The 52991-nt window shown below is 68.4% G+C and carries 51 protein-coding genes, 2 tRNA genes, 2 pseudogenes and 1 riboswitch; of the genes and pseudogenes, 20 read left to right on the top strand and 35 right to left on the bottom strand.

Annotated elements, in window-relative coordinates:
- Nucleotides 1-140: 140 nt before the first annotated feature.
- Nucleotides 141-1154: an LLM class flavin-dependent oxidoreductase gene (locus AC07NG_RS16320; RefSeq protein ID WP_492855557.1), complete on the top strand. Its 1014-nt coding sequence runs from the start codon at nucleotides 141-143 to the stop codon at nucleotides 1152-1154.
- 7 nt (nucleotides 1155-1161) lie between these two features.
- Here AC07NG_RS16320 and AC07NG_RS16315 read toward each other — a convergent pair whose 3' ends face one another.
- A complete protein-coding gene (locus AC07NG_RS16315) occupies nucleotides 1162-2367 on the bottom strand; it encodes a glycosyltransferase family 4 protein (protein ID WP_494595214.1) in 1206 nt (401 codons plus the stop codon).
- Between the two features lie 203 nt (nucleotides 2368-2570).
- On the opposite strand from AC07NG_RS16315, the gene AC07NG_RS16310 reads away from it, so the two are divergent.
- Complete coding sequence (locus AC07NG_RS16310) at nucleotides 2571-3821, top strand: glycosyltransferase (RefSeq protein WP_494595137.1); 1251 nt, start codon at nucleotides 2571-2573, stop codon at nucleotides 3819-3821.
- A gap of 3 nt (nucleotides 3822-3824) precedes the next feature.
- Here AC07NG_RS16310 and AC07NG_RS16305 read toward each other — a convergent pair whose 3' ends face one another.
- The 5 genes from AC07NG_RS16305 to clpX all read right to left on the bottom strand — a co-directional run bounded on the left by AC07NG_RS16305 (nucleotide 3825) and on the right by clpX (nucleotide 9790).
- Nucleotides 3825-4193: a GFA family protein gene (locus AC07NG_RS16305; protein WP_492855560.1), complete on the bottom strand. Its 369-nt coding sequence runs from the start codon at nucleotides 4191-4193 to the stop codon at nucleotides 3825-3827.
- A gap of 74 nt (nucleotides 4194-4267) precedes the next feature.
- Nucleotides 4268-4342, bottom strand: a tRNA-Val gene (locus AC07NG_RS16300).
- Between the two features lie 111 nt (nucleotides 4343-4453).
- Nucleotides 4454-4732 (bottom strand): HU family DNA-binding protein, encoded by a 279-nt coding sequence (locus AC07NG_RS16295; protein ID WP_110117750.1) that lies wholly within the window; start codon nucleotides 4730-4732, stop codon nucleotides 4454-4456.
- A 146-nt stretch (nucleotides 4733-4878) separates the two neighbouring features.
- The gene (gene lon, locus AC07NG_RS16290; RefSeq protein WP_492855562.1) at nucleotides 4879-7278 is read right to left on the bottom strand and encodes an endopeptidase La; all 2400 of its coding nucleotides are present in this window, start codon (nucleotides 7276-7278) and stop codon (nucleotides 4879-4881) included.
- A gap of 1249 nt (nucleotides 7279-8527) precedes the next feature.
- Entirely contained in the window at nucleotides 8528-9790 is a 1263-nt protein-coding gene (gene clpX / locus AC07NG_RS16285; RefSeq protein ID WP_058350342.1) for an ATP-dependent Clp protease ATP-binding subunit ClpX, read from the bottom strand.
- Nucleotides 9791-10134: 344 nt separating this feature from the next.
- Here clpX and AC07NG_RS16280 point away from each other — a divergent pair, with 344 nt between their 5' ends.
- Nucleotides 10135-10806 carry an HAD-IB family hydrolase gene (locus AC07NG_RS16280; protein WP_492855563.1) on the top strand — a complete coding sequence of 224 codons (672 nt, stop codon included), beginning with the start codon at nucleotides 10135-10137 and terminating at the stop codon, nucleotides 10804-10806.
- Between the two features lie 196 nt (nucleotides 10807-11002).
- On the opposite strand, the gene AC07NG_RS16275 is transcribed toward AC07NG_RS16280, so the two are convergent.
- The 3 genes from AC07NG_RS16275 to AC07NG_RS16265 all read right to left on the bottom strand — a co-directional run bounded on the left by AC07NG_RS16275 (nucleotide 11003) and on the right by AC07NG_RS16265 (nucleotide 12750).
- A complete protein-coding gene (locus AC07NG_RS16275) occupies nucleotides 11003-11539 on the bottom strand; it encodes a Spy/CpxP family protein refolding chaperone (protein WP_494595136.1) in 537 nt (178 codons plus the stop codon).
- Nucleotides 11540-11677: 138 nt separating this feature from the next.
- Complete coding sequence (locus AC07NG_RS16270; RefSeq protein ID WP_494595135.1) at nucleotides 11678-12007, bottom strand: hypothetical protein; 330 nt, start codon at nucleotides 12005-12007, stop codon at nucleotides 11678-11680.
- 113 nt (nucleotides 12008-12120) lie between these two features.
- Nucleotides 12121-12750 (bottom strand): ATP-dependent Clp protease proteolytic subunit, encoded by a 630-nt coding sequence (locus tag AC07NG_RS16265; RefSeq protein ID WP_110121833.1) that lies wholly within the window; start codon nucleotides 12748-12750, stop codon nucleotides 12121-12123.
- A 215-nt stretch (nucleotides 12751-12965) separates the two neighbouring features.
- Between AC07NG_RS16265 and AC07NG_RS16260 the strand changes: the two genes are divergently transcribed.
- On the top strand, nucleotides 12966-13418 hold the full coding sequence (locus AC07NG_RS16260) for a hypothetical protein (RefSeq protein ID WP_494595133.1): 453 nt from the start codon (nucleotides 12966-12968) through the stop codon (nucleotides 13416-13418).
- A gap of 77 nt (nucleotides 13419-13495) precedes the next feature.
- Here AC07NG_RS16260 and tig read toward each other — a convergent pair whose 3' ends face one another.
- Nucleotides 13496-14854 (bottom strand): trigger factor, encoded by a 1359-nt coding sequence (gene tig / locus AC07NG_RS16255; RefSeq protein ID WP_492855622.1) that lies wholly within the window; start codon nucleotides 14852-14854, stop codon nucleotides 13496-13498.
- Between the two features lie 175 nt (nucleotides 14855-15029).
- Nucleotides 15030-15114: transfer RNA gene (locus AC07NG_RS16250), tRNA-Leu, on the bottom strand.
- Nucleotides 15115-15421: 307 nt separating this feature from the next.
- On the opposite strand from AC07NG_RS16250, the gene AC07NG_RS16245 reads away from it, so the two are divergent.
- The gene (locus AC07NG_RS16245; protein WP_487288789.1) at nucleotides 15422-15598 is read left to right on the top strand and encodes a hypothetical protein; all 177 of its coding nucleotides are present in this window, start codon (nucleotides 15422-15424) and stop codon (nucleotides 15596-15598) included.
- Between the two features lie 79 nt (nucleotides 15599-15677).
- A riboswitch (SAM-I-IV-variant riboswitch) is annotated at nucleotides 15678-15780 on the top strand.
- 47 nt (nucleotides 15781-15827) lie between these two features.
- Nucleotides 15828-16748 carry a homoserine O-succinyltransferase gene (locus AC07NG_RS16240; RefSeq protein WP_494595131.1) on the top strand — a complete coding sequence of 307 codons (921 nt, stop codon included), beginning with the start codon at nucleotides 15828-15830 and terminating at the stop codon, nucleotides 16746-16748.
- 12 nt (nucleotides 16749-16760) lie between these two features.
- On the opposite strand, the gene AC07NG_RS16235 is transcribed toward AC07NG_RS16240, so the two are convergent.
- The 3 genes from AC07NG_RS16235 to AC07NG_RS16225 are packed head-to-tail and all read right to left on the bottom strand — an operon-like array spanning nucleotide 16761 to nucleotide 20379.
- A complete protein-coding gene (locus tag AC07NG_RS16235; protein WP_494595212.1) occupies nucleotides 16761-18239 on the bottom strand; it encodes an NAD(P)H-hydrate dehydratase in 1479 nt (492 codons plus the stop codon).
- A gap of 26 nt (nucleotides 18240-18265) precedes the next feature.
- The gene (locus AC07NG_RS16230) at nucleotides 18266-18835 is read right to left on the bottom strand and encodes a histidine phosphatase family protein (protein WP_494595129.1); all 570 of its coding nucleotides are present in this window, start codon (nucleotides 18833-18835) and stop codon (nucleotides 18266-18268) included.
- Nucleotides 18835-20379 (bottom strand): acetyl-CoA acetyltransferase, encoded by a 1545-nt coding sequence (locus tag AC07NG_RS16225; RefSeq protein ID WP_494595127.1) that lies wholly within the window; start codon nucleotides 20377-20379, stop codon nucleotides 18835-18837. Before AC07NG_RS16225 ends, AC07NG_RS16230 begins: the two co-directional genes overlap by 1 nt.
- A 246-nt stretch (nucleotides 20380-20625) precedes the next feature.
- Here AC07NG_RS16225 and AC07NG_RS16220 point away from each other — a divergent pair, with 246 nt between their 5' ends.
- From AC07NG_RS16220 to AC07NG_RS16210, 3 genes are all read left to right on the top strand, one after another.
- Nucleotides 20626-20964, top strand: a complete 339-nt coding sequence (locus AC07NG_RS16220) for a P-II family nitrogen regulator (RefSeq protein ID WP_035089775.1) — start codon at nucleotides 20626-20628, stop codon at nucleotides 20962-20964.
- 39 nt (nucleotides 20965-21003) lie between these two features.
- Nucleotides 21004-22413 carry a type I glutamate--ammonia ligase gene (glnA, locus tag AC07NG_RS16215; RefSeq protein ID WP_198575022.1) on the top strand — a complete coding sequence of 470 codons (1410 nt, stop codon included), beginning with the start codon at nucleotides 21004-21006 and terminating at the stop codon, nucleotides 22411-22413.
- A gap of 72 nt (nucleotides 22414-22485) precedes the next feature.
- Nucleotides 22486-22839, top strand: a complete 354-nt coding sequence (locus tag AC07NG_RS16210) for a GFA family protein (protein WP_494595125.1) — start codon at nucleotides 22486-22488, stop codon at nucleotides 22837-22839.
- 46 nt (nucleotides 22840-22885) lie between these two features.
- Here AC07NG_RS16210 and AC07NG_RS16205 read toward each other — a convergent pair whose 3' ends face one another.
- From AC07NG_RS16205 to AC07NG_RS16190, 4 genes are all read right to left on the bottom strand, one after another.
- The gene (locus AC07NG_RS16205; RefSeq protein WP_492855573.1) at nucleotides 22886-23209 is read right to left on the bottom strand and encodes a hypothetical protein; all 324 of its coding nucleotides are present in this window, start codon (nucleotides 23207-23209) and stop codon (nucleotides 22886-22888) included.
- 114 nt (nucleotides 23210-23323) lie between these two features.
- Nucleotides 23324-24394, bottom strand: coding sequence for a ribosome small subunit-dependent GTPase A (gene rsgA, locus AC07NG_RS16200; protein WP_494595122.1), 1071 nt, complete (start codon nucleotides 24392-24394; stop codon nucleotides 23324-23326).
- A 103-nt stretch (nucleotides 24395-24497) separates the two neighbouring features.
- Entirely contained in the window at nucleotides 24498-24878 is a 381-nt protein-coding gene (locus AC07NG_RS16195; RefSeq protein WP_494595121.1) for a putative quinol monooxygenase, read from the bottom strand.
- 5 nt (nucleotides 24879-24883) lie between these two features.
- Nucleotides 24884-25255, bottom strand: coding sequence for a Kazal-type serine protease inhibitor family protein (locus AC07NG_RS16190; protein WP_494595119.1), 372 nt, complete (start codon nucleotides 25253-25255; stop codon nucleotides 24884-24886).
- A 162-nt stretch (nucleotides 25256-25417) separates the two neighbouring features.
- Between AC07NG_RS16190 and AC07NG_RS16185 the strand changes: the two genes are divergently transcribed.
- The 4 genes from AC07NG_RS16185 (at nucleotide 25418) to AC07NG_RS16170 (ending at nucleotide 29568) form a co-directional block, all read left to right on the top strand.
- Nucleotides 25418-26881, top strand: a complete 1464-nt coding sequence (locus AC07NG_RS16185; protein WP_494595117.1) for an amidohydrolase — start codon at nucleotides 25418-25420, stop codon at nucleotides 26879-26881.
- Nucleotides 26881-28236 carry an amidohydrolase family protein gene (locus AC07NG_RS16180; protein ID WP_494595116.1) on the top strand — a complete coding sequence of 452 codons (1356 nt, stop codon included), beginning with the start codon at nucleotides 26881-26883 and terminating at the stop codon, nucleotides 28234-28236. Before AC07NG_RS16185 ends, AC07NG_RS16180 begins: the two co-directional genes overlap by 1 nt.
- Before the next feature lie 139 nt (nucleotides 28237-28375).
- Nucleotides 28376-28807: a hypothetical protein gene (locus tag AC07NG_RS16175; protein WP_494595114.1), complete on the top strand. Its 432-nt coding sequence runs from the start codon at nucleotides 28376-28378 to the stop codon at nucleotides 28805-28807.
- A 200-nt stretch (nucleotides 28808-29007) separates the two neighbouring features.
- Nucleotides 29008-29568, top strand: coding sequence for a hypothetical protein (locus AC07NG_RS16170; protein ID WP_492855581.1), 561 nt, complete (start codon nucleotides 29008-29010; stop codon nucleotides 29566-29568).
- A gap of 46 nt (nucleotides 29569-29614) precedes the next feature.
- On the opposite strand, the gene AC07NG_RS16165 is transcribed toward AC07NG_RS16170, so the two are convergent.
- Together AC07NG_RS16165 and AC07NG_RS16160 are read right to left on the bottom strand one after the other, a co-directional pair.
- Nucleotides 29615-30913 (bottom strand): peptidoglycan DD-metalloendopeptidase family protein, encoded by a 1299-nt coding sequence (locus AC07NG_RS16165; RefSeq protein ID WP_494595112.1) that lies wholly within the window; start codon nucleotides 30911-30913, stop codon nucleotides 29615-29617.
- A 205-nt stretch (nucleotides 30914-31118) separates the two neighbouring features.
- On the bottom strand, nucleotides 31119-31505 hold the full coding sequence (locus tag AC07NG_RS16160) for a hypothetical protein (protein WP_110121817.1): 387 nt from the start codon (nucleotides 31503-31505) through the stop codon (nucleotides 31119-31121).
- A gap of 208 nt (nucleotides 31506-31713) precedes the next feature.
- Here AC07NG_RS16160 and parE point away from each other — a divergent pair, with 208 nt between their 5' ends.
- Nucleotides 31714-33816: a DNA topoisomerase IV subunit B gene (gene parE / locus AC07NG_RS16155; protein WP_494595111.1), complete on the top strand. Its 2103-nt coding sequence runs from the start codon at nucleotides 31714-31716 to the stop codon at nucleotides 33814-33816.
- Between the two features lie 165 nt (nucleotides 33817-33981).
- Here parE and recN read toward each other — a convergent pair whose 3' ends face one another.
- The 3 genes from recN to lpxC all read right to left on the bottom strand — a co-directional run bounded on the left by recN (nucleotide 33982) and on the right by lpxC (nucleotide 37731).
- Nucleotides 33982-35679, bottom strand: a complete 1698-nt coding sequence (gene recN, locus AC07NG_RS16150; RefSeq protein ID WP_494595110.1) for a DNA repair protein RecN — start codon at nucleotides 35677-35679, stop codon at nucleotides 33982-33984.
- Between the two features lie 123 nt (nucleotides 35680-35802).
- Nucleotides 35803-36732, bottom strand: coding sequence for an outer membrane protein assembly factor BamD (locus AC07NG_RS16145; RefSeq protein WP_110121813.1), 930 nt, complete (start codon nucleotides 36730-36732; stop codon nucleotides 35803-35805).
- Nucleotides 36733-36834: 102 nt separating this feature from the next.
- The gene (gene lpxC, locus AC07NG_RS16140) at nucleotides 36835-37731 is read right to left on the bottom strand and encodes a UDP-3-O-acyl-N-acetylglucosamine deacetylase (RefSeq protein ID WP_492855585.1); all 897 of its coding nucleotides are present in this window, start codon (nucleotides 37729-37731) and stop codon (nucleotides 36835-36837) included.
- 303 nt (nucleotides 37732-38034) lie between these two features.
- Between lpxC and AC07NG_RS16135 the strand changes: the two genes are divergently transcribed.
- Complete coding sequence (locus AC07NG_RS16135; RefSeq protein ID WP_494595109.1) at nucleotides 38035-40107, top strand: S9 family peptidase; 2073 nt, start codon at nucleotides 38035-38037, stop codon at nucleotides 40105-40107.
- Nucleotides 40108-40239: 132 nt separating this feature from the next.
- Here AC07NG_RS16135 and AC07NG_RS16130 read toward each other — a convergent pair whose 3' ends face one another.
- From AC07NG_RS16130 to yajC, 7 genes and pseudogenes are all read right to left on the bottom strand, one after another.
- A complete protein-coding gene (locus tag AC07NG_RS16130) occupies nucleotides 40240-40971 on the bottom strand; it encodes a squalene/phytoene synthase family protein (protein WP_494595107.1) in 732 nt (243 codons plus the stop codon).
- Between the two features lie 78 nt (nucleotides 40972-41049).
- Nucleotides 41050-41664 carry a urate hydroxylase PuuD gene (locus AC07NG_RS16125; protein WP_492855588.1) on the bottom strand — a complete coding sequence of 205 codons (615 nt, stop codon included), beginning with the start codon at nucleotides 41662-41664 and terminating at the stop codon, nucleotides 41050-41052.
- 90 nt (nucleotides 41665-41754) lie between these two features.
- Nucleotides 41755-41895: pseudogene (locus AC07NG_RS16120) on the bottom strand (hypothetical protein); the annotation flags it as partial.
- A 6-nt stretch (nucleotides 41896-41901) separates the two neighbouring features.
- Nucleotides 41902-42273: an Mth938-like domain-containing protein gene (locus tag AC07NG_RS16115; RefSeq protein WP_492855589.1), complete on the bottom strand. Its 372-nt coding sequence runs from the start codon at nucleotides 42271-42273 to the stop codon at nucleotides 41902-41904.
- Nucleotides 42270-43226: a protein translocase subunit SecF gene (secF, locus tag AC07NG_RS16110; RefSeq protein WP_487288818.1), complete on the bottom strand. Its 957-nt coding sequence runs from the start codon at nucleotides 43224-43226 to the stop codon at nucleotides 42270-42272. The genes AC07NG_RS16115 and secF overlap by 4 nt, the downstream gene beginning before the upstream one ends.
- 12 nt (nucleotides 43227-43238) lie before the next feature.
- A complete protein-coding gene (gene secD, locus AC07NG_RS16105) occupies nucleotides 43239-44834 on the bottom strand; it encodes a protein translocase subunit SecD (RefSeq protein ID WP_492855591.1) in 1596 nt (531 codons plus the stop codon).
- 61 nt (nucleotides 44835-44895) lie between these two features.
- On the bottom strand, nucleotides 44896-45204 hold the full coding sequence (gene yajC, locus AC07NG_RS16100) for a preprotein translocase subunit YajC (protein ID WP_487288820.1): 309 nt from the start codon (nucleotides 45202-45204) through the stop codon (nucleotides 44896-44898).
- A 173-nt stretch (nucleotides 45205-45377) separates the two neighbouring features.
- Here yajC and AC07NG_RS16095 point away from each other — a divergent pair, with 173 nt between their 5' ends.
- Together AC07NG_RS16095 and AC07NG_RS16090 are read left to right on the top strand one after the other, a co-directional pair.
- Nucleotides 45378-46217 (top strand): ATP-binding protein, encoded by an 840-nt coding sequence (locus AC07NG_RS16095; protein WP_492855592.1) that lies wholly within the window; start codon nucleotides 45378-45380, stop codon nucleotides 46215-46217.
- A gap of 25 nt (nucleotides 46218-46242) precedes the next feature.
- Nucleotides 46243-46482, top strand: coding sequence for a hypothetical protein (locus AC07NG_RS16090; protein ID WP_487288824.1), 240 nt, complete (start codon nucleotides 46243-46245; stop codon nucleotides 46480-46482).
- Nucleotides 46483-46500: 18 nt separating this feature from the next.
- Here the strand turns inward: AC07NG_RS16090 and AC07NG_RS16085 are convergent, their stop codons facing one another.
- The 3 genes from AC07NG_RS16085 to AC07NG_RS16075 form a co-directional block, all read right to left on the bottom strand.
- Complete coding sequence (locus AC07NG_RS16085; protein WP_494595103.1) at nucleotides 46501-46737, bottom strand: hypothetical protein; 237 nt, start codon at nucleotides 46735-46737, stop codon at nucleotides 46501-46503.
- Nucleotides 46738-46805: 68 nt separating this feature from the next.
- Complete coding sequence (locus tag AC07NG_RS16080; RefSeq protein WP_487288826.1) at nucleotides 46806-47702, bottom strand: DMT family transporter; 897 nt, start codon at nucleotides 47700-47702, stop codon at nucleotides 46806-46808.
- A gap of 13 nt (nucleotides 47703-47715) precedes the next feature.
- Entirely contained in the window at nucleotides 47716-49002 is a 1287-nt protein-coding gene (locus AC07NG_RS16075) for an adenosylmethionine--8-amino-7-oxononanoate transaminase (RefSeq protein WP_494595101.1), read from the bottom strand.
- Between the two features lie 89 nt (nucleotides 49003-49091).
- On the opposite strand from AC07NG_RS16075, the gene bioF reads away from it, so the two are divergent.
- From bioF to AC07NG_RS16060, 3 genes are read left to right on the top strand one after another with little or no spacing between them, the layout of a single operon-like run.
- The gene (gene bioF, locus AC07NG_RS16070) at nucleotides 49092-50246 is read left to right on the top strand and encodes an 8-amino-7-oxononanoate synthase (protein WP_494595099.1); all 1155 of its coding nucleotides are present in this window, start codon (nucleotides 49092-49094) and stop codon (nucleotides 50244-50246) included.
- Nucleotides 50243-50905 (top strand): dethiobiotin synthase, encoded by a 663-nt coding sequence (gene bioD / locus AC07NG_RS16065; protein WP_494595097.1) that lies wholly within the window; start codon nucleotides 50243-50245, stop codon nucleotides 50903-50905. The genes bioF and bioD overlap by 4 nt, the downstream gene beginning before the upstream one ends.
- Nucleotides 50906-50909: 4 nt before the next feature.
- On the top strand, nucleotides 50910-51803 hold the full coding sequence (locus AC07NG_RS16060; RefSeq protein ID WP_494595095.1) for a Gfo/Idh/MocA family protein: 894 nt from the start codon (nucleotides 50910-50912) through the stop codon (nucleotides 51801-51803).
- Nucleotides 51804-51824: 21 nt separating this feature from the next.
- On the opposite strand, the gene AC07NG_RS16055 is transcribed toward AC07NG_RS16060, so the two are convergent.
- Together AC07NG_RS16055 and AC07NG_RS16050 are read right to left on the bottom strand one after the other, a co-directional pair.
- A complete protein-coding gene (locus AC07NG_RS16055; RefSeq protein WP_494595093.1) occupies nucleotides 51825-52271 on the bottom strand; it encodes a toxin-activating lysine-acyltransferase in 447 nt (148 codons plus the stop codon).
- Nucleotides 52272-52427: 156 nt separating this feature from the next.
- Nucleotides 52428-52991, bottom strand: a pseudogene (locus AC07NG_RS16050) (hypothetical protein); the annotation flags it as partial.

Genomic DNA, 52991 nt, shown 5'->3' with positions numbered 1-52991 from the left:
ACTTTCCCCCTCCCCCATTTTTTGAACTGCCCAGACAAGCGCCTCGTGCTGCTGCTTGTACGCGCGTTCGCGACGCCGACTGCGACAAATTGTGTCCGCGGACGGTTGTTACCGAGCGGTCGCATCCCGATCTAGCGGGCATGACTCAGCCCGCCGATATCCCGCTTTCCGTCCTGGATCTGTCGCCGGTTCCTCAAGGAACATCGGTCAGTAAAGCCTTGGCCAATACTTTGGACCTTGCGCGTCATGCCGAGTCTCTGGGTTTCCACAGGTTTTGGCTGGCCGAGCACCACAACATGCCCGGTATCGCCAGCGCCGCCACAACCGTGGTGATCGGTCACGTGGCCGCCGGGACCTCGAAGATTCGAGTCGGGTCGGGCGGAATCATGCTGCCGAACCACGCGCCGCTGATGGTCGCCGAGGCTTTCGGCACGCTGGCGGCCCTGCATCCGGGCAGAATCGATCTGGGTCTGGGCCGCGCGCCGGGCACCGACCAGGCCACCATGCGGGCGCTTCGCCGCTACATGGGCGGGGTCGACCGCTTCGCCGAGGACGTCGTCGAGCTGCAGCAGTGGTTCAAGCCGGCCTCGGAAGACCAGTCGGTGCGCGCCGTGCCGGGCGAAGGACAGGACGTGCCGATGTGGCTGCTGGGCTCCAGCACCTATGGCGCGCAACTGGCCGCGGCGTTGGGCCTGCCCTACGCCTTCGCCGCCCACTTCGCGCCGGACCAGCTGATGGAGGCGATCGAGGTCTATCGCCGCGGCTTCCGGCCGTCCGAACAGCTAGACAAGCCCTACTTCATGATCTGCATCGGGGTGTGCGCGGCCGACACCGACGAGGAGGCGCGACGCCTGTTCACCTCGACCCAGCAGCAGTTCCTGGCCCTGCGCCGCGGCCGCCCCGGCCTGCTGCCGCCGCCCGTAGATGACATCACGGCCATCGCCGCGCCGCACGAACTGGCGGGCCTGGACCATACGTTCCGCTATTCGGCGATCGGCTCGCCGGAAACCGTCGCCGCCAAGGTCAAGGCGGTGATCGCGGCCACCGGCGCCGACGAGGTGATGGCCGCCTCGCAGATCTTCGACCACGCCGCGCGGCTGCGCAGCTACGAGATCCTGGCGGGTCTGCGCGGCGAACTGCGCCAGGCCGCCTGACGCTTTACTAGTGCGAAGCGGCGACTTCCGCCGCTTCGCCGACGAACGCCCGCGAGCCGGTGAGGCGTCCGTAGATTCCGGTCAGGCGCTCGAACACCGGCGTCCAGCCGTGCCGGGCCTCGGCCCGCTGGCGCGCGGCGCGCCCCAGGGCGGCGACGTCGCGGGCGAACAGCGCCTCGACCGCCTCGGCGAACACTCCGCCTTCCGAGGCGGACGCCAGCATGCCGACGGCTTCATCGACGCTTTCGGCCACGCCGCCGGCGTCGATGCCGACCACCGGCAGGCCGCAGGCCATGGCCTCCAGTACGATCAGGCCGAAGGGCTCGTTGTCGTTGGCGTGCACGAAGGCGTCGCAGCCGGCCAGGATGGCGGCCAGGGCTTCGGGATCGCGCTGATAATCCATCGAGATGACGCGGTCGCTGGGCCGCGCGCCCGCCCCGGCCCCGACCAGCAGCAGAACATAGGGCTCGCCCAGCTTCTCGACGGCGTCGACCAGCACGTCGAGCTTCTTTTCGCGCGCCGGGCGGCCGGCGAAGACGAGAATACGGTGACGGTCGGTCAGGCCAAGGCGCCGGCGCAGGGCCGCGCGATCGCCGCGCGCCGGGTGGAAGGTGTCGACGTCGACGCCCAGCGGCAGGCCGATGGCGTCTCGAACCCCCGCTTCGACGAGCCGGCCGGCGATGAAATGGCTGGGCGCCACGACCTGGTCGAACTGGCGATAGATCGCCGCCCAACGCTTCTGGACCGGCTTTTCGGCCCACTCGCCGATGTGCAGCGCCGCCAGGGCGCCAAGATCGGTGTGGCAGAATCCGACGACCGGCACGCCCATGGCGTCGCCAGCCTTCAGCGCCGCCAGACCGGGGGTGTAGGGGTCGCCAGCCTCGATGATGTCGGGCCGCTGGCGAATCAGCCGCTCCATCCAGCTGGTCTTGCCGATCGGCCAGCGGTAGCCGTCGCCGAACGGCAGAGGCGCGGCGTAGATCGACACGCGGCCGTGGCCGTCGTGGGCGTCGCGCGGCCCGGGCACGACCAGGGTGTGGCGCACGCTCGGGCGATTGGCGGCCAGCCAGGCGCGTTTGGCGTTGAGATATCGGCGCACGCCGCCGCTGCGCGGCGCGTAAAGCATTGTCGTGTCGATCAAACGGACGGGCCGACCTGAGGCGGATCGAATCTGCGGCGCGCCGGCTTCGGGGCTCGGCGGGGAAGTGGGCAGAAGATCGATCACGCCGTACCTCGCTGTTGCAGCGGGGCCGTCTTACGCGGCCGCCAAGCGATTAAGGTGCTCAGCGACGGGAGGTTCCCCCGAAGCTTGGCCGCTGTCCAGCGGCTCGCCGCGCCACCCTACGTCGTGCCCGCGCCAGGCGCAAAAACATCTGATACGAGACCGTTCGCTAGGTTGCGTAGGGGGCGAGGATCATGGCGCGGTTTCTGTTCACGACCTGGGAGGGCGGCGGCCACGTCCAGCCGCTGCTGATGGTCGCCGCCGACCTCGCCGCGCGCGGTCACGAGGTGCTGGCGATCAGCGATCCGGCCAACGCCGCCGACGCCGCGGCGCTGTCCGTGCCGTTCCGCGCCTGGACGACCGCGCCGTTCCAGACCGGCAAGTCCCGCGAGGACGACCGGCTGCGCGACTTCGAGGCCGACAACCCGATGGCGGTGATCGAGCGCCTGCTCGACCGGGTGATGACCGGCCCGGCCGCGTCTTACGCCCGCGACGTGCTGGAGGCGCTGGACGATTTCCCCGCCGACGTGGTGGTCAGCCAGGAGCTGCTGCTGGGCGCGATGGTCGCCGCCCAGGCGCGGGGAACCAAGATCGCCCTGCTGGCCGCCAATGTCTGGTCGCTGCCGAACCTGCCCGGCGCGCCGCCGTTCGGGGCCGGCATGGCGCCGGCGGCCGACGACCAGGAGCGGGCCATGCACGCGATGGTCGCCCAGATGGCGCGGGGCCTGTTCAAATCGGGCCTGCCGGCGCTGAACGCCGCCCGGGCCGAGCACGGCCTGCCTGAACTGGCCGACCTGTTCGCGCAGTACGAGGCCGCCGACGCGATCCTGCTGGCGACCAGCCCGGCCTTCGACTTCGCGCCCGATCCCCTGCCCGCTCCGTTCGCCCATGTCGGCCCCTATCTGGCCGATCCGGCCTGGGTGGAGACCATTGAGGTTCCGCAGGGCGATGCGCCGCTGGTGCTGGTGTCGTTCTCGAGCCTTTACCAGGCGCAGGAAGCGACGCTTCGCAACGTGTTGGCCGCCCTTTCCGCCCTGCCCGTCCGCGCCCTGATCACGACCGGCCCGACCTTGGATCCCGCAGAATTTGACGCACCGGCCAATGTTAAGGTGGTGCGCAGCGCCCCGCATGGCGCGCTGTTGAAGAACGCCGCCGCCTTCGTGACCCACGCCGGCCACGGCTCGACCCTGCGGCCGTTGATGGAAGGCGTGCCCCTGCTGTGCCTGCCCATGGGCCGCGACCAGAACGACAACGCGATGCGGGCGGCCCACCGGGGCGCGGCGATCACGCTGGCGCCGGACGCCTCGCCGGAGAAGATCGGCCAGGCCCTGATGCGTCTGCTGGATGAACCGACCTGGCGCGAAGCCGCCAAGGCCTTGGGCGATCAGATTGCCGCCGACGCGAGGAGCCGCAGCGCCGCTCAGGCGCTGGAGGCTTTGATCTGATGCTCACCAGTCGTCGCGGCCGTTGAGGTGGTTCACCGGCAGGGGCGACAGGTCGAAGCCTTCGAGCAGACGAGCGTTGATGGCGACGCGGGGATTGTCGTAGTCGGCCTGGCCGCTGCTGAAGTCGGGAAACTGGCTGTAGGTCCCGCAGCCACAGACGCCGCAGTGATGATGCGTGCCCATGTAGTCGCCCCACTGGTAGGTCGCGACCCGGTCGCGGGCGGTCAGCAGCCTGAAGGCGGCGAGCGGGTAGTAGGCGACCAGATTGCCGCGCTTGGAGCAGAACGAGCAGTTGCAGTCGGCGAGTTCGGTCGGCTCGGTCTCGACCTGGAACTGGACGGCGCCGCAGTGGCAGCTTCCCTTGACGGGCATGACGATCTCCCTTTTCGGCGTCGGAACGCCTGGGAGACTGCCGAAGATCGCTGACAGTTCGTGTCAGCAGTCCCTGGTGGGCGGTGAGGGGATCGAACCCCCGACCCTCTCGGTGTAAACGAGACGCTCTACCGCTGAGCTAACCGCCCGCTCGGGAATGGAGCGCGCTTCTAGCCGCCGAATGGCGGTCTGGGAAGCACGCATGAAAAAGGGCGGGACGCCGTTGGAACGCCCCGCCCCTTTGAAGACCGAAAACGGGATTAGCCGTTCAGGGTGGTCTTCAGGCCTTCACCGACCTGGAAGCGGGCGGTCTTGGAGGCCGGACGCTCGACGGTTTCACCGGTGCGCGGGTTGCGCGCGGTGCCCGCGGCGCGGGTCACGGCCTTGAAGGTGCCGAAGCCCACCAGACGCACGTCCGAGCCCGACTTCAGCGAAGCGGTGACGGTGTCGATGAAAGCTTCCAGGGCGTCCTTCGCCTGGTTCTTGTTGATGCCCGCCTTTTCGGCGATCGCCGTGACGAGTTCGGCTTTTGTGGTCATTTTTATCTCCCAGCCAATAAGCGGCGGCGCTGCAACAGCTTACGCCGCTTCGCTCGCCGGGAAGTATGCGGGGAACGCTTGCCCCGTCAAACGAAGGCGGCGCGGAAAATTCCCGCGCCGCCCCAGTTATCAACAATAAGTTACTGTTAGTGCGTGAGAACCGCGTCGTCTCCGGCTTCATCGCCCTTCGCGGGGCTCGCCAGAGGCTCCTCCGATTCGCTCCACTCGACCGGAGTCAGGGGTCCGGTGAGGGCGTGCTTGAGCACTTCGTCGACCGTCGAGACCGGAATGATCTCGAGACCGGCCTTCACCGATTGCGGCACGTCGACGAGATCCTTCTCGTTTTCCTGCGGGATCAGCACCGTCTTCACGCCCGAACGCAGGGCCGCCAGCAGCTTCTCCTTGAGACCGCCGATGGCGGTCACCCGGCCGCGCAGGGTGATCTCGCCGGTCATGGCGATGTCCTTGCGGATCGGGATGCCGGTCAGCACCGAGACCATGGCCAGGGCCATGGCGATACCGGCCGACGGACCGTCCTTGGGCGTGGCGCCGTCCGGCACGTGCACGTGGACGTCGGTCTTCTCGAAGATCGGCGGCTTGATGCCGAACGCGGTCGCCCGCGAGCGGACGTAGCTGTTGGCCGCCGAGATCGACTCCTTCATCACTTCCTTGAGGTTGCCGGTGACCGTCATGCGGCCCTTGCCCGGCATCTTCACGGCTTCGATGGTCAGGATGTCGCCGCCGAACTCCGTCCAGGCCAGACCGGTGACGATGCCGACCTGGTCGACTTCGTCGGTCTCGCCGTAGCGGTACTTCTTGACGCCGGCGTACTTGGCCAGACGCTCGTCGTCGATCGTGATCGAGGTGATCTTCTCGCGCGACAGGTCACGCACCGTCTTGCGGGCCAGGGCGCCCAGTTCCCGCTCCAGCGACCGCACGCCGGCTTCCCGGGTGTAGTAGCGGATCAGGTCGCGGATCGCCTTTTCCGGGACGATGAACTCGCTGTCCTTCAGGCCGTGATCCTTGGCCAGCTTGGGCAGGACGTGGCGCTTGGCGATCTCCAGCTTCTCATCCTCGGTGTAGCCGGGGATGCGGATGATCTCCATGCGGTCCAGCAGCGGCTGGGGCATGTTCAGGCTGTTGGCCGTGGTGACGAACATCACCTGGCTCAGGTCGTAGTCGACCTCCAAGTAGTGGTCGCCGAAGGTCGAGTTCTGCGACGGGTCCAGAACTTCCAGCAGGGCCGAGGCCGGATCGCCGCGATAGTCGCTGCCCATCTTGTCGATTTCGTCGAGCAGGACGAAGGCGTTGGTGGTCTTGGCCTTCTTCATCGACTGGACGACCTTGCCGGGCATCGAGCCGATATAGGTGCGGCGGTGACCGCGGATCTCGGCCTCGTCACGCACGCCGCCGAGGCTCATGCGCACGAATTCGCGACCCGTCGCCTTGGCGATCGACTTGCCCAGCGAGGTCTTGCCGACCCCCGGAGGACCGACGAGGCACAGGATCGGGCCCTTCAGGGAGTTGGTCCGGGCCTGCACGGCCAGGTACTCCAGGATCCGTTCCTTGACCTTGTCGAGGCCGTAGTGGTCGGCGTCGAGGATCTCCTCGCTCTCGTTGAGATCGATCTTCTTGGTCTTGGCCTTGCCCCACGGGATCGACAGCAGCCAGTCCAGGTAGTTGCGGACCACCGTGCTCTCGGCCGACATCGGGCTCATGTTGCGCAGCTTCTTCAGTTCGCCCTCGGCCTTGGCCCGGGCTTCCTTCGAAAGCTTGGTCTTCTTGATGCGCTTCTCGAGCTCGATCAGTTCGTCGCGCTGATCGTCGGGGTCGCCCAGCTCGCGCTGGATCGCCTTCATCTGCTCGTTCAGATAATACTCGCGCTGGGTCTTCTCCATCTGGCGCTTCACGCGCGAGCGGATCTTCTTCTCGACCTGCAGCACCGAGATCTCGCCTTCCATGAGGGCGAAGACCTTCTCCAGGCGCTTGGTGACGTCGAAGATTTCCAGCAGGTGCTGCTTGTCGCCGATCTTCACCGACAGGTGGGCGGCGATGCTGTCGGCCAGCTTGCCCGGCTCGGCGATCTGCGGGATCGACGCCAGGGCCTCGGGCGGCACCTTCTTGTTCAGTTTGACGTAGTTCTCGAACTGCTCGACGACGGCGCGCGACAGGGCCTCGGCCTCGGGACCGGCGCCCTGGTCTTCGCTGACTTCGCCGACCTGGGCCTCGTAATAGGCCTCCTGCTCGGTGAAGCGCACGACGGCGGCGCGGCCCTTGCCCTCGACCAGCACCTTGACGGTGCCGTCGGGCAGTTTCAGCAGTTGCAGCACGGTGGCCAGCACGCCGACTTCGTAGATGTCGGCCGGAGCCGGATCATCGTCGGCGCTGTTCTTTTGGGTGACGAGCAGGATCTGCTTGTCGCCGCGCATCACTTCCTCGAGGGCGCGGACGGATTTGTCGCGCCCAACGAACAGCGGCACCACCATGTGCGGGAACACAACGATATCCCGCAGGGGCAACACAGGAAGCGTACGGATCTCAGACATGTTTTCACTCCCGGCCGGCGCGCGAAACTCGCGCCTTGCCACGCGGACCGCCGTCACTTCAGACGATGCGCCTGAGTCGTACGGTCCGTCCGCCCGGGACTGGGCGGATGGTCGTTATTTATGTGGACCTTTTGCGACGCGGTTCAAGCGTGCTCGCCCGCCAGCGGCGACGAGTCGCGCATTGGTGGTGAGGCTGGATATTTCGGTCGCGCGGCGGGCTGAGCCATGGGGGATTTCGCCGCTTGGCCGCTGACGCAGCGGCATATCGTTTCCTCGCCGCAGTGCGAGAAAGCGTGATCCTTCTCCCCTCGCGGGAGAAGAAAGGAACCTCCCCCTGTGGGGGAGGCGATCGCGCAGCGATCGGTGGGGGGTGTTGGTGCGAAATCGGCAAGCGCTCCGAAAGCTGAAACCGTCCCCCCACCGGCCTTCGGCCGCCTCCCCCACGGGGGGAGGTTCCTTGGGATGCGGACACGGCTTCTCAGGCTCCCGCGCAGTTGCGCGTTAGGTCGGGGAGGCGCGGAGCGGCCGGGCGGAGCCCGGAGACCGTATGGTTTGTTTGCGTTTCGGCTTCGTCAGACCGCTCCGCCGCACCGTAGGCTCGAAGGACCGGGGGCGCGGGCCTCTTTCAGCCCTGGACCCGGTTGTCCCTCGGACGGGCAGGATCAATAGCCCCGCGGTGATCCGGCGGCGCCTCGGCTGATCCTGTTAGGCCGGTTTGAAACGATCCCGACCCTGTCGACCCGCTTGTCTCGTCACGGAACGGCTTGGCGGCCCAATCACGCCTTCTGAGCGATCCTGCAAACCCGCCCTTCCCATGACGCCCCAAGCGGCCCCGCTCGATGCGATCCGCAGCCGCTAACTCGGGCCGGTACCAAGAGCCCTCCCCATGGCTGGGATGGGTTGATTATGGGGCGGCTCGAGTGGGGGAGGATAAGTCGGGGTGATAAAGTTGTAGGGCGTTGAGTTGGTTGGGTTCTTTTCCGATTACGCCGTGTGAGCAGCGTGCGTAAGCCCCGATCCTTCTCCCCTTGCGGGAGAAGGTGGCGGCCGAAGGCCGTCGGATGAGGGGTCTCTCAAATGGGAGACGCTTCCGCCCGGCCTAACCGCCGCACGCGGCTTCGAGATTTGAGAGACCCCTCACCCGACCTCGCTCCGCGAGGCCACCCTCTCCCGCAAGGGGAGAGGGAAAAAGAAAACGGCGGGTCCTGGGGACCCGCCGTTCTCATCTCTCAAGCGATGCAGCCAGGCCTTAGGCCGAGGCCGCTCCGCCCTTCTTTTCGGCGTAGATCAGCAGCGGCTGGGCGCGGCCTTCGACGACCTCGGCATTGACCACCACTTCCTCGACGCCCTCGTAGTTGGGCAGTTCGAACATGGTCTCCAGCAGGATGCCTTCCATGATCGAGCGCAGGCCCCGGGCGCCGGTCTTGCGGGCGATGGCCTTCTTGGCGACGCCGTGCAGGGCGTCCTCGGTGAAGGTCAGGCCGATGTTCTCCATCTCGAACAGGCGCTGGTACTGCTTGACGAAGGCGTTCTTCGGCTCGGTCAGGATCTTCACCAGGGCGGCCTCGTCGAGGTCTTCCAGGGTGGCGATCACCGGCAGACGGCCGATGAATTCCGGGATCAGGCCGAAGCGCTGCAGGTCGTCGGGCTCGACGCCGCGCAGGATCTCGCCGGTGCGACGGTCTTCCGGATCGGCGACCTTGGCGCCGAAGCCGATCGACTTGGCCGAACCGCGGGCCGAGATGATGCGCTCGAGGCCCGCGAAGGCCCCGCCGCAGATGAACAGGATGTTCGTCGTGTCGACCTGCAGGAACTCCTGCTGCGGATGCTTGCGCCCGCCCTGCGGCGGCACGGAGGCGACGGTGCCTTCCATGATCTTCAGCAGGGCCTGCTGCACGCCTTCGCCCGACACGTCGCGGGTGATCGACGGGTTGTCGGACTTGCGGCTGATCTTGTCGATTTCGTCGATGTAGACGATGCCGCGCTGGGCGCGCTCGACATTGTAGTCGGCGGCCTGGAGCAGCTTCAGCACGATGTTCTCGACGTCTTCGCCGACGTAACCGGCTTCGGTCAGCGTCGTCGCGTCGGCCATCGTGAACGGCACGTCGATGATTCGGGCCAGGGTCTGGGCCAGCAGGGTCTTACCCGTGCCGGTCGGACCGACCAGAAGGATGTTCGACTTGGCCAGTTCGACGTCGTTGTTCTTCGAAGCGTGGTTCAGGCGCTTGTAGTGATTGTGCACCGCGACCGCGAGCACCTTCTTGGCGTGACCTTGCCCGATCACGTAGTCGTCCAGGACCTCGCAGATCTCGCGCGGCGTCGGAACGCCGTCCTTGGACTTCACGAAGGCGATCTTGTGCTCTTCACGGATGATATCCATGCAAAGCTCGACGCATTCATCGCAGATGAACACGGTGGGTCCGGCGATGAGCTTGCGCACTTCATGTTGGCTCTTTCCGCAGAAAGAACAGTACAGGGTGCTCTTGGCGTCGCCGCTGGCGGCTTTCGTCATGGTCGCTTCTCACGCTAGGGCGTTTACGGCGAAAGCCGCTACCGCCGACCCCCACGCGTATCCCGCCACCGAAGCAACAGGATACCGAACGGGAGTTGTCTAATCCTTGACATTCCCCGATCCGAACGCGCGGCACAAGCCTTGGAGCCCGTTTCCGGCGCCAAGTTCGTGGATGTTTCGCGTCTGATCATGGGATTCCATCCCTAGATGGGACGACTGTAGGCCAAAGCAAGCGCCAGACGGGGTGTGGAACATCGACGCAGGCTCTAAGCTTTTCGAACACAGCCGGAATCGTGCTGCAAGCGGCGCCGTTAAAAGGAGTTCGCCCGAGGGGCGGAGACGAAATGGCCGAGACCCAAGAAACGGCGCCGGGCGCGTCGCACGACGCTCACGCCCCGACCCACACCGAAGCCAGCCCGCCGCTGGTGGCCTTCGACTTCGACGGCACCCTGACGGTGCGCGACAGCTTCACGGCTTTCCTGAAGTGGCGGGTCAGCGGCGGCCGCTGGACGATCGGCATGATCCGCCTGGCGCCGGCCGCCCTCTCCTACCTGTTCCATCGCGACCGGGGCCGCATCAAGGCCGCGGCCATCCGCGAATTCCTCAAGGGCGTGCCGCAGGAGCGGCTGGAGGCCCAGGCCCGCAAGTTCGCCGAGGGCCATGCGCAGAGCCTGTTCCGCCCCGACGCCCTGGCGGTGTGGCGGCGCTGGCGGGCGCAGGGGGCCAGGATGGTCATCGTCACCGCCTCGCCCGACCTGGTGGTGGCCCCGTTCGCGCGCGGCATCGGCGCCGACCTGCTGATCGGCACAAGGCTGGCCTTCGACCTCAACGGCAAGGTGGTCGGCTCCCTCCTGGGACCCAACTGCCGGGGACCCGAGAAGGTGGTGCGCCTGCGCGAGACCTTCGGCGAGAACATGAAGCTGGCCGCCGCCTACGGCGACACCTCCGGCGACACCGAGATGCTGGCCATCGCCCAGGAGCGCGGCTACCGCATCTTCAAGGGCAAGCCGGTTTAGGGCCAAGACCCTAGCCCTTCATATCCCGTCATTCCCGCCCTTGTGGCGGGAACCCCTCTGTCAGCCGCAAGCGCAGATGGGGCGGATCGCTGGCGATCCGCTGGCGATTCACGTGCGAACGGAACCAGGGTTTCCCGCCACAAGGGCGGGAATGACGGGAGGTTATGGGCCAGGTTAGGTCCGGTTGCCCCTTCCGCTACTCCACGCCCGCTCCCGCCTGGGCGAAGCCCGCCGGGAGCTGGGTGGTGCTGACCGACAGGCTGCCGATCACCGAATAGGCCTGGTCGAAGACCGCGCGCTGGTTGGCGTCGAGCGACTTGTAGAGCCGCCCCATGGCCTTCACCCGCCGCTGCTCGAACGCCAGCTGCTCGCGCTGCAGGACGAGGCCGGCCTTGGCCTGGGCGAGCGGGGTCTCGTCCTCGGGCGCGACGACCGCCAAAACGAGGCCCGAGGGCTTGGCGTTCGAGGCCAGGATGAAGTCGCGCCAGCGGCCCTGCTGGGCGGGCGTCAGGGAGAGGTTCTGCCGCAGGGTCGCCAGGCCCGCCGTGACGCCGTCCTGCAGCAGGCGGTCGGAGACGATCTGCTGCACCTGCTCGGGGCTGACGGCCAGCCGCATGGTGGCGACGCCGTGCTGGGGCGTCGGATCGGAAAGACCCTGGGCGTGGGCGGCGGCGCCCGCCAAGCTCAGGAAGGCCGCGCAGGCCGAAAGCAGCGAAAGGCGGCGGAGGGTCATGGCCGGGCTCCGGGGAGAAAGGATCGTCATGCGATCCTTGTCGCCGCCCTGCCCGGCCGATCTGGGGCCTGTTTGTTTCGTCTTTCCCCGCGCCCCGGCCCAACTCGGCCATAAACGCCCCGCGTTCGACGGTGAACGCTACAGGAAGCGCTGGAGGAGATTGGCCGGCTTCAGGTTCACCTTGCCGGCCGAGGCCTTGCAGATGTAGCTGCCGCCAGGGGTCTTGCCGAACTTCTTCCAGCCGGCCCGATGATAGATGCGCTTGTTCTGGGCCCAGACGACCTCGTCGCCCTTGCACCCGGCCTGGGCGCGCTGGACGGTCGAGAACTCGGTGATCAGCGCGTCGCCGCCAGGGGCCTGCGGACACCACATCGTGCACTGCGCCGCGGCCGCCCCGGCTACGAGAACGCCGGCCAGCAGAGCCGCCGACGCCACAGCGGCCGACACAGTCCTTGCTTGATTTCGCATGGTGACCCTCCCCCTCGGGGAGATCATAGGTTGAGGCCGAAACCTACGCAACGCGCACGAAAAAGCCGCCGACCTCGCGGCCGGCGGCTTCGTCTTCAGATCGTCAGCTGGCTTTAGGCGCCGGCTTCCGAGCTTTCGCGGTTCTCGTGGATCTGGTCGATCAGGCCCCAGGCCTTGGCTTCCTCGGCGCTCATGAAGTTGTCGCGGTCCAGGTCGCGCTCGACCTCGTCATAGGTGCGGCCGCAGTGCTTGACGTAGATCTCGTTCAGGCGGCGCTTGGTCTTGGAGATGTCCTCGGCGTGACGGACGATGTCCGAGGCCTGGCCGCGGAAGCCGCCCGACGGCTGGTGCACCATGATGCGGGCGTTCGGCAGGGCGACGCGCTGGCCGGCGGCGCCGGCGCAGAGCAGCAGGCTGCCCATCGAGGCGGCCATGCCCATGCACACGGTGGTCACCGGGCTCTTGATGTATTGCATGGTGTCGTAGATCGCGAGGCCCGACGTCACCACGCCGCCCGGCGAGTTGATGTACATGGCGATTTCCTTCTTGGGGTTCTCCGACTCCAGGAAGAGCAACTGGGCGCAGATCAGCGAGGCCATGCCGTCCTCGACCGGGCCCGTGAGGAAGATGATCCGCTCCTTCAGAAGGCGCGAGAAGATGTCGAAGGCGCGTTCGCCGCGGCTGGTCTGCTCGACCACCATGGGAACCAGGTTCATCGCCGTCTCGACCGGATCGTACATCATGTGGGGTTCGCCCTTCTCAGAATGTCCTTGCGGGCGCGAATCACCGCCGCGCTCTCGCTCCTGACGCATATCGCGTGGCGCTTAACAGGTTGCAAGGCGCCGGCCCAAAGACGAGGTGTGCAACCCCGCACAGATTGCGCCTCGCGAATAACCAACCTCAAGGCGTCCGAAGAGCGCCGCCACGGGGGACGGCCGCCGGACGGGAAACCACAGACATGGAAGACACGCTGGAAGCCGTGCAGCTCTTCGAGGGTCTGGACATACTCTGCAACATCGTCCTGCCCGACGACCTCTACGCCATGGTCGACCTTGGTACAAACGGGCGACCGCTCGTCGGCCTGGCGACCGGCCCGCTGCCCGAGCCGCTCTGGAGAATCAGCCTCACCGCATGGGACGGGAAGGTGGCCAAGGCCTACATCAGCACCAGCTCAGGCAATGCGTTCTGGAACACGGGATCTGCGCAATTCGGCCCCGGCGCCATCGCCATCATGCCCGACAACCGCTCGACGATCCTTCTGACCCTGCAGCCCCAAAAACAGAACAGCTTCCTGCTGCAGGCGGCCTATCAGCCAGGCGGCAATATCGGGCCCGCGCAAGGCCCGAACTTCGCCTATCTCTCGACGGGCGCCGCCGCGCCGGTCCTGGTCACCCTGAAAAGCTCGAACTGAAGCCCTGGACGCTAACGAAAAGGGCGCGGACCTCTCGGTCCGCCCCCTTCAATTCGTCACCCGAAGGAGCGACGGCTTCAGCCGCCGTAGCCTTCCGGCAGGTCGTCTTCTTCCAGGAGCTCTTCCTTGGAGACTTCCTTTTCCTCGATCTTGGCCTTGCCGAAGATCAGGTCGACGACCTTGTCTTCGTAGATCGGGGCGCGCAGCGAGGCCTGCAGGTCGGCGCGCTGGCGGTACATGTCGAACACCTGCTGGGCCTGGGCGCCGTACTGGCGGGCTTCGCGGACGATCGCTTCGTTCAGTTCCTGGTCGGTGACGACCACGTCGTTCTTGCGGCCGATCTCGGCGAGCACCAGACCCAGGCGCACGCGGCGCTCGGCGATCTTGCGGTACTCGTCCTTCAGCTGGTCTTCGGTCTTGTCGGCGTCTTCCGGCGGCAGGCCGCCTTGCGACTTGTCGGCCTGGACCTGTTGCCAGATGCCGGCGAACTCGGCGTCGACCATGCGCGGCGGCAGCGGGAAGTCGTGCTTGGTGTCCAGCACGTCCAGCAGGGCGCGCTTCAGCTTGAAGCGGCTCGAGTTGGTGTAGCGGCCTTCCAGGTTCGACTTCAGCAGGTCCTTCAGGGCGGCCAGATCGGCCAGGCCCAGGCGCTTGGCCAGCTCGTCGTCCGGCTCGGCGTCGACCGGAGCGCGCACTTCCTTGACGGTGGTGGCGAACTCGGCGGCCTTACCGGCCAGTTCGGCGGCCTGGTAGTCTTCCGGGAAGTTGACCTTCACGGTGACGACGTCTTCCGGCTTGGCGCCGACCAGTTGCTCTTCGAAGCCCGGGATAAACTGGCCCGAACCGAGCACCAGCTCGGCGTCGTTGGCCGTGCCGCCGGCGAAGGCGACGCCGTCGATGGTGCCGACGAAGTCGATCAGCAGCTGGTCGCCGTCCTTGGCCTTCAGGCTCTTGCCCTTGCGCGGCTCGTAGGTGCGGGCCTGCTTGGCCAGCTCGGCCAGGGCCTCGTCGACTTCGGCGTCTTCGATCTTGTAGACCGGCTTGACCAGCTCGATCGAGGTCGGGTCGATCGGCTCGAATTCCGGCATGATCTCGACGGCCAGGTCGAAGGCGAGGTCTTCACCACCGGCGATGACCTTGTCCATGTCGGACGTCGGCTTCAGGTCGGGCTGGCCGGCGGGGCGCAGCTTGTTTTCGTCGAGGATCTTCTGGGTGGTCTCGTTCAGCGCCTGCTCGATGACTTCGCCCATCAGGCCCTTGCCGTACAGGCGACGGACGTGAGCGGTCGGCACCTTGCCGGGGCGGAAGCCCTTGACGTTCATCTGCGGCGCGACTTCGGCGATACGAGCCTCGAGACGCGTGGCCAGCTCACTCGCGGGCACCGTAACGCCGTAAACCCGGCTGAGGCCTTCGCCCGACTTTTCAACGATCTGCATCGACATTCTTAGCTTCTCGGCTCTGGGCGCCCGCGCCCGTCGTCCGCCCCAGGGGTCAAAAAATCATAGCCGCCCACGTCACCGGGGGCGGCGAAAGAGCGCCCTTATGTCACGACACTTCGCGTCGATCAAAGGGTATGGCGTCGCCGCGCGCAAAACGCTGCGCGCGGCGACATGGTGCGGATGAGAGGATTCGAACCTCCACGCCTCTCGGCGCTGGAACCTAAATCCAGTGCGTCTACCAGTTCCGCCACATCCGCATGGGCGCAGAGCCTTAGCCGCGACCGCGACCGATTTGAAGTGGCGCCGCAGATTTTTCGCGCCAGGGCGGAACCGGCCAGCGATCGCGTCGTTCTCATCGTGTCCCGTCGAGCGTAACGCCACGGGGCATTAACCGGCCCGGGCCTTGCCCCCCCGACTGACGCCCGGGCCGGTTTTCCCTCTCCCCCTCGATCAGATCTCGCGAATCCCTCAGCGCACGGACGTGCCGCTTGAATTTTCGTGGATTCGCACGCAACCATTCAAAACCAGCGACGGTTAACTGCGCCATGGCGTAGGAGGCAGCGTATGCGGACGATCGAGGTCACCGAGACCGAGGCCGGATGGGAGGTCACCTGCGACCGGCAGGTGCTCTATACCGACCTCGCCGAGCAGCGCTCGTTCCAGGCGGCGCTCGACTACGGCAGCCGGCTGTTCGACGAGGGCGTGCGCGCCGAGATCGTGCTGCACCGCCTGGAAGCCTGAAGCGCCCTCCCCGCCCTGTCCGACCCGCGGTCGCGACCTTGCGTCCCCTTGCGATCGGCAAACGAGGCCTTTAAAGCCGCACGTGCATCAAGAGTTGGGCTCGCCCAACGCCAACCTGCTTCCCGAGCAAGGTGGCGCCCCGTCGGGGGGATGCGGCCGCGACGGCAACGAAACGGGTGATCCCTAAAGCCGTCCCGAGTCTTGTTTTTTCGACGGACGGACGCAGCGCATGCCCATCAAGATTCCCGACAACCTGCCGGCCCGCGCTTTGCTGGAAGCCGAAGGCCTGTCGCTGATGGCCGACACGGAGGCCGCCCGCCAGGACATCCGGCCGCTGCGCATCGCCCTCCTGAACCTGATGCCCGACAAGCCGACCACCGAGCGCCACTTCGCGCGCCTGCTGGGCGCCAGCCCGCTGCAGATCGAGCTGTCGCTGATCCAGATCTCCGGCCACGCGCCCAAGACCACCTCGGCTGAGCACATGCTGGCCTTCTATCGCCCGTGGGACGAGGTGCGCGGCGAGCGCTTCGACGGCCTGATCGTCACCGGCGCGCCGGTCGAGACCCTGGCCTTCGAGGAGGTCAGCTACTGGGACGAGCTTTCCCGCATCTTCGACTGGTCGCAGACCAACGTGCATGCGGGCTTGGCCGTCTGCTGGGGCGCGCAGGCCGGCGTGCGCCATTTCCACGGCGTGCCCAAGCACGTGCTGTCGGAGAAATGCTCCGGCGTCTTCCCGCACGCCAACCTGGCGCCGGCCTCGCCCTATCTGCGTGGCCTGGCCGACGAGATCGACATCCCGGTGTCGCGCTGGACCGAGGTGCGGCCCGAGGACCTGCCGGCCGACGGCTCGCTGAAGGTGCTGCTGGAGTCCGAGGAATCGGGCCTGTGCCTGCTGGAGGACGCCCGCCGCCGCTGGCTCTACATGTTCAACCATCCGGAATACGAGACCGGCACCCTGGCGGCCGAGTATCACCGCGACAGCCTGATAGACCCGACGACGCCGCCGCCCGCCCACTACTTCCCCGCCAACGACCCGACCCGCGCCCCGCGCAACCGCTGGCGCAGCCACGCCCACCTGCTGTTCGCCAACTGGCTGAACGAGGTCTACCAGACCACGCCGTTCGAGCTGGAGACGATCGGGGCGGCGTAAGGACACCTCTCCCTATTGGAGAGGGTTTGCACGTTCGTCCCACAGCCGCTTGAGCACCGCCGACGCCAGGCCCGGCAGGTCCTCGGCGATCAGGCCCGGGCCGTGCGCCGTCGCGCATTCGGCGTGGATCCAGGCGCCGGCGCAGGCGGCGTCAAAGCTTTCCATGCCTTGGGCCGCCAGGCCGGCGATGAAGCCGGCCAGCACGTCGCCGGAGCCGGCCGTGGCCAGCCAGGGCGAACCGTTGAGGTTCACCGCCGTGCGGCCGTCGGGGGCGGCGATGACGGTGTCGGGGCCTTTCAGCAGCACGATCGCCCCGGCGCGGCGAGCGGCCTGCCGGGCCGCGGCGATGCGTTCGGGGGCGGTCTTCAGCAGGCCGGGGAACAGCCGCTCGAACTCGCCGGGATGCGGGGTCAGCACGTCGTCGCGATCGAGGCGGGCGAAAAGCTCTTCGGGCGCGTGGGCGAAGCTGGTCAGGGCGTCGGCGTCGACCACCAGGGCCGCACCGGTGCCGGCCAGGGCGGTGAGGTTGCGGGCCGTCGCCTCGCCCACCCCGGCGGCCGGGCCGATGACGGCGGCGGCGGCGTTGGCGGCGCGCTCGGCCAGATCGATGTCGGTCTCGAACGGGGCCAGCATCACCGCCTCCAGATGGGCGGCGTTGACCGCCAGGGCGCTCGGCGGCGACAGCAGGGTGACCACGCCCGCCCCGATCCGCAGGCCGGCGCGCGCTGACAGCCGCGCCGCGCCCGTGCTCCAGGCCTCGCCGCTGACCACCACCAGCCGGCCGCGCGCATGCTTGTGGGCGTCGCTCGAGGGCCAGGGGAAGCGCGCGCCCCACAGCGACGGGTCGTTCTCGAAGAGGTCGCCGGCGCCGGTGTCGGAGAGGCCGATATCGACCACCTCGACATCGCCGCAGGCCGCTCGGCCCATCCCTCCCCCGGGCGCGAGCACGTGGGCGGGCTTGCGGCGGTGGAAGGTGACGGTCAGGGCCGCCGCCAGGGCGCGGCCGGCGATCGGCCGGCCGGTGTCGCCATGGATCCCGCTGGGCGTGTCGATGGCGACGATGCGCGGCGACAGGCCCTCGGCGGCGCGGGCCAGATCGTCGGCGACGCCTTCCAGCGGCCGTGACAGGCCGGCGCCGAACAGGGCGTCGACATAGAGCTCGGCGGGGCTGAGCGCGGGGTTCAGCGGATGGACCTCGCCGCGCCAGCGCTCGGCGGCCCAGCGGCAGGACGGCGTGGCGGGCGGCGCCAGGGCCTCGACCCGCACCGGCCAGCCGCGCCGCTTCAGGTTGCGGGCGACGACATAGCCGTCTCCGCCGTTGTCGCCGGGGCCGCACCAGATCACGACGGGGCGGCGCGACCAGCGCTGGCGGATCGCCTCGGCCGCGCCCTTGCCGGCCCGTTCCATCAGGGTGGTCGCCGGCGTTCCCGCCGCCACGGCCGCCGCATCGGCCGCCTTCATTTCGGCGACGCTCATGATCGCATTTGGCATGATCTGGCGAGGCATGCAGGGCTCCATCAAAGAACGCCGGTGGAGGCTTCCCTGCCTTTCTCGACGAGCGCCAAGCCATTGTCGACGACTTCGAAGACGGTGACGCTGGTGTGGTCGGGCCGGAAGCTCATCACCGCCGCCGAACCTTCCGCCGCCGCGACGGCGGCGTTGAGGGCGACGAAGTGGCTGAAGACGGCGCATCCCTCGTATCGCGCCAGAGCCTGGGCCACCTCGCGGGTCCAGGACAGATAGTCGCGATCGCCCTCGATATCGGCCCAGTCGCCGGCGAAGGCCTGCTTCAGCCAGGCGGGGCGCGCCTCGGGCGACAGGGCCTCCGGGGTCGGAATTTCGCCGACGGCCGGCTCGATCTCGACCGAAACGCCCAGCAGTTGCGCCAAAGGCGCGGCCGTCTCGCGGCAGCGGCGCAGGGGCGAGGAGACGACACGGGTCGGGCGCTCGTCCGTCGGCAGGGCGAAGAGCGCGGCGGCGACCGCCCTCGCCTGCTCCTGGCCGGCAGCGTCCAGGCCCGGATCGTCGTCGTGGCCGCCCCAGGTCGCGGCCGGCTTGCCGTGGCGGATGACATGGACGCGGCCCATCAGGCGGCGTCCAGCGTGAAGAGGTTGCGCACACCGTCGGGATGGCGTCCGACCGTTCCGGTGCGGCCGACGCCCTCGCGGCCTTCGAGATCGGCCAGGGTCGCCGGATCGTCGGGGGTGTTGGCCACGAACCGCGCGCCGTCCGCAGTACGGCCGACGACGACGCCCATGCGCGGCCCCTGGCGGGCGTGGACGACGGTATAGGTCTCGATGCTCGCGCGCCCCTCCGGCTTCTCGACGATCGGCGGATGCGGCAGGGCGTCGATCTCTTTCTGGATCACCGCCGGATCCTCGCGCCGCCATTCGCCCTCGACCGGGCGGGTCGAATAGATCCCCACCGACTGCTTGGTCAGGAACCAGCCGTTGGCGGTCGACAGGCCGTAGGCGCCGGGCCGGGCCCGCAGCCGCCCGACCAGCCGGGCCACGGCGTGGAGGCTGTAGTTGTTCCCCGGCCCGCCGAAATAAGGCAGGCCGCCGGTGACGGTCAGGCCGCGCGGGTCGTCCAGCGCCAGGCCCAGTTCCTCGGCGGCGATCTGCACGGCCGAGGGGAAGCAGGAATAGAGGTCGATCAGGTCGAGGTCCTCGAGCCCGATCCCGGCCATCTCCAGCGCCCGCTGGCCGGTCAGGCGGATGGCCGGGCTGGAGTGGAAGTCCTGCCGCTGCAGCGGGTACCAGAGGTCGGCGGCGTCGGCGCAGCCGTGCAGGAACACCCAGCGGTCCTCCGGCACGCCCAGTTCGCGGGCCATGCCGACGCTGGCGACCAGCACGGCGGCCGACTGGTCCACCTCCATGATGGCGTTCAGGTACTTGGGGTAGGGATAGCCGACCATGCGGTTGCGCTCGGTGACCGTGACCAACTCCTCGGCGCTGCGCTCGACCGGGAACCAGGCCTCGGGATCGGCGGCGGCGACCTTGCTGAACGGCGAGAACAGCGCGCCCAGTCGCGCCTGGTGGTCGGCGAGCCTGCGCCCGTCTCGGGCCCGCAGGGCGTTTTCGAACAGCGGATAGGTGTTGACCGGATAGCCGAGGCCATGGGCGGCCTCCTGCTCGGTGACGCCGGGGCGCGGGTCGCCGATGCGGGCGGGCCTGGTTTCGATGTCGTCGGCCCAGCCGTCGAAGCCCAGGCCGCCCTTGGCCCGCTTCATCAGCGAGCCGAGGAATTCGGCCCCGGTGACGAGCCCCAGACGCGACTCGCCGCGGGCGATGCGCTCGGCCAGGATGTTGATCGCCTGCTGAGGGCTGTTGCCGCCGGTCTGCGTATAGACAGCCCAGGCCGGATCGGCGCCCAGCGCCCGGGCCAGGCTGGCCGGCGGATCCGACAGGCGGGGAAGCGGCAGCTTTGAAAGCGCGCCCGGAGCGTCGATGCTGAACGCTACGACCGCCAGAGCGTCCAAACGCGCAAGAACCGTCCCCTCGACTCCCGTGTCGGCGTCAGCGCGTTTCGCCGCAATTCTCAGCAATTCCAGTGGCGAAGGCGAATTTTCGGCCGGACCGCGAAACGTGAACTGCCCCGCGCCGATCAAAACCGGCGTCTCGTCCCGCATGTTCGCCCCCGTTCAAACGATTGTTTTCGCGATCCTAGGCGGGGTTGAGGGCGCGGCAAGGCCGTTTTGAGCCACAATTCCGAAATGCATATTTTTCGATCAAATCTCGCTCAAGATTTGCTCATATGCCAAAACCGAAAGCGGAAGCACGACAATCGCGAGACAGCCTGCTTGTGGCGTCCGGGGCGGCGTGATCCTTGCCGCTCAAAGTCAGAGGCCATGCGTCGTCCGGCGCGGAAGAGACCGATGAAAAAGATCGAAGCCGTCATCAAGCCGTTCAAGCTGGATGAGGTCAAAGAGGCGCTCCAGGACATGGGCGTTCAAGGCATGACCGTGCTGGAAGCCAAGGGCTACGGCCGCCAGAAGGGCCACACCGAGCTCTATCGCGGCGCCGAGTACGTCGTGGACTTCCTGCCCAAGATCAAGGTCGAGGTGGTCGTCGAGGACAGCCAGCTCGAGCCCGCCCTCGAGGCGATCACCAACGCCGCCCGCACGGGCCGCATCGGCGACGGCAAGATCTTCGTCTCGGAGATCACCGAAGTCGTCCGCATCCGGACCGGCGAAACCGGTCCGTCCGCCGTCTAACGGCGATCCTCAGACTTTACTCGCTCAAAGGGGATATCAATGAGCACCGCCAAGGAAATCCTGGACCTGATCAAGGAAAAGGACGTGAAGTACGTCGACGTCCGTTTCACGGACGTTCGCGGCAAGATGCAGCACGTCACCTTCGACATCGACCTGGTCGATGACGACTTCCTCAACGACGGCACCATGTTCGACGGCTCGTCGATCGCCGGCTGGAAGGCCATCAACGAGTCGGACATGAAGCTGCGTCCGGACCTGACCTCGGCCATCATCGACCCGTTCTACCAGCAGACGACCCTGGCGCTGTTCTGCGACGTCGTGAACCCGGACGACGGCACCCCCTACAACCGCGACCCGCGCTCGATCGCCAAGGCCGCGCTGAACTACGTCAAGTCGGCTGGCGTGGGCGACACCGTCTATTTCGGCCCGGAAGCCGAATTCTTCATCTTCGACGACGTGCGCTGGTCGACCGCTCCGGAAAACACCGGCTACTCGTTCGACTCGAGCGAACTGCCGGTCAACTCGGGCAAGGTCTATCCGGAAGGCAACATGGGCCACCGCCCGGGTCCCAAGGGCGGCTACTTCCCGGTCAACCCGGTCGACTCGGCTCAAGACCTGCGCGGCGAAATGCTGGCCGTCATGGGCGAGCTGGGCATGAAGCCGGAAAAGCACCACCACGAAGTGGCGCCCGCCCAGCACGAGCTCGGCCTGAAGTTCGACACCATGGTCACCATGGCCGACCGCATGCAGCTCTATAAGTACGTGATCCACAACGTGGCCCACGCCTACGGCAAGACGGCCACCTTCATGGCCAAGCCGATGTTCGCCGACAACGGCTCGGGCATGCACGTGCACCAGTCGATCTGGCAGGACGGCAAGCCGCTGTTCGCCGGCGACAAGTACGCCGGTCTGTCGCAAGAGTGCCTGTGGTACATCGGCGGCATCATCAAGCACGCCAAGGCCATCAACGCCTTCTCGAACTCGACCACCAACAGCTACAAGCGCCTGGTGCCGGGCTACGAAGCCCCGGTGAAGCTGGCCTACAGCTCGCGCAACCGCTCGGCCTCGATCCGCATCCCGCACGTCGACTCGCCGAAGGCCAAGCGTCTGGAAGCCCGCTTCCCCGACCCGATGGGCAACCCGTACCTGACCTTCGTCGCCCTGCTGATGGCCGGCCTGGACGGCATCATCAACAAGATCGACCCGGGCGCTCCGGCCGACAAGAACCTCTACGACCTGCCGCCCCGCGAGCAGAAGAAGATCCCGGAAGTCTGCGGCTCGCTGCGCGAAGCCCTGGAAAGCCTGGACAAGGACCGCGCCTTCCTGAAGGCCGGCGGCGTCATGGACGACGACTTCATCGACAGCTACATCGAGCTGAAGATGGAAGAAGTGATGCGTCTGCAACTGCACCCGCACCCGGTCGAATTCGAGATGTACTACAAGTGCTAAGCCTTACGGCCTGAAGCACTTTGGGATCGGCCCGGGGCGCAAGCTCCGGGCCTTTTCTTTTGGAGAGGACGCATGATCACGACCAGCTGCCACTGCGGCGCCGTGGCCTTCGAAATCGAGACCGCGCCGGCCGAGGTGACCGACTGCAACTGCTCGATCTGCCGCCGCTACGGCGTGCTGTGGGCCTATTACAGTCCCACGCTGGTGCGCCGCGTCGAGGGCGGCCCGACCGACACTTATGAGTGGAACAACCACGCGATCGCCTTCCACCGCTGCCGCGCCTGCGGCTGCGTCACCCACTGGAGCTCCAACGACCCGACGCGCGACAAGATGGGGATCAACGCGCGGCTGATGGAGCCGGACGTGCTGGCGGCCGCGCGGGTGCGGCGGCTGGATGGGGCGGTGAGCGAGCGGTACGTGGACTGAGAAGCGATATCGCTTCCCAGTCCCGTCGTAGCCAGAGCCAAGCCGATCAGGCGTCGGTCTGAGTGATCCCCTCGCGGAACTCGTCGGCGGGAACGAAGGCGGCGCCGTCCTCGTCCAGCACCCATGCGCCCTTGAAGGCGGCATGGTCCGGGTCGAGATCCGCATCGAGCAGGTCGCCCTCATAGAGGCCGACATTGGTGTAGTCGAAATCCAGCGACAGCTGGCTGGCGAGATCGAGCATCTCGTCCGCCATTCGGCGGGCGTAACCCAGGGCTTCGCTCTCGTTGGAGAACTCGTCCGTCAGGGTGTTCACCTCCGCTGAATCGCTGCCTTGGGTCGCGCTGGTGGTGACGATGGTGAAGGCGGGCATTGGTCATCTCTCGAAGGTGTTGAACCACTCACCTAATCCCATTCGCCGGGAAGAGCGGCCCTATTTTGAAAAACCTTTCGCCGACAGCGCCGGCGGCGAGACCCCAGCCTTGAATTAAGCGCCCCCGCGGGCGTCCTTCCGGGCGGTGCGATACGTCTTCTGGGCCTTGCCGAGGCGGCGACGCTCGGCGTCCTTGAACGCCCGGGCCGCATTCTTCTCCACCACGGCCGCTTCCTGGGCGAGCTTGCGGAAGTGGTCCCAGCGCCCGCGATCGAGATCCCCGCTCAGCAAGGCGCCCTGCACCGCGCAGCCCGGCTCGTTGGCGTGGCTGCAGTCGCCGAACTTGCAGGTTTCCGCCAGGCGCTCGATGTCGTCGAACACCAGGGCCACCCCCTCGTCGGCCTCCACCAGCCCCACTTCCCGGACGCCGGGCGTGTCGATGATCAGTCCACCGCCGGGCAGCAGCGCCAGTTCGCGGTGGCTGGTGGTGTGCCGGCCGCGATCGTCGGCCTCGCGGATGGTCTGGGTGGCCATGCGCTGCTCGCCCAGGAGCGTATTGACCAGGGTGGATTTGCCGACGCCGGACGAGCCGATCAGGACGCAGGTCTCGCCGGGGGCCAGATGGGCCAGCAAGGCTTCCAGGCCACGCCCTTCGCGCGCCGACACGATGACGACCGAACAGCCGGCGGCCAGGGCCTCAACCTCGGCGGCGAGAGACGTCGCCTCGGCGCAGATGTCCGACTTCGTCAGCACGACCACGGGACGGGCCCCGCTCTGCCAGGCGGCGGCCAGGTAGCGCTCGATGCGACGTGGATTGAGGTCGCCGTTCATCGACGTGACGATGAAGGCCAGATCGACGTTGGCGGCGACGACCTGGGGGGTCTGCACGCTGTCGGCGGCTCGGCGGACCAAGGCGGTGCGGCGCGGCAGCACGGCCTGGATGACGGCGGTGCGCTCGGCCTGGTTCATCGACAACGCCACCCAGTCGCCGACCGCCGGATGGCCGGCCTCCTGGGCTTCATGGCGCAGGCGACCGGAAAGCTTGGCGCGCACCTCGCCCTCGTCCGTGATCACCAGATAGCCGTTGCGCTGCTGCACGACGACGCGGCCGGCCAGGTAGCCCGCGCGGTCGTGAGGCTTGAAAGCCTCGGCCAGCAGATCCGACCATCCGTAGTTCTTGATCAAGTTGAGCTTCCATAAGGCGGCGATCGGCCGTCGCCGATGTTCGAGGACGTCCATAGAGCAGCTTTCCCAAGGACGTCGAGGAAACCCTGATCGTCGCTGGAAACTACAATCCGACCCCGCCCACCGGCGTGGTCTCGAAACGGTGGCCGAAGCCGGCGATGATCGGCCGGGCCTTGGCGATGGCGGCCTGCACGGCCGGCAGCTTCAGCGACCCCGCGTGGCTGTCCTTGTCGGTCCAGACCTCGGTGATCCAGATGGCGTCGGCGTCGGTCGGGTCGAGGGCGAGAATGTAGGACAGGCAGCCGGGCATCTCGCCCGTCCCCTCCTTGAGGATCGCGACCAGGTCGTCGCGCTTGCCGGGGGCGGCCTTCATCTGGCCGATCAGTCCATACATCGTCTTGTCTCCCGCGAGCGCCAGCGACGGCGTCATCACCGCGGCCGCGCCGCCGATCATCACCAGTCGCCGGTCCAGTCCTGTCAGCATGTCGCTCATTCCGGCTTGCACTCGCCCTCGTGAGCGACGCTGGCGCCCTTCGCGGCCGCGCCGCAGGCGTTGCCGTAGGTCTTGCCGTCACAGCCGCAGACGGGGCGATAATCCATGGTGCAGACCTGGGGCCGCTTGCGGCAGATCCCCGAGGCGTCGGCGACCGTCCGGCAGGCCCCGACGGGCATCACGCAGGACAGGCCCTCGCTGCACTGGAAGCCGGCGATGCCGCCGCACATGCCGCCCGCGGCGACCGGAGCGCGCGACATCGGCGGCGGGCTCGTGGTGGACGGACCCGCGGGCTGGGCCGCGCAGGCGGTCAGCAGCACGGCGGCGAGCAAGGCCGGAACCGGGCCCAGCAAGGAACGAAGGCGCATCGTGGTCCTCCCGCGTCGATTCAACGTCAGGAGGCGATCCTCGCACGAAGCGCAAGCGACAGACAAACGTCGCCATCGGGGAAAAATGGGGCGCCGATCGGCTTGATCAGGGGTCTGAATTGGTCTGTCCTCGCCGCCTCTTCCGAGAGTCGGGGAAAGTTCATGACGAGATGGGGTAAGACGGCCGCGGCCGTCAGTCTGCTGGCGCTGGGGCTCGCCGCCTGCGCCACCACGGGCACGACGGCCAAGCCAGAGACCAGCGCCAAGCCGGCCGAGAAGGCGCAGGCCAAGCCGCTGCCCAAGGGCCTGGACGGCGAGGCCTCGTCGGGCTTCCCCTCGACCTATGCTCCCCTGCCCTCGCGCCCGACCGCCTTCGTCGGCGCCACGGTGCTGACCGCGACCGGCCAGCAGATCGAGAACGGCGTGGTCGTGGTCCAGGACGGCAAGATCCTGGCCGTCGGCGGCCCCGACACCGCCATCCCGGCCGGCGTCGTCACCATCGACGCCAAGGGCAAGTGGATCACCCCCGGCATCATCGACGCCCACAGCCACCTGGGCGTCTATCCCTCGCCCGGCGTGCAGGCCAAGTCGGACGGCAACGAGGCCACCGATCCCAACACCGCCCAGGTGTGGGCCGAGCATTCGGTGTGGCCGCAGGACCCCGGCTTCAACCGCGCCCGGGCCGGCGGGGTGACCACGTTGCAGATCCTCCCCGGCAGCGCCAACCTCTTCGGCGGCCGCTCGGTGACGCTGAAGAACGTGCCCTCGACCACCATGCAGGGCATGAAGTTCCCCGGCGCGCCCTACGGCCTGAAGATGGCCTGCGGCGAGAACCCCAAGCGGGTCTATGGCGGCAAGGGCCGCTCGCCCTCGACGGCGATGGGCAATGTCTACGGCTACCGCAAGGCCTGGATCGACGCGGCCGACTACGCCCGCAAGTGGGACGACTACCGCGCCAAGAAGGACAAGGGCGAGAAGGCCGACGCCCCCAAGCGCGACCTGCAGCTGGAGACCCTGGCCGGCGTGCTGAAGGGCGAGATCCTGGTGCAGAACCACTGCTACCGCGCCGACGAAGAGGCGGTGATGATCGATATCGCCAAGGAGTTCGGCTACAAGATCACCATGTTCCACCACGCGGTGGAGAGCTACAAGATCGCGCCTCTCCTCGCCAAGGAAGGCATCTGCTCGGCGACCTGGGCGTCGTGGACCGGCTTCAAGATGGAAAGCCTGGACGGCATCGACGCCAACGCCGCCATGGTGTGGAAGGCCGGCGCCTGCGTCGTCATCCACTCCGACGATCCGATCATGACCCAGCGCCTCAACCAGGAGGCCGCCATCGCCATGACCGCCGGCAACAAGCTGGGCTACGGCATCAGCCGGGCCGAGGCCATCAAGTGGATCACGGCCAATCCGGCCAAGGCCATGGGCATCGCCGACAAGACCGGCAGCCTGGAGGTCGGCAAGGCCGGCGACATCGTGGTGTGGAACCGCGATCCTTTCAGCGTCTACGCCCAGGCCGAGCAGGTCTATGTCGACGGGGCCCTGACCTACGACCGCAAGGACCCGCGCTATCAGCCCAAGTCCGACTTCGAGCTCGGCCAGCCCGGCCAGGGAGCGTTCAACTGATGATCCGTTCGGCTCTTCTCTGCGGCGCGGCCCTGATCGCCGTCGCCGCCGGTCCGGCTTCCGCCCAGACCTTCGCCATCGTCAACGCCCGCATCGAGCCGGTGTCGAGCGCGGCCATCCCTTCGGGGACCATCGTCGTCCGTGACGGCAAGATCGCCGCCGTCGGCGCCGGCGTCACCGTCCCGGCCGGCGTGCCGACGATCGACGCCAAGGGCGGGGTCGTGACCCCCGGCCTGGTGGCCCCGTCGTCGAACATCGGCGCCTCCGAGATCGGCGGCGTGCGCGAGACCCGCGACGACGGCACCGGCGACGCCCTGTCGGCCGCCTTCGACATCGCCTACAGCGTCAATCCGGCCTCGCCGATGATCGGCCTGGCCCGCGACGGCGGGATCACCGCCTCGGCCGTCACCCCGATCCTGTCGGGCGTGGGCGGCGGCGCCCACGAGCACGCCGACGACGGCGTGGTCGAGGAGATGACCGCCGGCAAGGACGGCGGCGGCGATCCGCCGCTGTTCGGCGGCCAGGCCGCCTTCGTGCGGCTGAAGGCCGGCGAGGCCGACATCGTTTCCAAGTCGAAGACCGCCGTGACCCTGTCGCTGGGCGAAGCCGGGGCGCGCGCCGCCGGCGGCTCGCGCGGCGCGGCCATCGTGCTGGTCAAGTCGGCCCTGGAGGACGCCCGCGCCTTCGCCCGCAACCGCGCCGCCTTCGAGCAGGGCGCGACCCGCGCCTACGGCCTGTCGCGCCTCGATCTGGAGGCCCTGGTCCCGGTGGTGCAGGGCAAGACCCCGCTGCTGATCCGCGCCCACCGCGCCTCTGACATCCGCCTGGCCCTCAAGCTGGCGGCCGAGGAGAAGATCAGGATCGTGCTGGAAGGCGCCGAGGAAGGCTGGATCGTCGCGCCTGAGATCGCCCGCGCCGGCGTGCCGGTGATCGTCGACACCCAGGCCGACCTGCCCGACAGCTTCGAGACCCTGGGCTCGCGCCTCGACAACGCCGCCCGCCTGAACGCGGCCGGCGTCACCGTGGCGATCAACGGCGCGCGCGACTTCAACAACCTGCGCCAGGAGCGGCTGAACGCCGGCCTCGCCGTCGCCAACGGACTGCCCTACGCGGCGGCCCTGGCGGCGATCACCCTGACGCCGGCGAAGATCTGGGGCATGGCCGACAAGATCGGTTCCCTCGATGTCGGCAAGACCGCCGACCTCGTGCTGTGGACCGGCGATCCGCTGGAAACCACCAGCTGGGCCGACAAGGTGTTCATCGGCGGCGTCGAACAGCCCGCCGACAGCCGCCAGACCCAGCTGCGCGACCGCTACGCCGCCGGCGACAACGGCCTGCCGCCGGCCTATCGCTAGGGTCGGTTCGCAGGACTGAGAACGAGAGCCGCGACGCTTCAGGGCGTCGCGGCTTTTTCGTGGGCGACGCCACCTTTCCACGCAACTCGACACAATCTACACCTCAAGCTGCACCTTGACGCGAATCTTCGGGGGAACGATGGACGACGCGCAAAAGAGCAAGCTGCGGCAGACCCTCTTTGAGCGCCTGCTGGTCGGCGAGTCCCGGGCCGCCCTGGACGCCGACCTGCGCCAGCGCCTGGACGAAACCGAAGCGCGCGCCCTCCTCGACGAAGCCGTCTCCCGCATCCGCGTCTGCCGGGCCGAAGGCACCTACGACAATGTGGCCGCCACCGTGCGCAAGCGCCGGGTGGTGTCGCGCTACGCCGTCTGGCGATGGCTGGCGGGCGTGCTGCTGCTGCTGTTCGCCGGCCTGGGCTTCCTGGTCTCCCTGATCAACCAGGCGCCGGCCTTTCCCTTCGGCCTGATCGTCGCGGGGATCATCCTGGCGCTGGTCGAATGGCGCCTGCGCGGTCGGCTGGAAGCGGCCGAGGCGGCCGTCGATCAGTTGCTGGCCGAAGGGGCGGCCTAGCGCCTCCGATTTTTCGTGGGCGCCGCGCCTTGGACGGTCGCGAGGCGACCGCACGACCGATCCTGAACCTTGGTCTAGCCGCCCCCTCCCCGCGCTCGCGCGATCGAGACCCATGGATAGCTATCCCGCCTGAGCCCTCCGGACCGACAGTCGGGCGTCATCCGACGGCCTCTCCCGTCGGAGCCCATCAGGAGCCAGCCATGTCGGACATCATCATCGCGGACAAGCAACTGTCCGCCTCGGCCTACACCGCGATCATCAACGCCCCGATCGAGGCGATCGACATCGCCGACTGGCTGTTCAACCTGCCCGAGGCCGAATACCAGCGCTGCTGCGCGCCCGATCACATCTCGGCCGGCGCCACCTTCACCGACGACGGCCGGCGCATGTCGATCAATGTCGAGATGATCGGCCAGACCCTGATGGTCCAGCACTACGTGGCCGAGATCGCCACCCCGACCCTGTGCCGGATGGTGTCGACCTCAGACGCCTTCACCCCGAACGGCCGCACGCGCGTGCAGGTGATCTGGACGCTGAGCGCCCGGAAGATCGACGAGCGGACCTGCGAATACACCAACAGCGTCGTGGCCCACCCGACCCAGGCGTTCCTCGACTTCATCGCCTTGCACGGCACGCCGTTCGCGGACGCCGCCGACGCCCGCCAGCGGGACGGCGGCGATCACAACAGCCGCGAGACGCCGCTGTTCGCCGCCAGCATCGAACGCCGCGCCCTGGCGAGGATCGCGGCAAAAGCGGCCTAGCGTGTCGCCATCAGCCCCGGTTTGTCGCCGGGGCTGACCACGTCCCCTACGGCCAGACGTTGTTCGACGTCACGCTGTCGCCGCCCGTCGGCACGTCGCAGTCGTTGAAGGTGATCGCCACCGACTGACCCCAGTTGGTCGAGTCCGCCTGAACCTGGAAGTGCAGGTGCGGGCCGGAGGTGCGGCCGGTGTTGCCGGAGGTGGCGATCGGCTGGCCGCGCTGGACCGTGTCGCCGACCTTCACCAGCACGCCGTTGGGCTGGATATGAAAGTACCAGCTGGTGAAGCCGCCGGGATGGCGGATACGCACGGCGTTGCCCCAGTTCTGCAGGCTGCCGTTCGCGAACGGGGTGTTGCTGGGCGTGGTCGGGGCGTTGGGGTTGTAGGTGGCGGTCTGGCCTTCCTGCAGCCACTCGACCGTGCCGCCGCGCACCGCCCGGATCTGGGTGCCGGCCGGCATCGAGAAGTCGAAGGCGAAGGCCTGGCTGCCGGTGTGCGAGCCGCCGGCGTTGTTGTTGCCCTGGCCGACATTGCGGGTGTCGCCGGCCTTCCACGGATAGCGATAGGCGCCGACGGCGCTGTCCTCCTGCTCGATGAAGTCCATGCGCAGGCCGTCGGCGAAATGGGCGGCGTCCTGGGTCTTGAAGTCCACCGTGCAGCGGCGGCGGCTCCACCACTGGGTTCCCGAGCCGGGCCGCCAGACGGCGGCGTAGCGGTCGCCGTCGACGGCCAGGGCGGTCAGGCGCAGGCCCTGGTTGAAATAGGTCTGGTCCTGGGCCTCGATCTCGGCCCCGGTCATCCCCGACCGCCACCACTGGGCGCCGGACCCCGGCCGCCAGACGCCGGTGTAGCGGCCGCCGTCGACCTCCAGCAGGGTCAGGCGCAGACCGTTGTTGAAGTGGGTCAGGTCCTGGGCCTTGAACTGGTCGACGGTCATGCCCGTGCGCCACCACTGTGCGCCCGAGCCCGGCCGCCAGACCGCGGTGAAGCGGCCCCCGTCGAGCTCCAGCGCGAACAGGCGCAGGCCCTGGTTGAAATAGGTGGTGTCCTGGGCCTTCAGCTCGTCCAGCGTCATGCCCGCGCGCCACCATTGCGCCCCCGAGCCTGGCCGCCAGATCGCCGCATAGCGCCCGCCCTTCACCGACACCGACTGCAGGCGCAGGCCGTTGTCGAAGTGGGTCTTGTCCTGGGCCTTGAACTGGTCGAGCGTCATGCCCGAGCGCCACCACTGGGCGCCGTTTCCCGGCCGCCAGACCGCCGCGTAACCCGTGTCGGCCGCCGCCAGATCGGGCGCGGCCAGGGCCATAAGACCGGCGCAGATCGCCGGCGTCAGGAACGCACGCATCGACACTCTCCCGTTTCGGGCGTCGCTTCGCGGGACGCCTCGTGAAATCCAGACGCTTTGGCCAGATACGATGGAAAGCTTGAACCGTGCGCCGATCGCCGGCCGGGGCCGGAACGTCGCGCGCGAGGAGCCTAGCCCCACGCACGGCGACCCGAAAGCGCGAACGGCCCCGCCGGACCAGCCGGCCGGCGGAGCCTCGCCGGCGTCAGGTCGACCAGGTGATCTTCACGATGGTCGGGTTGTCGCTGTTGTAGGAGACGGTGTGCTCCGAGCGCCGGCTGCTGGTGATGGCCAGCTTGTAGGTGTCGCCGGTCTTGTCGGTGAAGGCCAGGTTGATGCTGCCCGAGCCGATGCCGGCCGGACCCTGGGCGTCGACGTCGACGCGATAGCTGTAGATGCCGGAATTGGGCACCAGGCGGATGCCGTAGACCTTGCCCTCGCTGTTGCCGACGATGCAGGAACTGAGGTCGAGGCTGCCGTTGATCGACACGGCGTCGCCGACCGACAGATTGCCGTTGGCCGTGCCGTTGGTGGAGCCGCAGTCGGTGGTGGTGAATTCGTCGACGCCAGCCGTCGCTTCCACGGTGCTCATGACGTTTCTCCCTTTGGAACCGGCCGCCCCATGGGCCGGCGGCGGGACGATCGAATCAACCCTGAGGCAAGACAAGCCAAATACACGTGATAGTTGTTAAGCTTGTATGCGCGCCGGAAACGTGCAGCTGCGCGCATGGCGACGCTTTCCTTGGGGGCGGCCACGGGTCATACGGGGCGAGACCCCCGAATCGCCGCAAAATCATCCGATGTCTTCCAAAGACCCCAACTCGCTGTTTTCGCTGTTCGACGACGACGCCCTGGCGCCGCCGAGCGCCCCGCCCCTGCCCGCCCGCGAACCGCATCCCGAGCCCAAGCCGCAGCCCCCGCCGCCTCCGCCGCCCGGCAAGGCCGAGCCCGCCGCCGCGCCGCCCTCGTCGGGCGGCTACGACGCCAGCTCGATCGAGGTGCTGGAAGGGCTGGAGCCCGTGCGCATGCGTCCGGGCATGTACATCGGCGGCACCGACGAGCGGGCCCTGCACCACCTGTTCGCCGAGGTGCTCGACAACTCGATGGACGAGGCCGTCGCCGGCTTCGCCAAGCTGATCGAGGTCAAGCTCGACGCCGACGGCTATCTGTCGGTCAAGGACGACGGCCGCGGCATGCCCGTGGACCCGCACCCCAAGCATCCGGGCAAGTCGGCGCTGGAAGTGATCATGACCGTCCTGCACGCGGGCGGTAAGTTCAGCGGCAAGGCCTACGAGACCTCAGGCGGCCTGCACGGCGTCGGCGCCAGCGTCGTCAACGCCCTGTCGGAACTGGTCGAGGTGACGGTCTGGCGCGACGGCTTCGAGCACCGCCAGAGCTTCGCGCGCGGCAAGCCGCTGGGCCCGGTCGAGAAGATCCAGCCCAGCAGGAAGCGCGGCACCATGGTGCGCTTCAAGCCTGACGAGCAGATCTTCGGCGAGGGCTGCGCCTTCAAGCCGGCGCGCCTGTACCGGATGACCCGGTCGAAGGCCTATCTGTTCCGCGGCGTGCAGATCAAATGGTCCTGCGCGCCCGAGCGCATCCACGACCAGACCCCGCCCGAGGCGACCTTCCACTTCCCCAACGGCCTGGCCGACTTCCTGGCCGAGCGCACCAAGGGGCTGGAGACGGTCACCCCGACCAGCTTCTCTGGCCGCATCGAGCGCCAGGGCGAGGCCGGCGCGGTCGAATGGGCGGTGACCTGGACCCCGCGCGGCTTTGGCGAGCACGACGGCTTCATGCAGTCGTACTGCAACACCGTGCCGACCCCCGAGGGCGGCACGCACGAAAGCGGCTTCCGCGCCGCCCTGACCCGCGGCCTCAAGGCCTATGCCGAACTGAAGGGCGAGAAGCGCGGCGCGATCATCACCGCCGACGACGTGGTGGCCCAGGCCGGCGCGCTGATCTCGGTGTTCATCAAGAACCCCGAGTTCCAGGGCCAGACCAAGGAAAAGCTGTCGACGACCGAGGCCCAGCGCTTCGTCGAGAACGCCCTGCGCGACCCGTTCGACCACTGGCTGACCGCCAGCCCCAAGGCCGCCCAGGCCCTGCTGGAGTTCGTGGTCGAGCGCGCCGAGGAGCGTCTGAAGCGCCGCAAGGACAAGGAAGTCTCCCGCGCCTCGGCGACCCGCAAGCTGCGCCTGCCGGGCAAGCTGGCCGACTGCGCCGGCGGCGCGGTGGACGGCGCGGAACTGTTCATCGTCGAAGGCGACTCGGCCGGCGGCTCGGCCAAGCAGGCCCGCAACCGCAAGAACCAGGCGATCCTGCCCCTGCGCGGCAAGATCCTGAACGTGGCCTCGGCCTCGGGCGAGAAGTTCACGGCCAACAAGGAACTGTCGGACCTGATGCTGGCCCTGGGCGCCCAGGGCGGCAACAAGTACCGTGAGGAGGATCTGCGCTACGAGCGGATCATCATCATGACCGACGCCGACGTCGACGGCGCCCACATCGCCTCGCTGCTGATCACCTTCTTCTACCGCACCATGCCGGACCTGATCCGTGCGGGTCGGCTCTATCTCGCCCTGCCGCCGCTCTATCGCCTGAGCCACGGCGGCAAGACCGAGTACGCCCGCGACGACGCCCACAAGGACGAGCTGCTGGCCACCATGTTCAAGGGCAAGAAGCCCGAGATCGGCCGCTTCAAGGGCCTGGGCGAGATGATGGCCGCCCAGTTGAAGGAAACCACCATGGACCCGGCCGTCCGCACCCTGGCGCGCGTGACCCTGCCGCGCCACGAGGAGTCGGTGGAAGACCTGGTTGAGACCCTGATGGGCCGTAAACCCGAGCTGCGCTTCAAGTTCATCCAGGAGAACGCGGCCTTCGCGGCGGACGATCTGGATCTCTAATTCCCTCTCCCCTTGCGGGAGAGGGTGGCCTGCGAAGCAGGTCGGGTGAGGGGTTGCACCTACAGAAACGCCGCGGCGGCTGTTCAGCTGTCGCGGCGTTTGACTTTTGAGAGACCCCTCATCCGTCGGCTACGCCGACACCTTCTCCCACAAGGGGAGAAGGATTTAACCGATCAGCGCCCGCGCCGCGGCCCGCGCGGCCTCGGTGACTTCGGCGCCGGACAGCATCCGCGCGATCTCTTCCTCGCGCTCGGTCGGCGACAGGGGCTCGACCTTGGTGCGGGTGGAGGTGTCGTCGCCGGATTTGGAGATGCGCCAGTGGGCGTCGCCGCGCGCGGCGACCTGGGCCGAGTGGGTCACGACCAGCACCTGGGCGTTGGACGCCAGGCGCTTGAGGCGCAGGCCCACGGCGTCGGCCACGGCTCCGCCGACGCCCTGGTCGACTTCGTCGAAGATCATCAGGGGCTGCGGTCCGCCGCCCTTCGCCGCCAAAGCCGCCTTCAGGGCCAGGGCGAAGCGGGCCAGTTCGCCGCCCGAGGCGATGGCCTCCATCGGGCCGAACGGCGCGCCGGGGTTGGTCGAGATCTCGAAGGCGATGCGGTCCAGGCCCGTCGGGCCGGCCTTGTCCTCGTCGAGCGTATCCAGGGCGACGCGGAAGCGGGCCTTTTCCAGCTTCAGCGGGCCAAGCTCGGCCTCGACGGCCTTGGCCAGGCGGTCGCCGGCGGCGCGGCGCTCGGCCGACAGGGCTTCGGCGGCGTAGAGATAGGCCTCGCGGGCCTCGGCGGCCTGGGCCTCGGCGGCGACCAGCGCCTCGCCCGAGGTCTCGATGGCCTGCAGGCGGGCGGCGAAGTCGGCGCGGACCGCCGGCAGGTCCTCGACCAGCACGTTCAGCTTGCGGGCCATGCCGCGCAGGGCGAACAGGCGCTCCTCGGTCTTTTCCAGGCGGTCGGGCTCGAACTCGAAGCTCTCGGCGGCCGCGTCGATGGCGGCGCTGGCCTCCTGGGCCTCGACCAGGGCGCGGTCGACAGCCTCGCAGGCGGCGGCCAGGCGAGTCATGGCCGGACCGTCGGCCGGCGCGCCGGCGTTGGCGGCGCGATCGCGGGCCCGTTCCAGGGCGCGGAAGGCCGAGGCCAGCTTGCCCGACAGGTTGTCGCCGCCCAGAGCGTCCTGGGCCGAGGCGATGTCCGCCAGGGCCTTCTCGGCCGATCCCAGCAGAGCCCGCTCCTCGGCCAGGGCCGTCTCCTCGCCGTCGCGCGGATCGAGCCGGTCCAGCTCCGACAGGCGGAGGGTCAGTTCCTCGGTCTCGGCCGCGGCGCGGTCCGACAGGGCCTTCAGCTCGGCGGCGGCCTCGCGGGCGGCGCGCCAGCCGCTCCAGGCCGAGGACACGGCCCCGACGCTGACCTGGCCATAGGCGTCCAGCAGGGTGCGGTGGGTGCGCGGATCGAGCAGGCCGACAGTCTCGTGCTGGCCGTGCACCTCGAGCAGCAGCGCCCCGAGGTCCTTGAGCACGCCGACGCTGGTGGCCTGGTCGTTGACGAAGGCGCGCGAACGGCCGTCGGGCGACAGCTGGCGGCGCAGGACCAGGTCCTCGTCACGGGCGTAGTCCAGGCCCTTGTCGTCGAGATAGGCGAAGGCGGGATGGTCGGGGGCCAGGGCGAAGATGGCGGTGGCGCTGGCGTGGCCGGCGGCGCCGCGACGCACCAGGCCGGCGTCGGCGCGGGCTCCGGTCGCCAGGCCCAGGGCGTCGAGAATGATCGACTTGCCGGCCCCGGTCTCGCCGGTCAACGCGGTCAGGCCCGGCCCGATGGCCAGGTCCAGGCTCTCGATGAGCACCACGTCGCGGATGGAGAGACCGATCAGCATGGTCGCGAGGATCGCCGGGAATCGCAGTTTTTCAAAGGGGGATGGGCAGCCCTTTGAGAACAAAAGAAAAACGGGCCGTTTTGCAACGGCCCGCCTGTCTGATGTCTCTTCTGATGTCTCTGCTTACATCCCGAGGACGCCCATCAGGCCGCCCTTTTTCTTCTTCTCGCCCGGAGGCGCGAGGGTCGCGTCCTTGTCGCGGGTCAGGACGCGTTCGAGCAGGTTGCGCTTGTTGCCGGCCTTCAGCGGCTCGACGGCGGGCTTGAGGCCCGCGTCGTTCAGCAGCTTGTAGGCGTCGGCGTACCAGCGGTCGCCCGGGAAGTTGTAGCCCAGCACCGCGCCGTTGCGCTTGGCCTCGTCGTTGAGGCCCAGGGTCAGATAGGCCTCGACCAGGCGGTAGAGGGCTTCGGGGGTGTGCGAGGTGGTCTGGTGGCGGTCGACGACGGTCTTGAAGCGGCCGATGGCGGCCAGGGTCTTGCCGTCGCGCAGGTACCAGCGGCCGATGGCCATTTCCTTGCCGGCCAGCTGGTCGTTGACCATGTCGATCTTCAGGCGGGCGTCCTGGGCGTATTCGCTGTTGGGATAGCGCTGGACGACGTCGCGCAGGGCGGCGAGCGCCTGCTCGGTGGCGGCCTGGTCACGGTTCACGTCGACGATCTGCTCGAAGTAGCAGACGGCCTTCAGATAGAAGGCGTACGAGGCCGACGGATTGCCCGGGTACAGCGAGATGAAGCGGTCGGCGTCGCCGATCGCTTCGGAATACTGGTTGCCCATGTAGTGGGCGTAGCCGGTCATCAGGATCGAGCGGCGCGACCATTCCGAATAGGGGTGCTGACGCTCCACTTCGCGGAAGTAATCGACGGCTTCGTTCCAGCTGCCGCGGTCCAGGCGGCTGGAGCCGGTGGAGTACAGCAGTTCGACCGGACGCTCCTCATAGACGAGGGTCGGCTTCTTAGGCTTGCCGGCGCAGGCGGTCACCGACAAGGCGGCGAGCACGGCCATGATGGAAACGGCCGAACGTCCCGAGATTTTGCGAAGCACGGACTCTCTCACCCTAGAAGCATTAGCGCGCCCCCGCGCCGAACCAAGGCTTCTACACCACGTCGATGCGGGCGCAAATGAAAGCCGAAGCGGCGGGAGCGTTCCCCCGATTGATCAGACCGCTTCGGCGAGCTCCGGCGCATAGGCGCGCCAGCGCCAAGCGCGCGGTTGCCCCATCAACGCACGAACCGCGGCGTTATTGAGGCCGTGTCCGGCCAGGATTCCTTCGAACCTGCCAAGGATCGGAGCGCCGATGACATAAAGGTCGCCGACGGCGTCCAGGGCCTTGTGGCGCACGAACTCGTCCGAGCGGCGCAGGCCTTCGGGATTGAGCACGCGGTCGCCGTCGATGACCACGGCGTTCTCCATCGAGCCGCCACGGGCCAGGCCGATGTCGCGCAGGGCCTCGACCTCGCGCAGGAAGCCGAAGGTGCGGCAGTTCGACAGTTCCTTGCGGAAGCTGTGCTCGTCGATGGCCAGATCGACGCGCTGGCGGCCGATGGCCTTGCTGGCGAAGGCGATCTCGAAGGCCACTTCGAAGGATTCGGCCGGAGAAAGGGTGGCGCGCTTGTCGCCCTCGATCACCTCGATCGGCGACAGGATCTCGATGTAGCGGCGCGCGGCTTCCTGCCGGCGGCGACCGGCGCGGTCGAGAATCTGCACGAAGGGCTCGGACGAGCCGTCCATGATCGGCACTTCGGGACCGTCGAGCTCGACGACGCAGTTGTCGACCGACAGGGCGGCCAGGGCGGCCATCAGGTGCTCGATGGTCGAGACGCGGACGTCGGCGGCGTTGGCGATGACGGTGCCCAGCTGGGTCTGCACCACGGCGTCGCCGCGAACCGGCACGCGGTTGTCGCGGTCCTGGACGTCGGTGCGCACGAAGACGATCCCGCTGTCGGGGGCGGCGGGGCGCACGGCGACGCGCACGTGCGCGCCCGTGTGCAGGCCGATCCCTGCGAAGATCACCGGTCCTGCGACCGTGTGCTGATGATAAGGCGAAACCGACACGAGAAACCTTTGATCTACTTTGGGAGCGGCTCTGGCGGCCGCCTATTCGTCCCCATTTACCGTCTACGAGCTTCGCCGCGCCGCAGCAATGCAAGTCCTGTTTCTGATTGTTACCTACCCAAGGCCTTGTGGGATAAGGCGTTTTCGCCATTTCGGCGCCCCATTTCCGCCTTGCTCGCGAACGGCGCCGCAGCATGCTCCAGCCTCGGCGGAAACCTGTGCCCTCGCCCCTGGCATCGGACGCAAGGCGCCGCTAGGCTCCGCGCGTTTTCTGGCATCAGAGCCGCCTGGACCACGACTTCCATGACCAAGACCTTGCGCATCGCCGCCTCCGCCCTCGCCCTTTCGCTCGCCGCCTTCGCGGTAGCCCCGGCCGCTTCCGCCCAGGGTCGAGGCTTCACAGCCAAGGACATGGTCACGCTCGAGCGCGTCAGCGAGCCCAAGGTGTCGCCGGACGGCCGCCAGGTGATCTACCTGGTGCGGACGATGGACCTGCCGGCCAACAAGGCCTCGTTCTCCCTGTGGGTCGCCGACCTGAAGGCCAGGATCGCCCCGCGCCGCCTGGCGGTGTCGGACGGCGGCGTCTCCAGCGCCCGCTGGTCGGCCGACGGCAAGAGCATCTACTTCCTGTCGGGCCGCGCCGGCTCCGACCAGGTGTTCCGCACCGATGCATCGGGTGACACCGCCGTCCAGGTGACCAAGGCCCCGTTCGACGTCGGCGCCTTCAAGGTGTCGGCCGACGGCAAGACCGTGGTGATCAGCCAGGCCGTCTTCCCCGACTGCCCCACCCTCGCCTGCACCCAGGAGCGCCTGGACGCCCGCAAGGCCCAGAAGACCACGGGCGTCGTCTACGACAAGCTGTTCATCCGCCACTGGGACACCTGGAACGACGGCACGAAGAACCATCTCTACGCCTACACGCTGGACGCCTCGGGCGTGGCGACGGGCGAGGCGAAGGCGCTGATGGCCGGCTTCGACGGCGACGCGCCGACCAAGCCGTTCGGCGGCGACGAGGACTTCACCATCAGCCCCGACGGCAAGACCGTGGTGTTCTCGGCCAAGGTCGCCGGCCGCGACGAGCCCTGGCAGACCGACTACGACCTGTGGTCGGTTCCGGTCGACGGCTCGGCCAAGCCCACGAACCTCACCGAAGACAACAAGGCCTGGGACGCCCAGCCGACCTTCTCGCCGGACGGCAAGACGGAAGCGTGGCTGGCCATGAAGCGCCCGGGCTTCGAGGCCGACCGCTTCGGGATCATGGTGCGCGAGAACGGCAAGGTGCGTGAAGTGGCCCCGGCCTGGGACCGCTCGGCCCAGTCGATCACCTTCAGCGCCGACGGAAAGACCATCTACACGACCGCCGAGGACGTGGGTCAGACCCGGCTGTTCGCCATCGACGTCAAGACCGGCAAGGCTGTGGCCCTGACCGGCGAGGGCCACGTCAGCGCGTTCAGCGTCGCCGGCGGCCAGACCGTCATCGCTCAGGACAACCTGAAAACCCCGGGCCAGCTCTACGCCCTCCTCCCGAAGGGCAAGGGCGAGCCGATCAAGCTGACCGGCCTCAACGCCGACAAGCTGGACGGCGTGGCCATGGGCGAGGCCGAGCAGTTCAGCTTCAAGGGTTGGAACGACGAGACCGTGCACGGCTATCTGGTCAAGCCCGCCAACTTCGATCCGTCGAAGAAGTATCCGGTGGCCTTCCTGATCCACGGCGGCCCGCAGGGCTCGTTTGGCAACCTCTTCCACTACCGCTGGAACGCCCAGACCTACGCCGGCGCCGGCTATGCCGTGGTGATGATCGATTTCCACGGCTCGACCGGCTACGGCCAGGGCTTCACCGACGCGATCAGCCAGCACTGGGGCGACCGCCCGCTGGAAGACCTGCAGAAGGGCTGGGCCTTCGCGACCCAGAAGTACGCCTTCCTCGACCAGGACCGCGCCTGCGCCCTGGGCGGCTCGTACGGCGGCTTCATGATCAACTGGATCGCCAGCCAGTGGAAGCAGCCCTGGAAGTGCCTGGTGAACCACGACGGCATCTTCGACAGCCGCTTCATGGGCTACTCGACCGAAGAGCTGTGGTTCAGCGAATGGGAGAACGGCGGAACGCCGTGGGAGCCCAACACCACCTACGCCAAGTTCAACCCGGCCGACCACGTGGCGCAATGGAGCGTGCCGACCCTGGTCGTCCAGGGCCAGAACGACTTCCGCGTGCCGCTCGAGGAAGGCATCGCCACCTTCACGGCCCTGCAGCGCAAGGGCGTGCCCAGCAAGCTGCTGTACTTCCCCAACGAGAACCACTGGGTGCTGAAGGCCCAGAATTCTGTCCAGTGGCACGACGAGGTGCTGGGCTGGCTGAACGAATGGACGGGGAAGTAACAGAAAACGCGCCCTTCCCCCTTGATGGGGGAAGGTGGCCCGCGAAGCGGGTCGGATGGGGGTGAAGCGGCCGAGGCCCCAGTCACCCCCATCCCCGGCCCTTCCCCCATCGAGGGGGAAGGGAGTCGAGCATCAGATCCGGCCCGTCGCGACCGACCAGGTCAGGCGGGCCTTTTTTTCGAGTTCGCCCAGGTCGCGCCCCCTCGCCTGCTCGCCCGCCAGGGCGACGACGGCGACGGCCGGGAAGGCCGCGATCGGCAGGGCCTTCAGCTCGGCGCGGGCGGCCGCCCTCTGCTCGGCCACATGGGCCTGGAGGTCGGCGGCGGTCCATTTGAACGGCAGGCGCGAGCGACCGGCCAGCTTCAGCCGCCACAGGCCCGCCAGGCCGTAGGCCCGGGCCGCGGCGCGCACGGACGCGGGATCGGCGGCGGGATCCAGGCGCTGGGCGACAAGACCCGCCAGGGCGCCGGCGGTGGCGTCGAGATAGGCCAGCACGGCGGCTTCGTCGATAAAGGGCGTTTCTTCCAGGTCGGCCAGACGCGCCTCCGCCATCCGCGCCAGGGCCAGGGGATCGACGCCGGAGGCGGCCAAGGCCTCGACGGCGGGGTGCTTGCGCGGCGGCTGGCCGGCGGCCAGTTCCTCCATCGCCTCGCGCCACCAGGTCAGGCGGATCTCGCCCATCAGGGCGTTGGTGACGCCGCCGGCCACCCGCGCCAGTTCGTAGTTGAAGGCCAGCAGGGCCACGACGTCGGCCCGCGCCGCCAGGTCGGCGACGAAGCGGCTGGCCAGCCAGCGATCCGGGTCCATGCGGCGGACCAGCTCGTCGAGGCCGGAATCGTAGGGGTTGTCGGGGGCTGCGGACATGGCGCGGCTTATGCCCCCGTAAGCCCCAAAGAAAAAGGCCCGCCGGATGGGCGGGCCTTGATCCGAACCGTCGGCCGATCAGCCGAACAGCGTCTGGTACATCGTCATCGTCACCAGCATCGGGATGCTGAGCAGGGTGTTGATGCGCGAGAACAGCATGGCGAGCTTGGCCGCCTTGGCCTTGGTCTCGTCGTCGGCCGGCACGAGGCCCAGGGCCCGCTTCTGGTTCGGCCAGATCACGCCCCAGACGTTCACGAACATGATCGTCGCCAGCCACATGCCCATGCCGATGAAGGTGAAGCCCATGTCGACGCCGCGCTGGTAGCCGTGCCAGGCGCCCAGGGTCATGGCTTCCATCAGGTAGCCGCGGCTGAAGGCCACGATCATGCCCATCAGCCAGGTGGCCAGGGCCGCCCAGCGGAACCAGAACAGGGCTTCGGGCGCGATGTACTTGGTCACCGCCGGCTTCAGCTCGGCCGGGATGCTCGGCATCACCCGGATCTGCACGAAGTTGAAGTAGTAGAGCAGCCCGATCCACAGGATGCCGAACAGCACGTGCAGCCAGCGGAACACCGCCTGCCAGTAGGCGCCGTGGAAGCCGCTGGGGCTATGCCCGAAGCCGAACACCATGATCAGGGCCAGCACGAAGCTGACGATGATGGTGCTGCGGAAGTTGGTGAGGATCCCGGACAATTCAGCCCCCTGAAGCCGTTGCGTGGCGGCCAGGATAGGGGCTGCGCGAGAGTCGGGGAAGCGAAGGCCTCGGCTTCGCCGCGCTTCCTGCTCCTCCCCCGAGAAACGGGGGAGGTGGCGCGCTGCGGATACGCGGCGTGACGGAGGGGGCGAGTGACAAAGCGCGGCGCTTGAACTCGCCCCCTCCACCGCTTCGCGGTCCCCCTCCCCCGTTTCACGGGGGAGGAGTTTTGGACGCTAAACCGCGATCAGAGCCGCGGCGAGCCGGCGGCCTTCGCTGGCCAGGACGTTGTAGGTGCGGGCGGCGGCCTCGGTGCTCATGAACTCGAGACCCAGGCCCGCGGCCTTCAGGGCGTCGCGCACGGGGCGCGGCGGCAGGGCGTTGGCCAGACCCACGCCCAGCAGCACGAACTCCACCGCCCCGCCCGCGGCGTAGACCGGGGCGAAGGCTTCGGGAGTCAGGTCGGCCAGCGACGTGGCGCCCCAGTCCACCGGCTGATCGTCGATGATCAGCAGCGAACCGGGACGCCAGACGCCGGAGACCCGGAAGCCGCCGCCGCCCCAGGCGTCGATCGACGGGGGCTGGCGCGGAGTGAGCGCCTGGCTCACGGGCGGCTGGCCGCGCCGAGCTTGATCGGCTTGGCTTCCTCGTCGCCGCGCTTCAGGCCCCAGACCAGGATGATCGGCAGGGCGATGTAGATCGACGAATAGGTGCCGATGATGATGCCGAACACCATGGTGAAGACCAGCGGGAACAGCACCGGGCCGCCGAAGATCATCGTGCCGCCCAGCGCCAGCAGCGCCGTCGAGCCGGTGATGATCGTCCGCGACAGACGCTCGTTCTCCGACAGGTCGATGATCTCGCGCAGCGGCGTCGACTTGTACTTGCGCAGGTTTTCCTTGAGGCGGTCGAAGGTGATGACCTTTTCGTTCATCGAGTAGCCGATGACCGTCAGCAGGGCCGCGACCGAGGTCATCGAGAACTCGATCTGCATCACCGACAGCACGCCCAGGGTCAGGATAATGTCGTGGAACACGGCCACGACGGCGCCGACGCCGAACTGCCACTGGAAGCGGAACCAGATGTAGCCGAGCATCAGCAGCAGGGCGATGCCCAGCGCCTTGAAGCCGCCCATCAGCAGCTCGCCCGAGACCTTGGCGCCGATGACGGTCGGCGCCGGCATGGTCATGCCGGGGAACTTGGCGATGATCTCGCCCTTGATGCGGTTGGCCTCGACCTGGGCGTTGCCGCCCTCGGTGGGCAGGAAGCGGACCATCGCCGAGTTCGGCGCGCCGAAGCCCTGGACCTGCACGTCGTGCGCGCCGGTGCCTTTGGCGACGGCGCGCAGCTTGTCGAGGTCGATAGGGGCAGTCGCGGGCGTACGGGCTTCAAGGGCGACGCCGCCCTTGAAGTCGATGCCCAGGTTCAGGCCCTGGGTGAAGAACGACACGCCCGAGCCGAGGATCAGGACGAGCGAGATAACCGCGGCGACAGGCGCCCAGCGCACGAAGCGATAGTGGGTCGAGCGCGGGATCAGGCGGATGAGGGGCCAAGCAGCCATGAGCTTTGATCCTTACGCGATCGGCAGCTTCTTCGGCTTGGCGGCCTTGAACCACCAACCGATGAGCACTTGAGTGATGATGATGGCGGTGAACAGCGAGGTGAACACGCCGATGGCCAGGGTCCAGGCGAAGCCCTTCACCGGACCCGAGCCGAAGCTGAACATGATGCCGGCCGAGATCAGGCTGGTGATGTTGGCGTCGAGGATCGACACCAGCGCCAGCCGGTAGCCGGTGTCGGCCGCCGACATCGGCGATCGTCCCGCGGCCGCCTCGTCGCGCATGCGCTCGTAGATCAGCACGTTGGCGTCGACGGCGACGGCCAGCGTCAGGATCAGGCCGGCGATGCCCGGGAAGGTCAGGGTCGCCTGGGTGAACGACATGATGCCGACGATCAGCAGCACGTTGGCCACCAGGGCCATGGCCGCGAACACGCCGAACAGGCCGTAGGCCAGGATGATGAAGACGAACATCGCCGCGGCGCCGATGGCCAGCGAGATGGCGCCGGCCTTGACCGCGTCCGCGCCCAGTTCGGCGCCGACGGTGCGTTGCTCTTCGATGTTAAGCTGGGCCGGCAGCGCGCCGGAGCGCAGCAGCAGCGACAGTTCCGCGGCGCTTTCGACCGTGAAGTTGCCGGTGATCTGGCCCGAGCCGCCCAGGATCGCGCCCTGGATGGTCGGCGCGGAGATCACCTTGTTGTCGAGGACGATGGCGAAGCGCTTGCCGATGTTGCGGGCGGTGGCGTCGCCGAACTTGCGCGCGCCGGGGCCCTTGAAGCGGAACGAGACCACCGGGCGGCCGCTCTGGCCGTCGAAGGCCTGGTCGGCGCTTTCGAGGTCGTCGCCCGAGACCAGGGCGCGCTTCTTCAGGGCGTAGGCCGGTGCGTAGCCATCGGCGCTGGGCACCATGACCACGCCGGGCGGCATGCGGCCCGACTGCATTTCTTCCGGCGTGACCGTTTCGTCGACCATCTGGAAGGTCAGCTTGGCGGTCTTGCCGATCACGGCCTTCAGGCGTTCGGGATCGCTTTCGCCGGCGGCCTGGATGACGATGCGATCGGTCCCCTGACGGGTGATCGTCGGTTCCTTGGTGCCCAGGCTGTCGATCCGGCGACGGATGGTCTCGATCGACTGCTCGACGGCCTTGGCGGCGTCGGCGCGGGCGGCCTCGGGCGCGAAGGTCAGTTCGATGCGCTGGTCGGACTTGGTCGAGACGACCACGTCCTTGGTCAGCGCGCCCGGCAGCGGGCTGCCGAGCTTGTTCAGCTCGGTCACGGCCGCGGCGACCTTCGAGCCGTCGTCGATGCGGACCGAGATGACGCCGTTCGACTCACCCAGGCCGTTGAAGCTGATGCCGGCCGTGCGCAGGGTGGTGCGCGTGTCTTCGACCAGGTTGCCCAGGCGCTCCTTGCGCAGGGCGGCGGTGTCGACCTCGTACAGGAGGTACGACCCGCCCTGGAGGTCGAGGCCGAGGTTCAGCTTCTGCTTGGGAACCCATCCCGGCAGGGCGTCTAGCGTCTTCTGCGGCAGCAGGTTCGGCAGGGTGAAGACGATGCCGAAGATCACCGACAAGGTGACGATGGCGATCTTCCAGCGGGATAGGCTCAGCATGGACTACGGGGCTCTCGACGACGCCGGGGCGCCAGGGCGGGCTAGTTGGACCTGATCTTACTCAGTTCTTCGGATCGTTGGCCGGAGCGGGATCGCCCTTGGCCGTGACTTCGGTGATCATGCCCTTGCGCACCTTGACGGTGACGCCCTGGGCGATCTCGACGCCGACTTCCTTTTCCTCGACACGGACAACCTTGCCGAGCACGCCGCTCGACAGCACGACGTTGTCGCCGCGCTTCAGGTTGTTGATCGTAGCCTGATGTTCCTTCTGACGCTTTTGCTGCGGGCGCAGGATCATGAAGTAGAAAAACACGATCAGGATCACAGGCAGGCCAAAAGCCTGGATCAACGCGTTCGGATCGCTCGGCATAACGTCTCCAAGAATTTCAAGCGGCAGGGGACGTCTGAAATAGGGCCCCCGCCAAGTCGGCGGAAGCTATGCGTTCACCCTCCCTTTTGCAATGAGGGCCCTTTTGCAATGCCGGCCCTTTTGCAATGCCAACCCTTTTGCAATGAGAGCGCGAGGGGGTAAGGAGCGTGGCCATGACCGAAGCCGCCCTGCCCCTGCTCGCCCGCATCGCCGACGCCCTGGAGCGCCTGGCCCCGCCAGCCGCCGTCGCCCCGGACTTCTCGGGGGCGCGCCTGTTCCGGCATGAGCCGGTGTCGGGCGCCTTCCTGCCCGCGCCCGACTACGCGATGGATATCGAGCTTTTGGTGGGGATCGAGCGCCAGAAGGACCGCTTCATCCAGAACCTGCGCCGCTTCGCCACCGGCCTGCCGTGCAACCACGTGCTGCTGTGGGGCGTGCGCGGCACGGGCAAGAGCTCGCTGACCAAGTCGGCCTTCATGGCCCTGACGGCCGAATATCCGGATCTGAAGCTGGTCGAGGTCGATCGCGACGAGGTGGCCGCCCTGCCCCCGCTGTTCGACGCCCTGCGCGTGCGGAGCGAGCGCTTCGTGGTGCTGTGCGACGACCTGTCGTTCGAGGACGGCGCGGCGGCGGCCAAGGCCCTGAAGTCGGCGCTGGAAGGCGGCGTGGCCGGTCCGCCGGAGAACGTGCTGTTCGTCTCGACCTCCAACCGTCGCCACCTGATGCCGCGCGACCACGCCGAGAGCCAGGGCGCGATCGCCTCGGCCGAGAACGCCGAGGAGGAGATGAGCGTCTCCGACCGTTTCGGCCTGTGGATCGGCTTCCCGCCCATGGACCAGCCGACCTACCTGGCGGCGATCAACACCTATGCCGAGCGCTTTGGCCTGAAGGTCGAGAACCTGGAGCGGCGGGCCCTGCAATGGTCGCAGCTGCGCGGCGCGCGTTCGGGCCGGGTGGCCTGGCAGTTCGTGCGCGACCTGGCCGGCGAACTGGGCGTACATTTGCCCGCATAAGAAAACATCGGGGGGAGGCGCGGCCATGGCCAAGCCGTGGTTCAGGGTCAAGCGGTTCGGCTATGGCGCGGGGTTGCCCTGCGCCTGGCAGGGCTGGGTCGTTCTGGCCGTCCACCTTGCCTTGCTGATCGCCGCCTCCGCGCTCCTGGCGGGCCGCCCTCTTCCGCTGTCGATCGTGGTGATCACGTCCACCCTGGGCGTGGTCTGGATCGCCTGGAAGACCAGCGACGCGCCCTGGCGCTGGAGGGACGGCGGAGAGGACTGAGCCCTCTCCGCCCCACCGTCAGTTCTTCTTGGCGTCCTTCACCGCGCCTTCCAGGTCGCCCGAGCGCACGCCGCCGACCACCTTGTCCTTCTTGCCTTCCTTCTTGAGCTCCTTGTCGCCGGTGATCGTGCCGACGGCGGACTCGACCTTGCCCGTGGTCTTCTGGGTCTTGCCGGCGTCCTTGTCGCAGGCGGAAAGGCCCAGCAGGGCGACGGCGGCGACAGCGGCGAGGGAAAGCGGACGGATCAGGTTCATGCGGTAGAGCTCCATGTGTGGAGGCTCAACGCCGCTTGCCGCGCTTTGGTTCGCTAGGTAGGCGGCCCTCAGGCCGGCTCGACGACCGGCGGGGTCTTCTTCTCGGTCAGGGCCACCAGGGCCACGCCCAGCATGGTCGCCCCGCCGCCGATGACCAGCTGCGGCGACAGGTCGTCGCCCATGAACAGCACCCCGATCGTGCACGAGACCAGCGGCGTCAGCAGGAAATAGGGCGTCACCCGCCCGGCCTCGCGCCGCTGCACCAGCCAGAACAGCAGGGCGCTGGCCCCGATGGTCGAGACCACTCCGGCGAACACCACGCAGGCCCAGGCGATCGGCGGCGCGGCCGTAACGCGGGGGATCACATCGGGCTCGAAGGCGAAGGACAGGGCGATCAGAGCCGGCGCGGCGACCAGCGCCGTCATGCCCTGCACCTTCAGCGGCTTCACGCCCGGGGTCTTGCGCACCAGCACCGTGGCCACCGCCCAGATCGCGGCGGCGATGACGCCCAGCACGATGGCCGGCAGGTCGGCCGCGCCGTGGGGGTCAAGACTCATCCAAGCCACGCCGGCGAAGGCGACGGCCAGCCCGGCGACGGCCGGCATGCGCATGGTCTCGCCCAGCATGCGCCAGGCGAACAGGGCCGTGAACGGGATCCACAGCTGGGTGGCCACCACCAGCGGGCTCAGCGACTTGGCCATGCCGAACGCCAGATAGATGATCCCGAAGTGGATCGGCCCCGACAGCAGCACGATCGCCAGCAACCGCTTCCAGTCCGGAAACGGCGGCCGCACGAACGGGAACAGGAAGGCCAGGGCCAGCGCGAAGCGCAGGCCGCCCACCATCATCGGCGGCAGGGCGGCGGTCGCCACCTTGGCCGCGGCGTTGTTCAGTCCCCAGGTCATGATGATCGCCAGGATCGCGAGACGCTCGAGCGTCGTCAGGGGGCCGGTGGAGGCGGACATGGGGCCGCTTGGATCAGACCCCGCCGGTTCCTTCAACCCCGCCGGCTCCAATGACCTCGCGAATGGCCGACAGCAGGATCTCCAGGTCCGCGTCCGGCGTCGTGAAGGCCGGGGTCAGATAGACCACCTTGCCCATCGGCCGGATCCACGCGCCCTTCTCCGCGAAGGCCTGGCATAGCGCCCCGACCGCCACCGGCGAGGCGAACTCGACGACGCCGATCGCGCCCAGCACCCGCACGTCGACGACGCCCGGCACGCCGCGGCAAGGCTCCAGCCCTTCCTTTAACGCGGCCGAGATCCGCGCCACGTCGGCGTTCCAGGTTTCGGCCTCAAAGAGGTCGAGCGAGGCGTTGGCGGCGGCGCAGGCCAGCGCATTGCCCATGTAGGTCGGCCCATGCATCAGGGCCGCGCCGGCGTCGTCGGACCAGAAGGCCTCGAACACCTTGCGCGAGGCCACAGCCGCCGACAACGGCAGGGTTCCCCCCGTGAGGGCCTTCGAAAGCGTGACGATGTCGGGCTCGATCCCGGCCGCCTGCATGGCGAAAAGCTCGCCCGTGCGGCCAAAGCCGGTGAAGATCTCGTCGAAGATCAGCAGCACGCCGTGCTTGTCGGCCAAACGGCGCAGGCGGCGCAGCACTTCGGGATCGTGGAACAGCATGCCGCCGGCGCCCTGCACCAGGGGCTCGGTCAGCATGGCGGCGATCTCCCCGCCCCGCTCGGCGAGCAGGGCGTCGAGGGCGGCTTCGGACGCGTCGTTCAGGGGCAGGTCGGCGATCACCTGGCTCGGCATGACACCCGAGAACAGGCTGTGCATCCCCTCCTCCGGGTCGCAGACCGTCATCGTCGCCAGGGTGTCGCCGTGATAGCCGCCGCGGAACGACAGGAAGCGCGTGCGCCCGCGCTCGCCGCGATTGATATGGAACTGCAGCGCCATCTTCATGGCGATCTCGACCGAGACCGAGCCGGACTCGGCGAAGAACACGTGGTTCAGATCCCCCGGCAGGATCGCCGCCAGCCGCGCGGCAAGGCGATAGGCCGGTTCATGGCCCAGACCGCCGAACATCACGTGCGGCATGGCCTCAAGCTGCTCGCGCACGGCGGCGGCGATGTGGGGGTGGTTGTAGCCGTGGCAGGCCGTCCACCAGCTGGCGATGCCGTCCACCAGTTCGCGCCCGTCGGCCAGCACGATCCGCGAGCCATGCGTGCGCACCACCGGAAGCGGCGCCGGGGCCGTCTTCATCTGGCAGTAGGGCCGCCAGACGTGCTTGGCGCCTTCGGTGAGCCAGTCGGGGGTGCTCATGACGATCCTTCGTTGCGCCGGCGGGGTGGCTTGCCTAGAGCGTCCCGGGCCCCCCAGGCAAATGGGAATCTGGGCAAACAGGAATCGGAATGCACAGTCTGGACGCCTTCGCGAGCGGCAAGCTCGCGGCCCTGGAGGCCATGAGCCTGCGCCGCCGGCTGAAGCCCACCCGTCGCCTGCCCGGCGCGGTCGTCGAGCGTGACGGCAAGCGCCTGCTGTCCTTCTCCTGCAACGACTATCTGGGCCTGTCGCAGCACCCCGCCGTGATCGCCGCCGCCCAGGCCGCCGTGGCGGACTACGGCGCGGGCTCGGGGGCTTCGCGTCTGGTCACCGGCGACAGCCCTCTGATTTCCGAGCTTGAAACCCGCCTCGCCCGCCTCAAAGGGACCGAAGCCTGCGTGGTGTTCGGCTCCGGCTACCTGGCCAACACCGGCGTGATCCCGACCTTCGCCGGCAAGCAGGACGTCGTCTTCGTCGACGAACTGGCCCATGCCTGCATCTGGGCCGGGGCGCAGCTGTCCGGCGCCAAGGTGGTGAGTTTCCCGCACAACGACAGCGACGCCCTGGCCGAACTGCTGGCCGAGCACCGCTCGACCTTCCGCCACGCCATCGTCGCCACCGACGGGGTGTTCTCGATGGACGGCGACGTCGCGCCGCTGGACTGGCTGTCGGCGGTCTGCGAGGCCAACGACGCCTGGCTGCTGATCGACGACGCCCACGGCGTCGGCGTGCTGGGCGGGGGCAAGGGCACGGCCGCCCTGTTCCCCGACGCCGTGATCCCGCTGCAGATGGGCACCCTGTCCAAGGCCCTGGGCTCCTACGGCGGCTATCTGTGCGCCTCGCAGAGCGTGGTCGACTTCCTGAAGACCCGGGCCCGCACCGTCGTCTACACCACCGGTCTGCCGCCGGCCTCGGCCGCCGCCGCCATCGCAGCGCTGGACCTGATCGAGGCCGATCCCGCCTTCGCCGCCGAGCCGCTGCGCAAGGCGCGGCTGTTCACGCAGGCCGCCGGCCTGCCCCGCGCCGAGAGCCCGATCGTGCCGGTGGTGATCGGCGAGGCGGACGCGGCCCTGGCCGCCTCCGCCGCCCTGGAGGCCGAGGGCTTCCTCGTGGTCGCCATCCGTCCGCCCACGGTTCCCGCCGGCACGGCCCGCCTGCGCCTGGCCTTCAGCGCCGACCATCCCGACGACGAGGTCCTGCGCCTGGCCGCCCTCGTCCGCCCCTATGTGGACGCGAAAGCATGACCGCCCTGTTCGTCGCCGGCACGGGCACCGACATCGGCAAGACCCATGTCGCCTGCGCCCTGATCCGGGCGCTGAAGGCGCGCGGTATCGCCGTGGACGCCTTCAAGCCGGTCGTCAGCGGCTTCGATCCCGAGGCCCCTTCCGCCAGCGACCCGGCCCGCCTCGCCGAAGCTCTGGGCGACCCGGCCGCCCTGCCCCGGATCTCGCCGCGCCGCTATCGCGCGCCGCTGGCCCCGAACCTCGCCGCCCGGCTGGAGGGCGACACGCTTGCGCTCGAGGACCTGGCCGCCGACTGCCGCGCGGCCCTGGCCGGCGACCACGAACTGATGCTGGTCGAAGGCGCCGGCGGCGTCATGTCGCCCCTGACCGACGAGGCGACCAATCTCGACCTGATCGCCACGCTCGACCTGCCGGTGCTGCTGATCGCAGGCTCGTATCTGGGCACGATCAGCCACGTGCTGACCGCCCTCGTCGCCCTGCGGGCCCGGGGCGCGACCATCGCCGCCATCGTCATGAGCGAGAGCCTCGACGCGCCCGACCTCGCCCAGACCGCCGACGCCCTGCGCGCCTTCGAGCGCGAGACGCCGATCTTCCTTGCGCCGCGCGACGAACATTGGGACGCAAGCGACTTGGCGGAGCACTTGGGCAAGGGGCTTTAAGACCATGCGCGTGGCGATGATCGGCCTGGGCGACATCGCCCGCAAAGCCTACCTCCCGGTGCTGGGCATACGTCCCGACGTGCATCTGGCCTTCGTCACCCGCAGCACCGCCACCCTGGACGACCTCGGCGCGGCCTGGCGTGTGGACCGGCTGCACACCGATCTTGACGAGGCCCTGGCCCAGGGGCTCGACGCCGCCTTCGTCCATGCCGCGACCGAGGCCCATCCGGAGATCGTCCGCCGACTGATCGAGGCCGGCGTGCCGACCCTGGTCGACAAGCCCATCGCCGACACCCTGGTGGAAACAGAAGCTCTGGTGGACCTGGCCGAGACGCGCGGCGTGTCGCTGGCCGTCGGCTTCAACCGCCGCTTCGCGCCCTCATACGTGGCCGCCGCCGGCCTGAAGGCGCCGCTGGTGCTGATGCAGAAGAACCGCCGCGCCTATCCCGACGGCCTGCGCCGAGCGGTGTTCGACGACTTCATCCACGCCATCGACACCATCCGCTTCCTGGCCCCGACGGCGAACGAGGCGCGGATCAGCGGAAGCGCGATCGATGGCAAGATGCGGCACGCAAGCCTTCATCTCGCCGGACCCGGCGTCGACGCCTTCGCGATCATGAACCGCGACAGCGGCGCCGACGAGGAGGTGCTGGAGGTCTCGGGCCATGGCGGCAAGCTGCGGGTCGCCGAACTGTCCGACGTCATCGACTACGCCGGCGGCGAGCGTCTGACCCGGCGCGGAAACTGGACGTCGGTCGGCCGCCAGCGCGGCTTCGAGGGCCTGGTCGAGGCTTTCCTGTCGGCCGTGCGCGAAGGCCGCCGACTGTCGGCTCTCGACGCCCTGGAGACTCACCGCCTCTGCGAACAGGTCGTCACGGCCCTGACGCCGGCCGACTAGGCCGGCGTCGAAGCCCTCGCCTCAGGCTTGGGCTTGCGGGGGATAGGAGACGACCACGCGCTGGCCGTCGGGGTCGACGGTGTGGAACTTGAAGCTCTTGCCAGGGAAGACGTTGGCGGCGAGATCGGCGAGGATCTCGTCCTGGCCGCCGAACGGAGCGACCAGCTCGATCAGCCAGGGCCGATCGCCGGCCTGCCATTCATCGGCCCGCAGCTTCTTGGCGCCGGCCACCAGGCGCTCTTCGGTCTCCTCGGAGACGAAGGCCCAGAAGGCCACGGCGGCGGGGCTGTTGGGGCCGTTCCAGATGCGGAACTGCTCGAGCAGCACGGCCGGCATGGCGAACCATTCCAGGTCGCCGATGAACAGCTGCTTGTGCACCGGCGACTGGGTCAGCAGCCAGGTGATCTCGCCCAGAACCTGGGACACCGTCTTCTGGGGAGCGGTCGCGGAAGCAGCGCCGTCGGCCATGATCGAAACTCCGTTAGGTCGGCCGGCTCTCCGCGATGGAGAGCCGGCCTTGTACTCTAGGTGGTAGCAGGAAAGGCCTGGAGCCTTCCAGACTCCAGCTTTCGCATCGGGACAAGGCCAAGCGGGTCAGGCGCGGGCGCGTGACCCTGGCGCGCCCTAGGCCGTCAGCAGCGGCTGGGCGGCCGCGGCCTTGAGGCCGGCCGAAGCCGCCAGCGGCGTCTCGCGCGAGGCCCCGTCACGGCTCCAGACCGCCGCCCCGCCGCCGGCCTGGCCGCCGAAGCCGGCCATGGCCTGGCGCAGCAGCGCCTGGTTCTGGACCAGCGCCGGGTCGAGCGCGCCGGAGGCGGCCAAGCCCAGACCCTGACCGGGACCGGCGTCCATCGCCGCCAGTCGCGCGGCCAGCGAGCCGCCGCCCAGCAGGTCCGAACCAGCCTCCTGACGCCACCAGGCGCCCGAGGACTGGCTGGCTCCGCCATAGGCCGAGCCGGCGTCCAGCGGCTCGCCGCCGGCCAGCGACAGACCCAGCCCCGTCGAGCCGAAGCTCACCCCCAGGCCAGAAGCGCCGACGGCCGAAGCCCCCTGCCCCGAGGCCTCGCCCAGGCCCGAGGCGCTCACCGACCGGGCCGCCTGGGCGTAGCCCTGGTCGACCACGTCCTGGCGCGCCTTGGCAGCGGCGTTAAGGTCGTTAGCCTGGGCCTGCTGCGTCGAGATCAGCCGGAC

The organism is Caulobacter sp. GW821-FHT10C03 (assembly GCF_059415485.1).
Note: the sequence above shows the minus strand (reverse complement) of the source record. Positions and strands in the feature narration are given on the sequence as shown.

Bases quoted from the DNA above. Each gene is read 5' to 3' on its own strand.
- AC07NG_RS16170 (WP_492855581.1), top strand. From the start codon at position 29,008: ATGTCGGACATCATCATCGCGGACAAGCAACTGTCCGCCTCGGCCTAC.
- AC07NG_RS16280 (WP_492855563.1), top strand. From the start codon at position 10,135: ATGGCCGAGACCCAAGAAACGGCGCCGGGCGCGTCGCACGACGCTCAC.
- glnA (WP_198575022.1), top strand. From the start codon at position 21,004: ATGAGCACCGCCAAGGAAATCCTGGACCTGATCAAGGAAAAGGACGTG.
- AC07NG_RS16185 (WP_494595117.1), top strand. From the start codon at position 25,418: ATGACGAGATGGGGTAAGACGGCCGCGGCCGTCAGTCTGCTGGCGCTG.
- secF (WP_487288818.1), bottom strand. From the start codon at position 43,226: ATGGCTGCTTGGCCCCTCATCCGCCTGATCCCGCGCTCGACCCACTAT.
- AC07NG_RS16195 (WP_494595121.1), bottom strand. From the start codon at position 24,878: ATGCTGACAGGACTGGACCGGCGACTGGTGATGATCGGCGGCGCGGCC.
- yajC (WP_487288820.1), bottom strand. From the start codon at position 45,204: ATGCCGAGCGATCCGAACGCGTTGATCCAGGCTTTTGGCCTGCCTGTG.
- AC07NG_RS16295 (WP_110117750.1), bottom strand. From the start codon at position 4,732: ATGACCACAAAAGCCGAACTCGTCACGGCGATCGCCGAAAAGGCGGGC.
- secD (WP_492855591.1), bottom strand. From the start codon at position 44,834: ATGCTGAGCCTATCCCGCTGGAAGATCGCCATCGTCACCTTGTCGGTG.
- AC07NG_RS16190 (WP_494595119.1), bottom strand. From the start codon at position 25,255: ATGCGCCTTCGTTCCTTGCTGGGCCCGGTTCCGGCCTTGCTCGCCGCC.
- AC07NG_RS16240 (WP_494595131.1), top strand. From the start codon at position 15,828: ATGCCCATCAAGATTCCCGACAACCTGCCGGCCCGCGCTTTGCTGGAA.
- AC07NG_RS16130 (WP_494595107.1), bottom strand. From the start codon at position 40,971: ATGTCCGCAGCCCCCGACAACCCCTACGATTCCGGCCTCGACGAGCTG.
- AC07NG_RS16305 (WP_492855560.1), bottom strand. From the start codon at position 4,193: ATGCCCGTCAAGGGAAGCTGCCACTGCGGCGCCGTCCAGTTCCAGGTC.
- AC07NG_RS16205 (WP_492855573.1), bottom strand. From the start codon at position 23,209: ATGCCCGCCTTCACCATCGTCACCACCAGCGCGACCCAAGGCAGCGAT.
- AC07NG_RS16060 (WP_494595095.1), top strand. From the start codon at position 50,910: ATGCGCGTGGCGATGATCGGCCTGGGCGACATCGCCCGCAAAGCCTAC.
- bioD (WP_494595097.1), top strand. From the start codon at position 50,243: ATGACCGCCCTGTTCGTCGCCGGCACGGGCACCGACATCGGCAAGACC.
- AC07NG_RS16320 (WP_492855557.1), top strand. From the start codon at position 141: ATGACTCAGCCCGCCGATATCCCGCTTTCCGTCCTGGATCTGTCGCCG.
- AC07NG_RS16080 (WP_487288826.1), bottom strand. From the start codon at position 47,702: ATGTCCGCCTCCACCGGCCCCCTGACGACGCTCGAGCGTCTCGCGATC.
- AC07NG_RS16220 (WP_035089775.1), top strand. From the start codon at position 20,626: ATGAAAAAGATCGAAGCCGTCATCAAGCCGTTCAAGCTGGATGAGGTC.
- AC07NG_RS16095 (WP_492855592.1), top strand. From the start codon at position 45,378: ATGACCGAAGCCGCCCTGCCCCTGCTCGCCCGCATCGCCGACGCCCTG.
- bioF (WP_494595099.1), top strand. From the start codon at position 49,092: ATGCACAGTCTGGACGCCTTCGCGAGCGGCAAGCTCGCGGCCCTGGAG.
- AC07NG_RS16090 (WP_487288824.1), top strand. From the start codon at position 46,243: ATGGCCAAGCCGTGGTTCAGGGTCAAGCGGTTCGGCTATGGCGCGGGG.
- AC07NG_RS16055 (WP_494595093.1), bottom strand. From the start codon at position 52,271: ATGGCCGACGGCGCTGCTTCCGCGACCGCTCCCCAGAAGACGGTGTCC.
- AC07NG_RS16270 (WP_494595135.1), bottom strand. From the start codon at position 12,007: ATGCGAAATCAAGCAAGGACTGTGTCGGCCGCTGTGGCGTCGGCGGCT.
- tig (WP_492855622.1), bottom strand. From the start codon at position 14,854: ATGCAGATCGTTGAAAAGTCGGGCGAAGGCCTCAGCCGGGTTTACGGC.
- AC07NG_RS16180 (WP_494595116.1), top strand. From the start codon at position 26,881: ATGATCCGTTCGGCTCTTCTCTGCGGCGCGGCCCTGATCGCCGTCGCC.
- AC07NG_RS16085 (WP_494595103.1), bottom strand. From the start codon at position 46,737: ATGAACCTGATCCGTCCGCTTTCCCTCGCCGCTGTCGCCGCCGTCGCC.
- AC07NG_RS16075 (WP_494595101.1), bottom strand. From the start codon at position 49,002: ATGAGCACCCCCGACTGGCTCACCGAAGGCGCCAAGCACGTCTGGCGG.
- lon (WP_492855562.1), bottom strand. From the start codon at position 7,278: ATGTCTGAGATCCGTACGCTTCCTGTGTTGCCCCTGCGGGATATCGTT.
- AC07NG_RS16275 (WP_494595136.1), bottom strand. From the start codon at position 11,539: ATGACCCTCCGCCGCCTTTCGCTGCTTTCGGCCTGCGCGGCCTTCCTG.
- AC07NG_RS16135 (WP_494595109.1), top strand. From the start codon at position 38,035: ATGACCAAGACCTTGCGCATCGCCGCCTCCGCCCTCGCCCTTTCGCTC.
- clpX (WP_058350342.1), bottom strand. From the start codon at position 9,790: ATGACGAAAGCCGCCAGCGGCGACGCCAAGAGCACCCTGTACTGTTCT.
- AC07NG_RS16165 (WP_494595112.1), bottom strand. From the start codon at position 30,913: ATGCGTGCGTTCCTGACGCCGGCGATCTGCGCCGGTCTTATGGCCCTG.
- AC07NG_RS16230 (WP_494595129.1), bottom strand. From the start codon at position 18,835: ATGGGCCGCGTCCATGTCATCCGCCACGGCAAGCCGGCCGCGACCTGG.
- parE (WP_494595111.1), top strand. From the start codon at position 31,714: ATGTCTTCCAAAGACCCCAACTCGCTGTTTTCGCTGTTCGACGACGAC.
- AC07NG_RS16235 (WP_494595212.1), bottom strand. From the start codon at position 18,239: ATGCCAAATGCGATCATGAGCGTCGCCGAAATGAAGGCGGCCGATGCG.
- AC07NG_RS16210 (WP_494595125.1), top strand. From the start codon at position 22,486: ATGATCACGACCAGCTGCCACTGCGGCGCCGTGGCCTTCGAAATCGAG.
- AC07NG_RS16175 (WP_494595114.1), top strand. From the start codon at position 28,376: ATGGACGACGCGCAAAAGAGCAAGCTGCGGCAGACCCTCTTTGAGCGC.
- recN (WP_494595110.1), bottom strand. From the start codon at position 35,679: ATGCTGATCGGTCTCTCCATCCGCGACGTGGTGCTCATCGAGAGCCTG.
- AC07NG_RS16310 (WP_494595137.1), top strand. From the start codon at position 2,571: ATGGCGCGGTTTCTGTTCACGACCTGGGAGGGCGGCGGCCACGTCCAG.
- AC07NG_RS16225 (WP_494595127.1), bottom strand. From the start codon at position 20,379: ATGCGGGACGAGACGCCGGTTTTGATCGGCGCGGGGCAGTTCACGTTT.
- AC07NG_RS16265 (WP_110121833.1), bottom strand. From the start codon at position 12,750: ATGATGTACGATCCGGTCGAGACGGCGATGAACCTGGTTCCCATGGTG.
- AC07NG_RS16160 (WP_110121817.1), bottom strand. From the start codon at position 31,505: ATGAGCACCGTGGAAGCGACGGCTGGCGTCGACGAATTCACCACCACC.
- AC07NG_RS16260 (WP_494595133.1), top strand. From the start codon at position 12,966: ATGGAAGACACGCTGGAAGCCGTGCAGCTCTTCGAGGGTCTGGACATA.
- AC07NG_RS16245 (WP_487288789.1), top strand. From the start codon at position 15,422: ATGCGGACGATCGAGGTCACCGAGACCGAGGCCGGATGGGAGGTCACC.